General features: G+C 72.4%; 42 protein-coding genes, 2 tRNA genes and 2 pseudogenes. 16 read left to right on the top strand and 30 right to left on the bottom strand.

The features are described from left to right. Positions 1–146: 146 nt before the first annotated feature. The 14 genes and pseudogenes from ACZ5FU_RS16705 to ACZ5FU_RS16640 form a co-directional block, all read right to left on the bottom strand. Positions 147–4,271 (bottom strand): Rne/Rng family ribonuclease, encoded by a 4,125-nt coding sequence (locus ACZ5FU_RS16705; RefSeq protein ID WP_468836159.1) that lies wholly within the window; start codon positions 4,269–4,271, stop codon positions 147–149. 277 nt (positions 4,272–4,548) lie between these two features. Next, positions 4,549–5,313, bottom strand: coding sequence for a TIGR03936 family radical SAM-associated protein (locus ACZ5FU_RS16700; protein WP_468836164.1), 765 nt, complete (start codon positions 5,311–5,313; stop codon positions 4,549–4,551). A gap of 210 nt (positions 5,314–5,523) precedes the next feature. Then, positions 5,524–5,719, bottom strand: a pseudogene (locus ACZ5FU_RS16695) (hypothetical protein); the annotation flags it as partial. A gap of 228 nt (positions 5,720–5,947) precedes the next feature. After that, positions 5,948–7,873 carry a TIGR03960 family B12-binding radical SAM protein gene (locus ACZ5FU_RS16690; protein WP_451526745.1) on the bottom strand — a complete coding sequence of 642 codons (1,926 nt, stop codon included), beginning with the start codon at positions 7,871–7,873 and terminating at the stop codon, positions 5,948–5,950. Positions 7,874–7,955: 82 nt separating this feature from the next. Next, positions 7,956–9,542: a CYTH and CHAD domain-containing protein gene (locus ACZ5FU_RS16685; RefSeq protein ID WP_468836170.1), complete on the bottom strand. Its 1,587-nt coding sequence runs from the start codon at positions 9,540–9,542 to the stop codon at positions 7,956–7,958. A gap of 98 nt (positions 9,543–9,640) precedes the next feature. Continuing rightward, complete coding sequence (gene rodA / locus ACZ5FU_RS16680) at positions 9,641–10,840, bottom strand: rod shape-determining protein RodA (RefSeq protein ID WP_451526743.1); 1,200 nt, start codon at positions 10,838–10,840, stop codon at positions 9,641–9,643. Next, positions 10,837–13,095 (bottom strand): penicillin-binding protein 2, encoded by a 2,259-nt coding sequence (gene mrdA, locus ACZ5FU_RS16675; RefSeq protein ID WP_451526742.1) that lies wholly within the window; start codon positions 13,093–13,095, stop codon positions 10,837–10,839. Before mrdA ends, rodA begins: the two co-directional genes overlap by 4 nt. Before the next feature lie 275 nt (positions 13,096–13,370). Beyond that, positions 13,371–14,042, bottom strand: a complete 672-nt coding sequence (gene mreD, locus ACZ5FU_RS16670) for a rod shape-determining protein MreD (RefSeq protein WP_451775790.1) — start codon at positions 14,040–14,042, stop codon at positions 13,371–13,373. A 14-nt stretch (positions 14,043–14,056) separates the two neighbouring features. Then, positions 14,057–14,998, bottom strand: a complete 942-nt coding sequence (gene mreC / locus ACZ5FU_RS16665) for a rod shape-determining protein MreC (protein WP_468643919.1) — start codon at positions 14,996–14,998, stop codon at positions 14,057–14,059. Positions 14,999–15,191: 193 nt separating this feature from the next. Then, a complete protein-coding gene (locus tag ACZ5FU_RS16660; RefSeq protein ID WP_451526739.1) occupies positions 15,192–16,211 on the bottom strand; it encodes a rod shape-determining protein in 1,020 nt (339 codons plus the stop codon). 449 nt (positions 16,212–16,660) lie between these two features. Further along, positions 16,661–17,074 (bottom strand): nucleoside-diphosphate kinase, encoded by a 414-nt coding sequence (gene ndk / locus ACZ5FU_RS16655; protein WP_059205347.1) that lies wholly within the window; start codon positions 17,072–17,074, stop codon positions 16,661–16,663. Positions 17,075–17,138: 64 nt separating this feature from the next. Beyond that, positions 17,139–17,504, bottom strand: a complete 366-nt coding sequence (locus ACZ5FU_RS16650) for a DUF4233 domain-containing protein (protein ID WP_451526738.1) — start codon at positions 17,502–17,504, stop codon at positions 17,139–17,141. A gap of 11 nt (positions 17,505–17,515) precedes the next feature. Beyond that, complete coding sequence (gene folC, locus ACZ5FU_RS16645) at positions 17,516–19,039, bottom strand: bifunctional tetrahydrofolate synthase/dihydrofolate synthase (protein WP_451526737.1); 1,524 nt, start codon at positions 19,037–19,039, stop codon at positions 17,516–17,518. A gap of 105 nt (positions 19,040–19,144) precedes the next feature. Then, positions 19,145–21,769 (bottom strand): valine--tRNA ligase, encoded by a 2,625-nt coding sequence (locus ACZ5FU_RS16640; RefSeq protein ID WP_468836180.1) that lies wholly within the window; start codon positions 21,767–21,769, stop codon positions 19,145–19,147. Positions 21,770–21,905: 136 nt separating this feature from the next. On the opposite strand from ACZ5FU_RS16640, the gene ACZ5FU_RS16635 reads away from it, so the two are divergent. Beyond that, positions 21,906–22,907: a hypothetical protein gene (locus ACZ5FU_RS16635; RefSeq protein WP_451526735.1), complete on the top strand. Its 1,002-nt coding sequence runs from the start codon at positions 21,906–21,908 to the stop codon at positions 22,905–22,907. A gap of 79 nt (positions 22,908–22,986) precedes the next feature. On the opposite strand, the gene clpX is transcribed toward ACZ5FU_RS16635, so the two are convergent. The 5 genes from clpX to ACZ5FU_RS16610 form a co-directional block, all read right to left on the bottom strand. After that, positions 22,987–24,276 (bottom strand): ATP-dependent Clp protease ATP-binding subunit ClpX, encoded by a 1,290-nt coding sequence (clpX, locus tag ACZ5FU_RS16630; RefSeq protein WP_451526734.1) that lies wholly within the window; start codon positions 24,274–24,276, stop codon positions 22,987–22,989. 184 nt (positions 24,277–24,460) lie between these two features. Further along, positions 24,461–25,141 carry an ATP-dependent Clp protease proteolytic subunit gene (locus ACZ5FU_RS16625; protein ID WP_451526733.1) on the bottom strand — a complete coding sequence of 227 codons (681 nt, stop codon included), beginning with the start codon at positions 25,139–25,141 and terminating at the stop codon, positions 24,461–24,463. 114 nt (positions 25,142–25,255) lie between these two features. Then, positions 25,256–25,864 carry an ATP-dependent Clp protease proteolytic subunit gene (locus tag ACZ5FU_RS16620; RefSeq protein ID WP_363088358.1) on the bottom strand — a complete coding sequence of 203 codons (609 nt, stop codon included), beginning with the start codon at positions 25,862–25,864 and terminating at the stop codon, positions 25,256–25,258. 364 nt (positions 25,865–26,228) lie between these two features. After that, on the bottom strand, positions 26,229–27,614 hold the full coding sequence (gene tig / locus ACZ5FU_RS16615) for a trigger factor (protein ID WP_451526732.1): 1,386 nt from the start codon (positions 27,612–27,614) through the stop codon (positions 26,229–26,231). 205 nt (positions 27,615–27,819) lie between these two features. Further along, positions 27,820–27,896: transfer RNA gene (locus tag ACZ5FU_RS16610), tRNA-Pro, on the bottom strand. Between the two features lie 165 nt (positions 27,897–28,061). On the opposite strand from ACZ5FU_RS16610, the gene ACZ5FU_RS16605 reads away from it, so the two are divergent. Beyond that, positions 28,062–28,132: transfer RNA gene (locus ACZ5FU_RS16605), tRNA-Gly, on the top strand. A gap of 234 nt (positions 28,133–28,366) precedes the next feature. Here ACZ5FU_RS16605 and ACZ5FU_RS16600 read toward each other — a convergent pair. Beyond that, positions 28,367–28,561, bottom strand: coding sequence for a hypothetical protein (locus tag ACZ5FU_RS16600; RefSeq protein ID WP_451526731.1), 195 nt, complete (start codon positions 28,559–28,561; stop codon positions 28,367–28,369). A gap of 409 nt (positions 28,562–28,970) precedes the next feature. Here ACZ5FU_RS16600 and ACZ5FU_RS16595 point away from each other — a divergent pair, with 409 nt between their 5' ends. Continuing rightward, positions 28,971–30,125 (top strand): acyltransferase family protein, encoded by a 1,155-nt coding sequence (locus ACZ5FU_RS16595; protein WP_451526730.1) that lies wholly within the window; start codon positions 28,971–28,973, stop codon positions 30,123–30,125. Between the two features lie 43 nt (positions 30,126–30,168). Here ACZ5FU_RS16595 and ACZ5FU_RS16590 read toward each other — a convergent pair whose 3' ends face one another. Next, complete coding sequence (locus ACZ5FU_RS16590; protein ID WP_468836189.1) at positions 30,169–30,642, bottom strand: HD domain-containing protein; 474 nt, start codon at positions 30,640–30,642, stop codon at positions 30,169–30,171. 81 nt (positions 30,643–30,723) lie between these two features. Continuing rightward, positions 30,724–31,908, bottom strand: a complete 1,185-nt coding sequence (locus ACZ5FU_RS16585) for a PP2C family protein-serine/threonine phosphatase (RefSeq protein ID WP_451526728.1) — start codon at positions 31,906–31,908, stop codon at positions 30,724–30,726. Positions 31,909–32,071: 163 nt separating this feature from the next. Here ACZ5FU_RS16585 and ACZ5FU_RS16580 point away from each other — a divergent pair, with 163 nt between their 5' ends. Beyond that, positions 32,072–33,337: a GNAT family N-acetyltransferase gene (locus ACZ5FU_RS16580; protein ID WP_451526727.1), complete on the top strand. Its 1,266-nt coding sequence runs from the start codon at positions 32,072–32,074 to the stop codon at positions 33,335–33,337. 294 nt (positions 33,338–33,631) lie between these two features. Here the strand turns inward: ACZ5FU_RS16580 and ACZ5FU_RS16575 are convergent, their stop codons facing one another. Further along, positions 33,632–34,450: an Fpg/Nei family DNA glycosylase gene (locus ACZ5FU_RS16575; protein ID WP_469045484.1), complete on the bottom strand. Its 819-nt coding sequence runs from the start codon at positions 34,448–34,450 to the stop codon at positions 33,632–33,634. A gap of 156 nt (positions 34,451–34,606) precedes the next feature. Further along, complete coding sequence (locus tag ACZ5FU_RS16570) at positions 34,607–35,092, bottom strand: ribose-5-phosphate isomerase (protein ID WP_451526725.1); 486 nt, start codon at positions 35,090–35,092, stop codon at positions 34,607–34,609. Between the two features lie 227 nt (positions 35,093–35,319). On the opposite strand from ACZ5FU_RS16570, the gene ACZ5FU_RS16565 reads away from it, so the two are divergent. Continuing rightward, a complete protein-coding gene (locus ACZ5FU_RS16565) occupies positions 35,320–36,774 on the top strand; it encodes an amino acid permease (protein ID WP_469045483.1) in 1,455 nt (484 codons plus the stop codon). A 159-nt stretch (positions 36,775–36,933) separates the two neighbouring features. On the opposite strand, the gene ACZ5FU_RS16560 is transcribed toward ACZ5FU_RS16565, so the two are convergent. Next, a complete protein-coding gene (locus ACZ5FU_RS16560; protein WP_469045482.1) occupies positions 36,934–38,580 on the bottom strand; it encodes a protein kinase domain-containing protein in 1,647 nt (548 codons plus the stop codon). A gap of 335 nt (positions 38,581–38,915) precedes the next feature. Between ACZ5FU_RS16560 and ACZ5FU_RS16555 the strand changes: the two genes are divergently transcribed. After that, positions 38,916–39,641 (top strand): hypothetical protein, encoded by a 726-nt coding sequence (locus ACZ5FU_RS16555; protein ID WP_469045481.1) that lies wholly within the window; start codon positions 38,916–38,918, stop codon positions 39,639–39,641. Between the two features lie 142 nt (positions 39,642–39,783). On the opposite strand, the gene ACZ5FU_RS16550 is transcribed toward ACZ5FU_RS16555, so the two are convergent. Further along, positions 39,784–40,362 carry a biotin transporter BioY gene (locus tag ACZ5FU_RS16550; RefSeq protein ID WP_451526721.1) on the bottom strand — a complete coding sequence of 193 codons (579 nt, stop codon included), beginning with the start codon at positions 40,360–40,362 and terminating at the stop codon, positions 39,784–39,786. A 521-nt stretch (positions 40,363–40,883) separates the two neighbouring features. Here ACZ5FU_RS16550 and ACZ5FU_RS16545 point away from each other — a divergent pair. From ACZ5FU_RS16545 to ACZ5FU_RS16515, 7 genes and pseudogenes are all read left to right on the top strand, one after another. Then, positions 40,884–42,110, top strand: a complete 1,227-nt coding sequence (locus ACZ5FU_RS16545; RefSeq protein WP_469045480.1) for an ROK family protein — start codon at positions 40,884–40,886, stop codon at positions 42,108–42,110. Positions 42,111–42,387: 277 nt separating this feature from the next. Then, a complete protein-coding gene (locus ACZ5FU_RS16540) occupies positions 42,388–43,455 on the top strand; it encodes an ABC transporter substrate-binding protein (RefSeq protein ID WP_451775817.1) in 1,068 nt (355 codons plus the stop codon). Positions 43,456–43,460: 5 nt separating this feature from the next. Then, the gene (locus ACZ5FU_RS16535) at positions 43,461–44,315 is read left to right on the top strand and encodes an ABC transporter permease (RefSeq protein ID WP_469045479.1); all 855 of its coding nucleotides are present in this window, start codon (positions 43,461–43,463) and stop codon (positions 44,313–44,315) included. Further along, positions 44,291–45,025, top strand: coding sequence for an ABC transporter ATP-binding protein (locus ACZ5FU_RS16530; RefSeq protein ID WP_451526717.1), 735 nt, complete (start codon positions 44,291–44,293; stop codon positions 45,023–45,025). The genes ACZ5FU_RS16535 and ACZ5FU_RS16530 overlap by 25 nt, the downstream gene beginning before the upstream one ends. Further along, a complete protein-coding gene (locus ACZ5FU_RS16525) occupies positions 45,022–46,368 on the top strand; it encodes an LLM class flavin-dependent oxidoreductase (protein ID WP_451775822.1) in 1,347 nt (448 codons plus the stop codon). Before ACZ5FU_RS16530 ends, ACZ5FU_RS16525 begins: the two co-directional genes overlap by 4 nt. A 15-nt stretch (positions 46,369–46,383) precedes the next feature. Then, on the top strand, positions 46,384–47,274 hold the full coding sequence (locus ACZ5FU_RS16520) for a TauD/TfdA dioxygenase family protein (RefSeq protein WP_451526715.1): 891 nt from the start codon (positions 46,384–46,386) through the stop codon (positions 47,272–47,274). Between the two features lie 91 nt (positions 47,275–47,365). After that, a pseudogene (locus ACZ5FU_RS16515) lies at positions 47,366–47,761 on the top strand (superoxide dismutase); the annotation flags it as partial. Positions 47,762–47,879: 118 nt separating this feature from the next. On the opposite strand, the gene ACZ5FU_RS16510 reads toward ACZ5FU_RS16515, so the two are convergent. Further along, complete coding sequence (locus ACZ5FU_RS16510) at positions 47,880–48,524, bottom strand: mycothiol-dependent nitroreductase Rv2466c family protein (RefSeq protein WP_468643943.1); 645 nt, start codon at positions 48,522–48,524, stop codon at positions 47,880–47,882. A 141-nt stretch (positions 48,525–48,665) separates the two neighbouring features. On the opposite strand from ACZ5FU_RS16510, the gene pepN reads away from it, so the two are divergent. Both pepN and ACZ5FU_RS16500 read left to right on the top strand, forming a co-directional pair. After that, positions 48,666–51,260 (top strand): aminopeptidase N, encoded by a 2,595-nt coding sequence (gene pepN, locus ACZ5FU_RS16505; protein ID WP_468643945.1) that lies wholly within the window; start codon positions 48,666–48,668, stop codon positions 51,258–51,260. A gap of 365 nt (positions 51,261–51,625) precedes the next feature. Further along, a complete protein-coding gene (locus ACZ5FU_RS16500; RefSeq protein ID WP_451526712.1) occupies positions 51,626–52,678 on the top strand; it encodes a hypothetical protein in 1,053 nt (350 codons plus the stop codon). Positions 52,679–52,743: 65 nt separating this feature from the next. Here the strand turns inward: ACZ5FU_RS16500 and ACZ5FU_RS16495 are convergent, their stop codons facing one another. The 3 genes from ACZ5FU_RS16495 to ACZ5FU_RS16485 are packed head-to-tail and all read right to left on the bottom strand — an operon-like array spanning position 52,744 to position 54,555. Further along, positions 52,744–53,196, bottom strand: coding sequence for an NUDIX hydrolase (locus tag ACZ5FU_RS16495; protein ID WP_468643947.1), 453 nt, complete (start codon positions 53,194–53,196; stop codon positions 52,744–52,746). Positions 53,197–53,205: 9 nt separating this feature from the next. Then, complete coding sequence (locus ACZ5FU_RS16490) at positions 53,206–54,093, bottom strand: pyridoxamine 5'-phosphate oxidase family protein (protein ID WP_469045478.1); 888 nt, start codon at positions 54,091–54,093, stop codon at positions 53,206–53,208. Between the two features lie 15 nt (positions 54,094–54,108). Further along, positions 54,109–54,555 carry a VOC family protein gene (locus ACZ5FU_RS16485; RefSeq protein ID WP_468836217.1) on the bottom strand — a complete coding sequence of 149 codons (447 nt, stop codon included), beginning with the start codon at positions 54,553–54,555 and terminating at the stop codon, positions 54,109–54,111. 126 nt (positions 54,556–54,681) lie between these two features. Between ACZ5FU_RS16485 and ACZ5FU_RS16480 the strand changes: the two genes are divergently transcribed. Next, positions 54,682–55,278: a CGNR zinc finger domain-containing protein gene (locus ACZ5FU_RS16480; RefSeq protein WP_468836221.1), complete on the top strand. Its 597-nt coding sequence runs from the start codon at positions 54,682–54,684 to the stop codon at positions 55,276–55,278. Positions 55,279–55,346 lie beyond the last annotated feature (68 nt).

Raw genomic sequence — 55,346 nt, 5'->3', positions numbered from 1 at the left:
CATAAAAACCTCTTGTTCTTACACCAAACCCCCCCCCACCCGCGGGGGGCCCCGCCCCCCCCCCGGCCGGGGGGGGGCCCCCCCGGGGGCCCGGGGGGCCCCCCCCCCCCGCCGTCCGGCCGGCCTCGAGGCCGGCCGGGAGGGTCTCAGTCCTCCGTGGTGGCCGAGACGGACGGGACGGACGGCTGCGCCGCCGCGGTCGTCGTCTTCGACGCCGCCTTCGTGGCCTTCTTGGCCGTCGTCTTCTTCGCCGTCGTCTTCTTGGCGACCGTCTTCTTCGCGACGGTCTTCTTGGCTGCGGCCTTCTTCGCCGTGGCCTTCTTCGCCGTCTTGCGGGCGGCCGTCTTCTTGGCCGGGGCGCCCTCCTCCGGCTCCTCGGCTCCGGCAGCGGCCTCAGCCTCTGCCGGCACCTCGACCGGGGCCGCCGCGGGGGCGTCCGCCGAGGTCTCCGCCGCGGCCGACGGGACGACCACGACGGCCGTCTCCTCGGGCGCGGTGGGCGCGGTGGCCTTGCGCACGGCACGGCGCCGCGGACGGGCCGGAGCCGCGCTCTCGGCGGCCGGCTCGGGCGCGGGCTCCGCGGCCGGCTCGGTGACGGGCTCGGCCTGCGCCTCGGACCGCTCCGCCGGAACCTGCGCGGACTCGGCGACCGTCACCACGGCGGCTTCCGCTCCGGCGGGCGAACCGGCCGGCGCGGACACCTTGCGCGTGGCCCGCCGGCGCGTACGGCCCTTGGGCGCCGCCTCCTCGAGGGCGGGTGCCTCGGTCGCGGATGCCTCGACGGCAGGGGTCTCGGCCACGGCGGTCTCGACGACCGGGTCCTCGACGGCCGTCGGCGCGGCGTGCGCGACGGCGGCCTCGGCCGGCTGCACCGGACGCTCGGCCTCGGCCTCGGCGGTCACGTCCTGCGCCGTGGGCGCCTGCGCGACCGGCTCGGACACGGCCTCCCGCTTCGGCGCACCGCTCTTCGGCGCGCCCGCGGGGGCCGAGGCCCGGCGGCTCGACCGGCGGCGGCCACGGCCGCGGCCGGCGGCGGCCTCCGCCTCGGCGACGCTGCTGTACAGCTCCTCGTCGGGCTCGAAGTCGGGCGCCTCCAGGGCGACCGGCTCGGCCGCCTCGGCGGCGACCTCGGCCGCGCTCTCGGTCTCCTCGCCGGCGCTCACCACGGTCTCGGCGGCAATCTCGTGCTCGTGCTCGTGGGCGTCGCCGCCCCGGCCGCGCTTCTTGCCGCGCTTGCCGCCGCCACCGACGGCGGTCGGCTGGTCGAGGTGGACGATGACACCGCGGCCGTTGCAGTGGACGCAGGTCTCGGAGAACGACTCCAGCAGGCCCTGGCCGACCCGCTTGCGGGTCATCTGCACCAGACCCAGCGAGGTCACCTCGGCGACCTGGTGCTTCGTGCGGTCCCGGCCCAGGCACTCCAGCAGGCGCCGCAGCACCAGGTCCCGGTTGGACTCCAGCACCATGTCGATGAAGTCGATGACGATGATGCCGCCGAGGTCGCGCAGCCTGAGCTGACGCACGATCTCCTCGGCCGCCTCCAGGTTGTTCCTGGTGACCGTCTCCTCGAGGTTGCCGCCCTGACCGGTGAACTTGCCGGTGTTGACGTCGACGACGACCATCGCCTCGGTCCGGTCGATCACCAGCGAACCGCCGCTGGGCAGCCAGACCTTGCGGTCCAGCGCCTTGGCGAGCTGCTCGTCGATCCGGTAGGTGGCGAAGACGTCGACCTCGGAGGTCCACTTCGACAGCCGGTCGGCCAGGTCCGGGGCGACGTGGGAGACGTAGCCGTGGATGGTCGACCAGGCCTCGTCGCCGCTGACGACGACCTTGGTGAAGTCCTCGTTGAAGATGTCGCGCACGACCCGGACGGTCATGTCCGGCTCGCCGTAGAGCAGCGTCGGGGCGTTGCCGCTCTTGGCCTTCTTCTGGATGTCCTCCCACTGCGACTGGAGCCGCTCGACGTCACGGCGCAGCTCGTCCTCGCTCGCGCCCTCGGCGGCGGTGCGCACGATGACGCCCGCGTCCTCGGGGACGATCTTCTTGAGGATGCTCTTCAGCCGGGCCCGCTCGGTGTCGGGCAGCTTGCGGCTGATGCCGGTCATCGACCCCTCGGGCACGTACACGAGGTAGCGGCCCGGCAGGGAGACCTGGCTGGTCAGGCGGGCGCCCTTGTGCCCGATCGGGTCCTTGGTGACCTGGGCGAGGACCGGCTGGCCGGACTTCAGGGCGGCCTCGATGCGGCGCGGCCCGTTGGCCATGCCCAGCGCCTCGAAGTTGACCTCACCGGCGTACAGGACGGCGTTGCGGCCCTTGCCGATGTCGATGAAGGCGGCCTCCATCGACGGCAGCACGTTCTGGACCTTGCCCAGGTAGACGTTGCCGACGTAGGAGGTGGCCTGCTCCTTGTTGACGTAGTGCTCGACGAGCACGCCGTCCTCCAGGACGCCGATCTGCGTGCGGTCGCCGTGCTGGCGGACGACCATCACGCGCTCGACGGCCTCGCGGCGGGCCAGGAACTCGGCCTCGGTGATGATCGGGACGCGGCGGCGGCCCTGCTCACGGCCCTCGCGGCGGCGCTGCTTCTTCGCCTCCAGACGGGTCGAGCCCTTGATGGACTGGACCTCGTCGGACGGCTCGCCGGCCTTGCGCGGCTCGCGGACCTTGACGACGGTGCGCTCCGGGTCACCGGCGCCCGGCTCGGCCTCGGCCGAGGAGTCCCCGGCACGGCGGCGACGGCGACGGCGACGGCGGCTGCCCGCGGTGGAGCCCGTCTCGTCGTCGTCGGAGCCCTCCTCGGCGTCCTCGTCCTCCTGCTCGGCGGTGTCCTCGGCGTCCTGCGCGGCCTGCTCGGCGGCCAGGTCGTCGGCGTCGGCGTCACCGGAGTCGCCCTCGGCGCTGTCACCGCGACGGCGGCGACGTCCGCCCCGGCGGCGACGGCGGCGCGACGCGCCCTCGTCGGTGTCGTCGTCACCCTCGGCGGCGTCGTCGGCGGCCTCGTCGGCCTCCTCCGGCTCCGTCTCGTCCTCGGCGGCGGGTTCGGCGGTCCTGGCCTGCTCGGCGGGCTCCTCGGCGGGGCCGGCGCCCCGACGCCTGCGGCGGCGCCGCGACCCGGTCTGCTCCTCGGTGAGCTCCTCGACGGCCTCGACGGGCGCCACGGGCTCCTCGACGGGCTCCTCCACCTCGGCGCCCGCGGCGGCGGCCTCGGCGGCGGCGCGCTCGGGCGTCTGGAAGCGCGGCTCGGTGAACACGGGCGCCTGGAACACCGCGACCGCGGGGCGGGCGGGACGACGCGGGGCGTCCTCCTCACCGGCCGGACGCGAGGGCGCGGAGAATCCGACGGCGGCCTTGCGGGTCACGCGGCGGCGCCCACGGCGGGGGCCGGCCTCCTCCTCGGCCTGCGGCGCGGGCGCCTCGGGCGCCTTCGCCTCCACGACGGCGGGCTCGGCAGCGGGCTCGGCGGGGGCCTCGGCCTGCTCCGGCGCCTCCGCGGGCGCGGCGGCGGCACGGGCGGCCCGACGGCGCGTACGGCGCGGGGCCTCCTCGGCGGCGGGCGCCTCGGCGGGTTCGGCCTGCTCGGTCGCGGCGGGCGCCTCGGCGGCCACGACGGACTCGGCGGGCTCGGTCGCCTGCGGTGCGCCGGTGGGTGCCGTCGCCCGGCGCGTGGCCCTGCGGCGGGTCCGCCCGGCGGGCGCGGCCTCGGCGGGCTCCGCCGTCACGGCGGCCTCGGGGGCCTCGGGGGCCACGCTCTCGGCGGTTGCCGGGGTCTCGGCGGTCTGTTCCACGGCGGCGGGTGCCGTCACGGTACGGGTGGCCCGGCGGCGGGTGCGGCGCGGTGCGGGTTCCTCGGCGGGGGCCTCGGCCGCGACGGCGACGGCCTCGGCCGGCTCCACCGGCGCCGCGGCCGCGGGCACCACGGTCTCGGCGGTCTCGGCCGCGGCGGCCGGAGCACCGGCGGGCGCGGACGCCCGGCGGGTGGCACGCCGGCGCGGACGGGCGGCGGGAGCCGCCTCCTCGGCCGGCGCGGGGGCCTCGGCGGCGGTGTCGGCCGCCGTCTCCTCCTCGATGTCCTCCGCGGCCAGGTCGGCGGCGGACTCGGCGACCGCGACGGTCGGCTCGACGGTCTCGGCGGAGACCTCGGCGGCGCCGGCCGGCGGACCCGCCGGCCGGGAGGCGGCACGGCGCCGACGACGCGGCGGCAGGGTGTCGCTCGGGGTGTTGTTCGATGCGGAATCCGGAACGGACCCGGTGGATTCGGTCGGTTCGAGCATGCGGGCGTATCTCCCGTCAGGCTCCCGGGCGCCGCGCTGGTCCGGCGCCGATCACGGAGGATCGGTCACCGTTGACGTCCGCGGCTCGCGCTGTGCGCGGTGCCGCCGTCCGGGGCGCGGGCGCCGCACGGGAGCTCTCTAGTGTCCTGTCTCGCCGGTTCCGTACACCGAATGTGCACGGCCTGGCGAAAGTCTTGTGGTCGGTGCGCCGCCCGACCCAGGTGGCTCCCGAGTGCGAGGGCTGCGCTACGACGTGCGTCCCTGTGCGGAACCTTCCTTACGCCGGCGCCTTCGCGGCGGCAGTCGCATCGGCCGTTGTCAGGGCCTCGGCTGCCTCGCGGTCGGGCGCGAGCGGGTCGGTCACCGCGCCGGTCTCTTCATCGAGCAGCCCCTGCGCCAGCCTGGTCACCCCTGCGGGGACCGGCGGCGCCAGGTCGGCCACGGCGCGAAGACCGGACAGGACGTCGTCGGGTCGAACGGCAGGCGTCACGTGCCGAACAACCAGCCGCAGTATCGCACAGGGCTGGTCCGTCGGCCTATCGGCCTGTGGATCCAGTGTCTCGAGGTGGACGACGGCGGATCGGGCGTCGAAGGTGCGGACGCCGTTCTTCATCAGCCGCTGGACCTCGACGGTGTCGGCCGCGACGAAGGCGGCCACCGCGCGGTCGGCTTCCGCGGGGTCCACGCCCGGCAGGCGCATCTCCCACACGGAGGCCGTGAGCCGGTCGGCGAGCCCGGACGTACGGGCCTCGACCGCGTCGACGATGTCGAGCCCGGTGGGCAGCGACTCGTCGAGCAGCTCACACAGCTTCTGCGGATCCCGCGCCGCGGTGAGCGCGATCTCCAGGTACTCCGCCTCGCTGCCCGTGCCGGTGGGTGCGGCATTGGCGTACGACACCTTCGGGTGCGGCGTGAACCCGGCCGAGTACGCCATCGGTACCTCGGCACGGCGCAACGCGCGCTCGAAGGCACGCTGGAAGTCACGGTGGCTGGTGAACCGGAGGCGGCCGCGCTTGGTGTAGCGCAAGCGGATGCGCTGCACCGCGGGTGCGGGCGGCGGGCCTTCGGGCTGTCGCTTGCCCAGTGTCGTTCAGTCCTTCGTGAGAGCGGTCGTACTGCTATCAAGAGTACGTGCCCCGCGCCCGGAAGGTTCCCGCCGGGCCACGGGCTCCGGCCGCCGGGGCCCGCCGAACGGCGACCGCCGCGCTCCGGCACGCGCCCGCCGCACCGACGCGCGGACGGCGGCCAGGGGCTTGCCGGCGGGGACGACGACGTACCGCCGCAGGCCCGCCAGGGGCAGGACCACCAGGACCCGGCCCAGCCACAGCAGGGCCGGGCGGGCACAGCAGGGCGCGGTCCAGGAAGCGGCCGGCGACGAGGAGCGCGTCCCACGCCATGCGCACCGGCAGGACCAGGACGAGCGCGACGATCCGCACCGGCAGCCGGATCGCGACGACGAGACACCCCCTCGGGCTGCTGCGGCGCGGGCTGCCGAGCGGGCGGTGCCCCGGACGGTTCGTCGAGGTCCGTACCCGCGAGGAAGCCGGGGCGGCCGGTCCGGATCCCGCCGCCCCGCCGCACCGGCTGACGACGACGGCCGACCCGCCCTGCCCCGGAACGCACGAGGGCCCGGCCGCACCGTTCGGTGCGGCCGGGCCCTCCCGTGCGGGGTGCCGCTACTTCACGACCGTCAGCGGCAGCAGCTTCTTGCCCGTGGGCCCGATCTGGATGGACGTGTCCATCGCCGGGCACACGCCGCAGTCGAAGCACGGCGTCCAGCGGCAGTCCTCGACCTCGGTCTCGTCGAGGGCGTCCTGCCAGTCCTCCCAGAGCCAGTCCTTGTCGAGGCCGGAGTCCAGGTGGTCCCAGGGCAGGACCTCCTCGTAGCCGCGCTCACGGGTGGTGTACCAGTCGACGTCCACGCCGGAGGGGGCCAGGGCCTTGTCGGCGCAGCTCATCCAGCGGTCGTAGGAGAAGTGCTCGCGCCAGCCGTCGAAGCGGCCGCCGTCCTCGTAGACGGCGCGGATGACGGCGCCGATGCGGCGGTCGCCACGGGACAGGAGGCCTTCGACGATGCCGGGCTTGCCGTCGTGGTAGCGGAAGCCGATCGAGCGGCCGTACTTCTTGTCGCCGCGGATCTTGTCGCGGAGCTTCTCCAGGCGGGCGTCCGTCTCCTCGGCGGAGAGCTGCGGCGCCCACTGGAACGGGGTGTGCGGTTTGGGCACGAAGCCGCCGATGGAGACCGTGCAGCGGATGTCGTTGGCGCCGGAGACCTCGCGGCCCTTCTGGATGACGCGGGTCGCCATGTCGGCGATCTGCAGGACGTCCTCGTCGGTCTCCGTCGGCAGGCCGCACATGAAGTACAGCTTCACCTGGCGCCAGCCGTTGCCGTACGCGGTGGCGACGGTGCGGATCAGGTCCTCTTCCGAGACCATCTTGTTGATGACCTTGCGCATGCGCTCGGAGCCGCCCTCGGGGGCGAAGGTGAGGCCGGACCGGCGGCCGTTGCGCGTCAGCTCGTTGGCCAGGTCGACGTTGAAGGCGTCCACGCGGGTCGAGGGCAGCGAGAGGCCGATCTTGTCTTCTTCGTAGCGGTCCGCGAGGCCCTTGGCGACGTCACCGATCTCGCTGTGGTCGGCGGAGGACAGGGACAGCAGGCCGACCTCCTCGAAGCCGGTCGCCTTCAGGCCCTTCTCCACCATCTCGCCGATGCCGGTGATGGAGCGCTCGCGGACCGGGCGGGTGATCATGCCGGCCTGGCAGAAGCGGCAGCCGCGGGTGCAGCCGCGGAAGATCTCCACCGACATCCGCTCGTGCACCGTCTCGGCGAGCGGGACGAGGGGCTGCTTGGGGTACGGCCACTCGTCGAGGTCCATGACCGTGTGCTTCGACACCCGCCACGGGACGCCGGACCGGTTGGGCACGACGCGGGCGATGCGGCCGTCCGGCAGGTACTCGACGTCGTAGAAGCGCGGGATGTACACGCCGCCGGTCTTCGCCAGGCGGAAGAGGACCTCCTCGCGGCCGCCCGGACGGCCTTCGGCCTTCCACTCCCGGATGATCCTCGTCATGTCGAGCACGGCCTGCTCGCCGTCGCCGATGACCGCCGCGTCGATGAAGTCGGCGATCGGCTCGGGGTTGAAGGCCGCGTGGCCGCCGGCCAGCACGATCGGGTCGTCGAGACCGCGGTCCCGGGACTCCAGCGGGATGCCCGCCAGGTCCAGCGCGGTCAGCATGTTGGTGTAGCCCAGCTCGGTGGAGAAGGACAGGCCGAACACGTCGAAGGCCTTCACCGGGCGGTGGCTGTCCACGGTGAACTGCGGGACCCGGTGCTCGCGCATCAGGGCCTCCAGGTCCGGCCACACGCTGTACGTGCGCTCGGCGAGGACGCCCTCCTGCTCGTTGAGGACCTCGTAGAGGATCATGACGCCCTGGTTGGGGAGCCCGACCTCGTAGGCGTCCGGGTACATCAGCGCCCAGCGGACGTCGCAGGACTCCCAGGGCTTGACCGTGGAGTTGAGCTCGCCGCCGACGTACTGGATCGGCTTCTGCACGTGCGGGAGCAGAGCTTCGAGCTGCGGGAAGACCGACTCGACAGACATCGCGAGGTTACCTTCGTGAGCTGGCTGGGGGGCACCCCCGGCCGGAGGGGCTGGGGGAGGGTGACCATCTAGCCTAACCCGCTCACGGGGCGTCCCCGAACGCCGGAAGGTCCCCGCGGCCCCGGACCGCCGCCGCGCGGATCGTCTCCCATGTCCGCGGGAGTGCCGCCTCCGACAGTTCCGCCCGCCGTTCCTCCCTGCCGTGGAGCACTCCGTAGGTGAAGGCGCTCTCCCCCGCCGCGTGCGCCCGGGCGGCGAGGTCGCGCAGGGCCTCACGGGCCATGACGCTGTCCTGGTGGTCGCCGAGCAGTCCCTGGAGGGACTTCACGCGACGGACCAGGTCGGCGGCGGGCGCGCCGAGCGCGGGCGTGGCGGCCTCGGCCGAGTAGCGGGTCCGCTTGGCCTTCTTGCGTGCCTCGTGCAGGGCCAGGTCCCGGCCGGTGCCCGGCGGCTGTGCGAGTGCCTCCTCGACCAGTGCGGCGACCCCCGCGAAGTCCTTGCGCACGGCCTTGGCGAGCGTCTTGCGCGGGGTGTCCGCGGCGGCCGGCAGCAGGGGCGGCTCGTCGACGAGCCGGTCCAGGGTGTCCAGCAGCGCCAGGTACCGCGCGCCGTCCAGTACGGCGATCAGGCGCCGGCGTGAGCCGCCGCCGCGCGCCCGCGCCCAGGTGCGGAGCCGGTTGCGGACGGGGCCGACGACCAGCGGGCGCGGCAGGGCCTCCAGGGCGGCCGTCAGCCGGTCGGTCAGCACCTCCTGGTCGCGGTCCACGCCCAGTTCCCCGGCGAGCCACTTCAGCTCCTCGCCGACCGGGTCGGTGACGGCGCGGTCGAGGACCTTGGCGTAGGAGCGGAGGGCGCTGCGCAGCCGGCGGGTGGCGACGCGCATGCCGTGCACGGAGTCGGGCAGCTCCCGGCGGACGGCGGGGTCCAGGGCGACGATCGCGTCCCGCTGGGTGCGCAGGTACGCCAGGACGTGGTCCCCGGCGGTCGCCGCGGCGTCGGTCGCGGTCTTCCCGGCGGCGCGCTCCGCGCCGGCCCGCGGCTTGCGCTCGGGCCTGCCGTCCTTCTTCCGCCCCGGTTCCGTCTCCGCCAGTGCGCGCGCCAGTTTCGACGCCGACCCGGACGGCCGTACGCCCGCCTCGCGGAGGCGTTTCTCCACCTCGTCGAGGAAGCCGGGGTCGCCGCCGTCGGCGAGCTCCACCTCGATCTCGGTCCACCGGGCGGAGCCGCCGTCCCCGGTCAGCCGGTCGGCGCGCACCGTGTCCGCGCTGACCTCGGCGAGCAGCCCGCCCTGCGCGTCGAGCAGCTCGCGGACGTCGCGGGCGGAGCGGAGCCGGACGACCGGTGCCAGCTCGGCGTCCCGTACCCGGGAGCGGACCAGTCCGGCGAGGGCGCGCGGGAGGGTGTCGGACAGCGGTGCCCGGATCTCGTCGCGGACGCCGGGGGCGACGGGGAACTTCAGGTGCCAGCCCGCGTCGGAGCCTCCGGTGCGGCGCCGCAGGGTGAGGGAGGCGGCGGCGAGCCGGGCGTCGGCGGTGTCGTAGTAGGTGGCGTCCAGTTCGGTGATGCCCCGGTCGAGGACGGCGGCGACCCCGGTGACGCCCGTCAGGTCGGGCAGCTCGCCGTCATCGGATGCGTACTTGCGCTCGACCTCGCGTTTCGTCTCCGTCATGACCCGAATCTAGTGGCGGTCGAGCCCGGGACGGCAGGGCCGGCCGGGCTCGACTTCCGCCGTGCGCGGGGTGGGACGGGTGCGGTGGTGCGGGGTGCTCAGGCCGACATGGGCCGCTGGACCCGGATCGACTGCAGCAGTCCGACCGCGACCCACACCGCGAACATCGACGTGCCGCCGTAGGACACGAAGGGCAGGGGCAGGCCGGTGACCGGCATGATGCCGAGAGTCATGCCGATGTTCTCGAAGGCCTGGAAGGCGAACCAGGCGACTATCCCGGCGGCGACGATCGTGCCGTACAGCTCGGTCGTCTCGCGGGCGATGCGGCAGGCCCGCCACAGCACGACGCCGAGCAGCACGATGATGAGGCCGCCGCCGACGAAGCCCAGTTCCTCGCCGGCGACCGTGAACACGAAGTCCGTCTGCTGCTCGGGCACGAACTGGCCGGTCGTCTGCGAGCCCTCGAACAGCCCTGACCCGGTCAGCCCGCCCGAACCGATGGCGATGCGCGCCTGGTTGGTGTTGTAGCCGACGCCGGCGGGGTCGAGGCTGGGGTTGGCGAAGGCCGCGAAGCGGGCGATCTGGTAGTCGTCCAGGATGTGCAGCTGCCAGACGGCGAGCGCACCGGCGACGCCCGTGCCGAGCAGTCCGAAGACCCACCGGTTGGAGGCGCCGGAGGCCAGCAGCACGCCGAGCACGATGATGACCATGACCATGACCGACCCGAGGTCGGGCATCAGCATGACGATCGCCATCGGTACGGCGGCCAGGCCGAGGGCCTGGAGCACCGTGCGGTGGTCGGGGTAGGGCTTGTCGCCGGCGTCGACCCGCGCCGCCAGCAGCATCGCCATGCCCAGGATGATCGTGATCTTCACGAACTCCGAGGGCTGGAGCGAGAAGCCGCCGCCGAGCTGGATCCAGGAGTGCGCGCCGTTGACGGTGGAGCCGAGCGGGGTGAGCACCAGCAGGATCAGCAGGACCGACAGGCCGTACAGGATCGGTACGGCGTTGCGCAGCGTGCGGTGGCCGAGCCAGACCGTGCCGATCATCAGGACGAGTCCGATGCCGGTGTTCAGCAGGTGCCGCAGCAGGAAGAAGTACGGGTCGCCCTGGTTGATCTCGGTGCGGTTGCGGGTCGCGGAGTACACCAGCAGGGAGCCGATCAGCGACAGCGCGATCGCCGCCAGCAGTATCGGCCAGTCCAGGCGCCGCGCCAGCGAGTCGCGGGCGAGGATCCGCGTCCAGCCGGCCCGTTCGGGCCCGTACCCGGAGACGGAGAAGCCGTTCGCGCTGCTCATGTGCACTTCCTCCGGCTTCCCCGCCGGCGTCCTCGCCGCCGCGTGTCGCGGTTGGTGGCCTCGGGTGAGGCGGTGGTCGCCCCCTGCTGCGTCCCGTCCGGGGCGGGGGTGGCGGTCCCGGTGGCCTTCTGATAGGCCTGCTGCTCCTTCGCCGGGTCCTTGGAGATCTTCGGGGAGGCGATCGTGCCGTCCGTCTTGATCTTCGGCAGGGTCTTCTGCGGGGTGGGCAGCAGCGCGTTCTTCTTGTTGATCACGCCGTCGTCGGAGACGCCGTACAGAGCGTCGTATATGTTCCGCACGGCCGGGCCGGAGGCGCCGGAACCCGTACCACCCTGGGAGATCGTCATCACGATCGAGTAGTCCTTGGTGTACGTGGCGAACCAGGACGTCGTCTGCTTGCCGTAGACCTCGGCGGTGCCGGTCTTGGCGTGCATCTCGATCTTGTCCTGCGGCCAGCCGCCGAAGCGCCAGGCCGCGGTGCCGCGGGTGGCCACGCCGGCGAGGGCCTCGTCCATCTGGGCCAGGGTCTGCTTGCTGACGGGCAGCTTGCCGTGCGCCTTCGGCTCGATCTCCTGGACCGTCTTGCCGTCGGGGCTGACGACGGCCTTGCCGACCGTGGGGTCGTACAGCGTGCCGCCGTTGGCGATGGCCGCGTAGATGGTGGCCATCTGGATGGGGGTCACCAGGGTGTCGCCCTGGCCGATGGAGTAGTTGATCTCGTCACCGGCGCGCATCTTGTTGCCTTCGAGGCAGTTCTCGTACGCGATCTTCTCGACGTAACTGCCGTCCTTCTTGCCGGTCTTGCACCAGCCGGCCTTGTTGGCGTCCCAGTAGGACTGCTTCCACTCGCGGTCGGGGACGCGGCCGCTGACCTCGTTGGGGAGGTCGATGCCGGTCTCCTCGCCGAGGCCGAACTGGTGGGCGGTCTTGTAGAAGTAGTCCTTCGGCTTGCCCTTGGGGTCGATGCCGCCGTCCTTCTGCCACTGCTGGTGGGCGAGGGAGTAGAAGACGGTGTCGCAGGAGACCTCCAGGGCACGGCCGAGGGTGATCGGGCCGTGGTTCTGGGACTCGAAGTTCTTGAAGACCTGGCCGCCGACGGAGTACGAGCTGGAGCAGTTGTACCGGCCGTCGAACTCGTAGCCCGCCTGGACCGCGGCGGCCGTGGAGACCACCTTGAAGATCGAGCCGGGGGCCGCCTGACCCTGTATGGCCCGGTTGAGCAGCGGGTAGTTGGAGGACTTCCCGGTGAGCTTCTTGTAGTCCTTGGCGGAGATGCCGCCCACCCAGGCGTTGGGGTCGTAGTTCGGGTTGGACGCCATGGCGACCACGCGGCCGGTCTTGGCCTCCATCACGACGACCGCGCCGGCGTCGGCCTTGTAGTTCTCGTTGGTGTTCTTGTCGAACTGCTTGCGGGCTTCCTTCATCGCCTCGTTCAGCTCGTACTCGGCGACCCGCTGGACGCGGGCGTCGATGCTGGTGACGAGGTTGGAGCCGGGCTGTGCCGGGTCGGCCTCGGCCTCGCCGATGACCCGGCCGAGGTTGTCGACCTCGTAGCGGGTGACGCCGGCCTTGCCGCGCAGTTCCTTGTCGTACTGGCGCTCCAGTCCGGACCGGCCGACCTGGTCGGAGCGCAGGAAGGGCGAGTCGGTGTCCTGGGCCTTGGTGATCTCCTCGTCGGTGACCGGGGAGAGGTAGCCGAGGACCTGGGCGGTGTTGGCCGCGCCGGGGCTCGTGTAGCGGCGCACGGCCTCGGGTTCGGCGGTGATGCCGGGGAAGTCCTCGGCGCGCTCGCGGATCTGGAGGGCCTGCCTGGGCGTGGCCTCGTCGGTGATGGGGATCGGCTGGTAGGGCGAGCCGTTCCAGCAGGGCTGGGGGGTCTGCGCGTCGCACAGCCGGACCTTCAGCGTGACGTCCTCGGCGCTCATGCCGAGGACGCCGGCGAGCTTGGCCAGGACGGCCTTGCCGTCGTCCTTCTGCTTCAGCAGTTCGGTACGGGAGGCGGAGACGACGAGCCGTGTCTCGTTGTCCGCGAGGGGGACTCCTCGCGCGTCCAGGATGGAGCCGCGCACGGCGGGCTCGACGACCTGCTGGACGTGGTTGCCGGAGGCCTCCTTGGCGTACTCCGCGCCCTCACGGATCTGGAGGTACCACAGCCGGCCGCCGAGGGTGCCGAGGAGGGAGAGGACGAGGATCTGGATCACGACGAGCCGGATCTGGACCCGTGGGGTCCTCCCGGTCTCGGGGATGTTGGTCACTGCGGCTGTCTCCCCCTCTCAGTGCGCGGACGCGTGTGCCCGGACGCGGACGCCGGTGGACGGACGTGTGCCGGTGGACGGATGTCTGCCGGCGGGTGGATGTGTGCCGGCGGAGGTGCGTGTGCCGACGGGTGTGCGTACGCATGATGAACGATCCGCCGGTGAGGCCTCGTTCCGCCCCGGCGGCCCCGTTCGGGTGAACCCGCGGGCGTCGTCCGCACGCGGGACGCCACCGGAGGTCTCCCGCGCGTCACCCGTCCTCGACTCCCCCGCGATCACAGCCGCTTGACCCCCTTGATGCGCCCGGCACGGGTCGCCCGGGAGCGGACCGCCTTCATCCTCAGGCCGCCGCGCTGGCCGCCGATGCGCAGACCGGTGCCGGAGGAGAGCCACCCGGAGGAGATGTCGGGCTTCTTGGCGGCGGAGGTGGTCTCGGCGAGCGGGTCGTTGTCCGCGCGCCGGGCCAGGAACATCACGCCCGGCACGACGAAGGGGGCGAGCAGCAGGTCGTACAGGGCCGCCGAGAACAGCAGGCCGGTGAGGCCGACGTGGCGGGCGGCGGTGTCTCCGACGAGGGCGCCGACGCCGGCGTACAGCAGGGTGGAGCCGATGGCGGCGGCGACCACGACGAGCATCGGGCCGGTGGCCGACTTGATGCGGCCGGTCTCCGGCTTGACGAGCCCGGCCAGGTAGCCGATGACGCACAGCACGAGGGCGTAGCGGCCGGCGGCGTGGTCGGCGGGCGGGGCGAGGTCGGCGAGCAGTCCGGCGCCGAAGCCGATGAGGGCGCCGCCGACGTGGCCGTAGACCAGGGCGAGGCCCAGGACGGTGAGGAGGAGCAGGTCGGGGACGGCGCCGGGCAGGTGCAGGCGGGCGAGGACGCTCACCTGGATCACCAGGGCGACGACGATCAGCGGGACGGAGAGCAGGATCCGGTTGGCGCGCATGGGGTAGTCAGCTCCTACTGCTCTTCCTGGCCTTCGGCGGGTGCGTTCGCGTTCGGGGTGACCGTGACGGTCACCGTCGGCGTGGGGACCGGCTTGGGCTTGGTGGGCAGCACGGTGTCGCGCGGGTCCTTCTTCGGTGCCTCGACGACGACGCCGACGATGTCGAGCTTGGTGAAGCTGACGTACGGCGTGACGTAGAGGGTGCGGGTGAGGTCGCCGCCGGACGGGTCGACGCGGGAGACCACGCCGACCGGCACGCCGGGTACGAACGGCTTGTCGGCCTGCGAGCCGAAGGTGACCAGACGGTCGCCCTTGTGCACCTCGGCCTTGCCGTTGAGGAGTTCGACGCGCAGCGGGCGGTCGCCCTGTCCGGAGGCGAAGCCCAGTTCGTCGGACGCCTCCATGCGGGTGCCGACGGTGAAGTCGGGGTCGCTGGCGAGCAGGACGGTGGCGGTGTTCGGTCCGACGGTGGTGACCCGGCCGACCAGTCCGTCGCCGTTGAGGACCGTCATGTCGCGCTTGATGCCGTCGTTCGCGCCGACGTCGATGGTGACGGTCCAGGAGAAGCCCTGGGCCGCTCCGATCGCGATGACCTCGGCGCCCTTGATGCCGTACCGGCCGGCGCCGGCGGTCTTGAGGATCTTGTCGAGCTGCGCCAGGCGGCTGCGGTTGCGGTCGTCGCTGCCGAGTTCCGCCTTGAGGGCGGCGTTCTCCTTCTCCAGCGCGGCGAGCCGGTCGTGGCGCTCACCGGAGTCGCGTACGGCGGAGACGGCGTCGCCGACGGGGTCCACCGCCGACGCCACCCCGTCCTCGACCGGGCCGAAGGCCGCGGCGGCGGCCTGCCGGGCACCGTCGACCGGGGAGTCCTCCCCGCCGCGGATGTCGACCGTGATCAGCGCGAACGCGACGGCGATCAGCAGCACCAGGAGCAGCCGGCTCTCTCGTGTGTCCCTCACGTGCGGCGGCCGTGCCCTTCCTCATAGGAATGCGGGAATTGGGGTTGCCCCCGGTGAAGTCCGGGGTGCGGTACGGGGGGGCTTGGAGGCTTTCGAGGATCTTATGCCTCGGGAGCAACGATCCGCTGCCTCGGGAGCAACGATCCGCCGCACGAGAGGCGATCGTCCCGTACGGCGGAATCGGAGCGTCACGTCATCTGCGCGGCGCCGCGTCCAGGACCTGCTGGAGCGCCTCGAACTCCTCGACGCACTTGCCGGATCCGAGCGCCACGCTGTCCAGCGGGTCCTCGGCGATGTGGATGGGCATGCCGGTCTCCCGGCGCAGCCGCTCGTCCAGTCCGCGCAGCAGGGCCCCGCCGCCGGTCAGGACGATTCCGCGGTCCATGATGTCGCCGGACAGCTCCGGCGGACACTTGTCGAGGGTGGTCTTCACCGCGTCGACGATCGCGTTGACGGGTTCCTCGATCGCCTTGCGCACTTCGGCGGCCGAGATGACGACGGTCTTGGGCAGTCCGGAGACGAGGTCCCGGCCGCGGATTTCGGTGTGCTCGTCGGAGTCGAGGTCGTACGCCGAACCGATCGTGATCTTGATCTGCTCGGCACTGCGCTCACCGAGGAGGAGGCTGTACTCCTTCTTGATGTGCTGGATGATCGCGTTGTCCAGCTCGTCGCCCGCGACGCGGATGGACTGGGCGGTGACGATGCCGCCGAGCGAGATGACCGCGACCTCCGTGGTGCCGCCGCCGATGTCCACCACCATGTTGCCCGTGGCCTCGTGGACCGGCAGGCCGGAGCCGATGGCCGCGGCCATGGGCTCCTCGATGATGTGCACCTGGCGGGCGCCGGCCTGGGTCGACGCCTCGATGACGGCGCGGCGCTCGACGCCCGTGATGCCCGAGGGCACGCAGACGACGACCCGCGGCCTGGCCAGATACCGCCGCTTGTGGATCTTCAGGATGAAGTAGCGGAGCATCCGCTCGGTGATCTCGAAGTCGGCGATGACGCCGTCCTTCAGCGGACGCACGGCGACGATGTTGCCGGGGGTCCGTCCGATCATCTTCTTCGCTTCGGCGCCGACCGCGAGGATGCCACCGGTGTTGGTGTTGATCGCGACGACGGACGGCTCGTTGAGTACGATCCCACGACCCCTGACGTACACCAGCGTGTTGGCGGTCCCGAGGTCGACAGCCATGTCACGGCCGATGAACGACATTGAGTTCCCCATCAGGATTCGACTGGCCTTCCCATGAGCTCGTGAGGGCTTTTCAGGTCGGCGAGGTGGGTGCTGTGACGTGAAGGATTACATCGTAGACGCGCCTGCACGGACACTGCGCGAGGGTCTTCGCCATTGTCATCAGATGCCGCGGCGCCCCGCTTGTGGAGACGGGCCATCGGGGGCATGCGTTCCCCCGATCGGTACGCATATGCCGAGGGACGGCCGAAATCGTACGGCCGTCCCTGGTCAGGCGGCGGGGCGAGATGACGGACCCTCAGAAAAATTCTCGAAAACTCCGCGGCCGGCGGGGCCGGGAAGCGCCACCGGGCAGCCCGGAGCCGCCCGGTTCACTCGTTCCGCCCGGTCCGTCCGGTTCGCTCGATCGGCCCGGTCCGCTCGCCCGGTCCGCCCGCCCGGTTCGCTCGATCGGACCGGCCGCTCCCGGCTCAGGCGCGGCCGGGGAAGAAGATCTTCACCTCGCGCTCGGCGGACTCCTCGGAGTCGGAGGCGTGGATCAGGTTCTCGCGGACGATCACGCCGAAGTCGCCCCGGATGGAGCCGGGCGCGGCGGCGATCGGGTCGGTCGGGCCGGCCAGGGCGCGCACGCCCTCGATGACCCGCTCGCCCTCGACGATCAGGGCGACGACCGGTCCGGAGGCCATGAACTCCACCAGCGGCTCGTAGAAGGGCTTGCCCTTGTGCTCGCCGTAGTGCTGCTCCAGGGTGTCCTGGTCCAGGGTGCGCAGTTCCAGCGCGGTGATCTGCCAGCCGGCCTTGCGCTCGATACGGCTGATGATCTCGCCGGTCAGGCCACGACGGACGGCGTCGGGCTTGAGGAGGACGAGGGTGCGCTGGCTCACGGGGTGACTCCTTCTGCTGCCTGTGTGCGGTGGGACGAGATTACAGGGCGTGTCCGAGCCCCTGTCACACAGCGTCAGCGGTGTCCGAGGGGGAGGCGCCGGCCTGCGCGGCGAACCTCGCCTTCGCCTCGTCGATCTTGCGTCCGTAGTGCACCGACGCCCACCACAGGGCTCCGAAGAGCACCCCGAGGATGAACATCATCGGCACGACGAAGCCGCTGAGGACGAGGGCCACCTGGAGCGCCCAGCCGAGGGCGACGCCCCCGGGCCGGGTGACCACGCCGCACAGCAGCACGCAGAGGAACATGGCGACGCCGCACACCGTCCACACCGTGGACGTGGTGAGGTCGGCGTCCTTCATGGCGACCAGTCCGGCGAAGCCGATGATGAAGAACTCGCCGATCAGGGTGGAGGAACAGAGCGTACGCATGATGGGGGACCTCAGCCCTTCCCCAGGAGCAGCCGGGCTTCCCCGACGGTGATGACGGAACCGGTGACCAGGACGCCGCCGCCGGCGAACTCGCCCTCCTCCTCGGCGAGCGTGATCGCCGCCTCCAGGGCGTCGGGCAGCCGCGGCTCGACCTGGACGCGCTCCTCGCCGAACACCTCGACGGCGATCGCGGCCAGCTCGTCCACGTCCATGGCGCGGTGGCTGGTGTTCCGGGTGACGACGATCTCGGCGAAGATCGGCTCGAAGGCCTCGAGCAGTCCCCGCACGTTCTTGTCGCCGCTGGCCCCGACCACGCCGATGAGCCGGCTGAAGTCGAAGGCCTCGCCGACCGCCTCGGCGGTGGCGCGGGCGCCCGCCGGGTTGTGGGCGGCGTCGAGCACGACGGTCGGGGAGCGCCGGACGACCTCCAGGCGGCCCGGCGCCGACACGGCCGCGAAGGCCTTGCGCACGGTGTCGATGTCCAGTGGCTCGGGCCGCTGGGCACCCACGCCGAAGAACGCCTCGACGGCGGCGAGGGCCACGGCCGCGTTGTGCGCCTGGTAGGGGCCGTGCAGCGGGAGGTACACGTCGGGGTACTCGCCGCCGACGCCGCGCAGGGTGAGCAGTTGCCCGCCGACGGCGACCTGCCGGGCGACGACCCCGAACTCCAGACCCTCGCGGGCCACCGTGGCGTCCACCTCGACGGCCTTCTTCAGCAGGACCTGGGCGGCGTCGACGGGCTGCTGGGCGAGGATCACGGTCGCGCCCTGCTTGACGATCCCGCCCTTCTCCGCGGCGATCGCGGCGGTCGTCGCGCCGAGCCGGTCGGTGTGGTCGAGGTCGATGGGGGTGATGACGGCGACGTCCCCGTCGATCACGTTGGTGGCGTCCCAGGAACCGCCCATGCCCACCTCCACGACGGCCACGTCCACGGGGGCGTCGGCGAAGGCGGCGTACGCCATGCCGGTGAGCACCTCGAAGAAGGACAGCCGGTACTCCTGGGCCGCGTCGACCATCTCCACGTACGGCTTGATGTCGTGGTAGGTCTCGATGAACCGCTCGGCGGAGACGGGGGCGCCGTCCAGGCTGACGCGCTCGGTGATCGACTGCACGTGCGGGGAGGTGTACCGACCGGTGCGCAGGTCGAAGGCGCCGAGGAGCGCCTCGATCATGCGGGCGGTGGAGGTCTTGCCGTTCGTCCCCGTGATGTGGATGGCGGGGTACGCCCGCTGCGGTTCGCCCAGGACGTCCATCAGGGCGGCGATCCTGGCGACGGACGGCTCCAGCTTGGTCTCGCCCCAGCGGGTGGCCAGCTCCGCCTCGACCTCGCGCAGGGCCTTGTCGACCTCGGGGTCCGCGGGCCGGGCGGGCACGTCGGACCCGGGCGGACCGCCCAGGGTGCGCAGGGTGCGGCTGCCGGCCTCGATCACCGCGAGGTCCGGGTCGCGGTCGGTCTCGGCCGCGATGATCTCCTCGAAGGAGTCGAGGGCATCGGGCTGGTCGTCGTCGTTGCCGTTGGGGGGGAGCTCGCTCACGGGGCCAGTCTACGGACGACCGCCGGCGAAGACGGCCGAAGGCCCCCGGAGCTGTACGTTCCGGGGGCCTTCGACCGGCCTGCGGGGTGCGGGGCGCGGGCGCGCCTACGCCTGCGGCAGCCGCTCCAGCTGGGCCTGGATGCGGGCGATGTCCTCGTCCGCCTTGGCCAGCCGGGCGCGGATCCCGTCGACGACCTTGTCGGGCGCCTTGGCCAGGAACGCCTCGTTGCCGAGCTTGCCCTGGGCCTGGGCCTTCTCCTTCTCGGCGGCGGCCAGGTCCTTCGCCAGCCGCTTGCGCTCCGCGGCCACGTCGATCGTGCCGGACAGGTCGAGGGAGACCGTGGCGCCCGAGACCGGCAGGGTCGCCGTCGCCGAGAAGTCCTCGCCCTCCGGCTGGAGCCGCAGCAGCTGGCGGACGGCCGCCTCGTGCGGGGCGAGCGCGGTGCCGCTCAGCTCCAGGCGGGCCGGGACCCGCTGGCCGGGCTGCAGTCCCTGGTCGGCGCGGAAGCGGCGGACCTCGGTGATGACCGACTGGAGGGTGACGATCTCCCGCTCGGCGTCGGCGTCCCGGAAGCCGCTGTCCGTCGGCCAGTCGGCGACGACGACGGACTCGCCGCCGGTCAGCGTCGTCCAGAGGGTCTCCGTGACGAACGGGACGACCGGGTGCAGCAGCCTCAGGGTGACGTCGAGGACCTCGCCGAGGACGCGCTTGCTGACCTCGGCCGGTTCGCCGCCCGCCTGGAACGTCGTCTTGGACAGCTCGACGTACCAGTCGAAGACCTCGTCCCACGCGAAGTGGAAGAGGGCGTCGGAGAGCTTGGCGAACTGGAAGTCGTCGTAGAAGGCGTCCACCTCGGCGACGACGGAGTTGAGGCGGGAGAGGATCCAGCGGTCGGTCGCCGACATCCTGGAGGCGTCCGGCAGCGGGCCCTCGACCGTCGCGCCGTTCATCAGCGCGAAGCGGGTGGCGTTCCAGATCTTGTTGGCGAAGTTGCGGGAGCCCTGGACCCAGTCCTCGCCGATGGGCACGTCGACGCCCGGGTTGGCGCCGCGCGCGAGGGTGAAGCGCAGCGCGTCGGAGCCGTACTTGTCCATCCAGTCCAGCGGGTTGACCGCGTTGCCGAAGGACTTGGACATCTTCTTGCCGAACTGGTCGCGGACCATGCCGTGCAGGGCGATGGTGTGGAACGGCGGGGTGCCGTCCATCGCGTACAGGCCGAACATCATCATCCGGGCGACCCAGAAGAAGAGGATGTCGTAGCCGGTGACCAGGACGGAGTTCGGGTAGAACTTCGCGAGCGACTCCGTCCGCTCGGGCCAGCCGAGCGTGGAGAACGGCCACAGGCCGGAGGAGAACCAGGTGTCGAGGACGTCGGTGTCCTGGTGCCAGCCCTCGCCGGTGGGGGCCTCCTCGTCGGGGCCGACGCAGACGACCTCGCCGTCGGGGCCGTACCAGACGGGGATGCGGTGGCCCCACCACAACTGCCGCGAGATGCACCAGTCGTGGAGGTTGTCGACCCAGTCGAAGTACCGCTTCTCCATCTCCTGCGGGTGGATCGTGACGCGGCCGTCGCGGACGGCGTCGCCGGCGGCCTTCGCCAGCGGGCCGACCTTGACCCACCACTGCATCGACAGGCGGGGCTCGATGGTGGTCTTGCAGCGCGAGCAGTGGCCGACGCTGTGGACGTAGGGCCGCTTCTCGGCGACGATCCGGCCCTCGGCGCGCAGCGCGGCGACGATGGCGGAGCGGGCCTCCAGGCGGTCCAGGCCCTGGAAGGGGCCGTGGGCCGTGATGACGGCGTGCTCGTCCATGACCGTGAGGGACGGCAGGCCGTGGCGCCGGCCGATCTCGAAGTCGTTCGGGTCGTGGGCCGGGGTGACCTTGACGGCGCCCGTGCCGAACTCGGGGTCGACGTGGGTGTCCGCGACGACGGGGATCGAACGCTCGGTGAGCGGCAGCTTGATGAGCTTGCCGACCAGGTGCCGGTAGCGCTCGTCGTCGGGGTGGACGGCGACGGCGGTGTCGCCGAGCATCGTCTCGGCGCGGGTGGTGGCGACGACGATGGTCTCGTCGCCCTCGCCGTACTTCATGGAGACGAGTTCGCCGTCGTCGTCCTGGTACTCGACCTCGATGTCCGAGATGGCGGTCAGACAGCGCGGGCACCAGTTGATGATGCGCTCGGCGCGGTAGATCAGCTCGTCGTCGTAGAGCCGCTTGAAGATGGTCTGGACGGCCTGGGAGAGGCCCTCGTCCATGGTGAAGCGCTCGCGGGACCAGGCGACGCCGTCGCCGAGGCGGCGCATCTGGCCGCTGATCTGGCCGCCGGACTCGCCCTTCCACTGCCAGACGCGCTCGACGAAGGCCTCGCGGCCCAGGTCGTGCCGCGACTTGCCCTCCTTGCCCAGCTCGCGCTCGACGACGTTCTGGGTCGCGATGCCGGCGTGGTCCATGCCGGGCTGCCACAGCGTCTCGAAGCCCTGCATGCGCTTGCGGCGGGTCAGGGCGTCGATGAGCGTGTGCTCGAAGGCGTGGCCGAGGTGCAGGCTGCCCGTGACGTTCGGCGGCGGGATGACGACGGTGAACGGCGGCTTGTCGCTCTTGGCGTCGGCCTCGAAGTAGCCCCGCTCGACCCAGCGCTCGTACAGCGGCGCCTCTACGTCGGCCGGCGCGTACTGGGTCGGCAGTTCGGTCGTGGGCGCTGGGGGCTGCTGCTGAGCGTTGTCGGTCACGGGGCCAGTTTAGGGGTGTCACCGCACCGTCCCGAAACGCGTTTGTTCTGTAACGGTGGGGCCCCCGCCACCGTGACCGCACCGGGATTGAGCCAGGATGTGAAAATCGCATAAGCATCTGGAGGGGAACCCCGTCATGAGCAACAACCAGCCGGGCCCGTACGGCGGGCAGCAGCCTCAGCAGCCCGGCCCGTACGGCCAGCCGGGTCCGTACGGCCAGCCGCCGCAGGCTCCCCAGCCCGGCTACGGCTACCCCCAGCAGCCCCCGCAGGGCACCCCGCCCCAGACGCCGCCGTACGGCCAGCCGCCCCAGCAGCCCGGCCCGTACGGCCAGCAGCCGCCCGCCCCGCCGTACGGCCAGCAGCCCCCCTACGGCCAGCAGCCGCCGTACGGCCAGGCCCCCTACGGCATGCCCCAGCCGCCGGCTCCCGGCGGCGGCGGGAAGAAGACGGGGATCATCATCGGCGCGGTCGCGGTGGTCGCGGCGCTCGGCGTGGGCGCGGCCTTCCTCCTCGGCGGCAACTCGGGCTCGGACGGCCTGGAGGACGACGGCGCGCACAAGCTGACGACGCCGGCGACGGTGCTCGACGAGTACAAGCGGGTCGGCGACGGCAACCAGGTCAGCGACTCCGACAACGCCAAGGACATGGAGAAGAGCGGCGTCAAGGGCGGCACCGCGGTCCTCGGGCAGTGGTCGACCGCCGACCTGAGCGGCTACGACCCCCAGGACCCCTCCACGCTGCCCAGCCAGTCCGAGCTGCTGACCGCCAAGGGCATGACGATGGTGGGCGGTTACGGGAAGATCGCCGACCCGCAGGCGACCCTGGACAAGTTCTTCGCCTCCATCCAGAAGCAGGTCAAGGACAGCTCCACCAGCGACACCGGCACGATGCAGAACGCGGAGCTGGTCGGTGACCCGGAGGAGGTCGAGATCGACGGCGCGGTCGCCAAGTGCCAGTCGACGAAGAGCACCAACGCGCTCACCAAGAAGGAGTCGGTCGACTGGTTCTGCGCGTGGGCCGACTACAGCACGGTCGCCATGGTCTCGCCGGGCGACAACAACGGCACGGGGGTCGGCAAGGACACCGCGGTCGACCTCACCGCGAAGCTGCGGGAGCAGATCCGCGTCAAGGCCTGACGACGCACCCGCTGCACGACGGGAAGGGCCCCGGTCGCTCGACCGGGGCCCTTCCGTACGTCCGTGTCCGCCGGCGTCGTCACGCCGTCTTCTGCTCCCCCGGACCCCGGCCGCCGCGGACGTCCCGCGGGATCAGGGTCGGGTTGACGTTGGAGTGGACGACGTCCGCGGTGATGACCACGCGGGCCACGTCCTTGCGGGACGGGACCTCGTACATCACCGACATCAGGACCTCCTCCATGATGGCGCGCAGACCGCGCGCGCCGGTCTGGCGCAGGATGGCCTGGTCGGCGATGGCCTCCAGGGCCTCACGCTCGAAGTCCAGTTCCACGCCGTCGAGTTCGAAGAGGCGCTGGTACTGCTTCACCAGCGCGTTGCGCGGCTCGACGAGGATCTGGAGCAGGGCCTCGCGGTCCAGGTTGTGGACCGAGGTGATCACGGGGAGGCGGCCGATGAACTCGGGGATCATGCCGAACTTGACCAGGTCCTCGGGCATGACGTCCTCGAACTGGTCCTTGGCCTCCAGCTCCCGCTTCGAGCGGATCGTCGCGCCGAAGCCGATGCCCTTGGCGCCGGCCCGGGACTCGATGATCTTCTCCAGGCCCGAGAAGGCACCGCCCACGATGAACAGGACGTTCGTCGTGTCGATCTGGATGAACTCCTGGTGCGGGTGCTTGCGTCCGCCCTGCGGCGGGACCGAGGCCGTGGTGCCCTCGAGGATCTTCAGCAGGGCCTGCTGGACGCCCTCGCCCGAGACGTCGCGGGTGATCGAGGGGTTCTCGCTCTTGCGCGCGACCTTGTCGATCTCGTCGATGTAGATGATCCCGGTCTCGGCCTTCTTGACGTCGTAGTCCGCGGCCTGGATCAGCTTGAGCAGGATGTTCTCGACGTCCTCGCCCACGTACCCGGCCTCGGTGAGCGCGGTGGCGTCGGCGATCGCGAACGGCACGTTCAGCATGCGCGCCAGGGTCTGCGCGAGGAGGGTCTTGCCGGAGCCCGTGGGGCCCAGCAGGAGGATGTTGGACTTCGCCAGCTCGATGGCGTCCTCACGGCCCTGGCCGCCGCCGTGCTCCCCGGCCTGGACGCGCTTGTAGTGGTTGTACACCGCGACCGACAGGGCCTTCTTGGCCGGCTCCTGGCCCACCACGTAGCCCTCGAGGAACTCGTAGATCTCGCGCGGCTTCGGGAGTTCCTCCCAGCGGACCTCGCTCGTCTCCGCGAGCTCTTCCTCGATGATCTCGTTGCAGAGATCGATGCACTCGTCGCAGATGTACACACCGGGCCCTGCGATGAGCTTCTTGACCTGCTTCTGGCTCTTGCCGCAGAACGAGCACTTGAGCAGATCGCCGCCGTCACCGATGCGTGCCACGGTGTGCTTCCCCTTCGCCTGGGGGACGACCGGACGTCTTCCGAGTCCGGCGTCCCCTGGTGCTGCCTTATGTCGACGGTACCTTGCCGGGCCCCACGTTCGGGCCCCCCTTGGCACGGTTCACTTCCACGTGGACCGTGTCGCACCATGCCAAGGGGCGGCAGACGATACTCCTCCGCCCGCGTCAGCGCAGGTCGGCGTTGTTCATCTTGCGGGTGGAGATGATCTGGTCGATCAGGCCGTACTCCAGCGCGTCCTCGGCCGTGAGGATCTTGTCGCGCTCGATGTCCTCGCGGATCTTCTCGATCGGCGTGGTGGAGTGCTTGGCCAGCATGTCCTCGAGCTGGCCGCGCATCCGCAGGATCTCGTTCGCGGCGATCTCCAGGTCGGAGACCTGGCCGCGGCCGGTCTCGCTGTACGGCTGGTGGATCAGGACGCGGGCGTTCGGCAGCGCCATGCGCTTGCCGGGCGTGCCGGCGGCCAGCAGGATCGCGGCGGCGGAGGCCGCCTGGCCCATGCAGACCGTCTGGACGTCGGGCTTCACGAACTGCATCGTGTCGTAGATCGCGGTCAGCGCCGTGAAGGAGCCGCCGGGGCTGTTGATGTAGACCGAGATGTCCCGGTCGGGGTCCATCGACTCCAGGCACAGCAGCTGCGCCATGACGTCGTTGGCGGAGGCGTCGTCGATCTGCACGCCGAGGAAGATCACCCGCTCCTCGAAGAGCTTCGCGTACGGGTCGTACTCGCGGATGCCCTGGGAGGTGCGCTCGACGAAGCGCGGGATGACGTAGCGGGACTCGGCGCGGGGGCCGGTGTACTCGGCCTCGGTGCGGGCGTAGAGGCCGCTGCCGGGGAAGTCGTTCACGGTGTCTCCTGGAAAGAGGGCTGGGGCGGTGGGTGGAGGGGGCTGGGAGGGGCGCTGACGGCCTCGGGGGCGCCGGGTGTCCGGCGGGGCCCCCGGGGCCGTGACGAGCCCGTACTAGGCCGCCCCGGTACCGCCGCCGCCCGGCATGCCGGCGGCCGTGGGGATGACGTCGTCGATGAGGCCGTACTCCTTGGCCTCGAAGGCGTCGAACCAGCGGTCGCGGTCCGAGTCCCGGGTGATCTGCTCGATGGTCTGGCCCGTGTGCTGGGCCGTGAGCTCGGCCATGCGCCTCTTGGTGTGCAGCAGCCGCTCGGCGTGGATCTTGATGTCCGAGGCCGAGCCCGCCAGGCCGGCGGAGGGCTGGTGGATCAGGATCTCGGCGTTCGGCAGCGCGAAGCGCTTGCCGGGCGTGCCGGCGCTGAGCAGGAACTGGCCCATCGAGGCGGCGAGGCCCATCGCGATGGTCACCACGTCGTTCTTGATGAACTGCATGGTGTCGTAGATCGCCATGCCGGCCGTGATCGAGCCGCCGGGGCTGTTGATGTAGAGGAAGATGTCCTTGTCCGGGTCGGCGGCGAGGAGCAGCAGCTGTGCGGTGATCTTGTTGGCGATGTCGTCGTCGACCGGCTGGCCGAGGAAGATGATCCGCTCGCCGAGCAGCCGGTTGTAGACCTGGTCGCCGAGGCCACCACCGATGGAAGGCTCGCCGGCGGCGGAGGGCATCAGATTCGTCACGTATCCACCTGCTCGTCTTGTCGACGGCGTCCGGGCCGTCTCACGTGTACTGCCGGGGGCAACGGGGACTCCCCTGCCCTCGTATTCATGGACCCTAACGCGCGGGTCCCTTCGGAGAATCCCGGAGAGGTGAGTGTTCGCCGGGGGCGTAGCCGGGGCGCCGGCGGCCGGGGGTGGGGGTCACGCGCGGATCGCGGGCGGATCGTGGACGGGCGCGGGCCGCGGGCCGCCGTCCGCCCGTACGGCGGAGCCGCTCCGCGGCGGGGCCCGGCACCCCCTTGGGGAAGAGGGACGGGCCCCGGGACGAAGTGTCCCGGGGCCCGTCGTGCACGCGTCGGAGGCGGTGCGAGGCTCAGGCCTCGGGCTTGTCCTCGGCGGACTCCGCGGACTCGGCGGTGGCCTCGGCGGCCTCGGCCTCGTCGTCCTCGTCGTCCAGGTCGATGACCTCGCCGTTGGTGTCCTTCACCGTGGCGGACTCGACGACCACGGCCAGGGCCTTGCCGCGGGCGACCTCGCCGACGAGGAGCGGAACCTGACCGCCCTCGACGACCGCCTGCGCGAACTGGTCGGGGGACATGCCGGAGGAGGCGGCGCGGCGCATGAGGTGCTCGGTGAGCTCCTCCTGGTTCACGTTCAGCTTCTCGCGCTTGACCAGCTCGTCGAGAACGAACTGGGTCTTGATGCCCTTGACCGCGGCCTCGCGGGTCTCGGCCTCGAACTCCTCGGCGGTCTTGCCCTGGAGCTCCAGGTACTTGTCGAGGGTCAGACCCATCTGGCCGAGCTGGTGGTGCTCCAGGTTGTGCTTGCGGGTGTTGATCTCGTCCTCGAGCAGCTTCTCGGGGACGGGCACCTCGACGAGCTCCAGGAGCTTCTCCAGGACGCGCTCCTGGGCCTGGGTGGCCTGGTCGAACTGCTTCATGTTCTCGAGGCGCTTGCGGCTGTCCGCCCTCAGCTCCTCGAGGGTGTCGAACTCGGAGGCGAGCTGCGCGAACTCGTCGTCCAGCTCGGGCAGTTCGCGGGCGGCGACCTGGGTGACCTTGACGGTGACCTCGGCCTCCTTGCCGGCCGCGGAGCCGCCCTTGAGCTCGGAGGTGAAGGTGGCCTCGCCACCGGCCTCCAGGCCCTTCACGGCGTCGTCGATGCCCTCGAGGAGCTCGCCCGAGCCGATCGTGTAGGAGACGCCGTCGGCGACGCCGTCCTCCAGGACCTCGCCGTCGACCTTGGCCTCGAGGTCGACCGTGACGACGTCGCCGTCCTCGGCGGCGCGCTCGACCGGGGAGGTCGAGGCGAAGCGCTCGCGGAGCTGCTCGACGGACTTCTCGACGTCCTCGTCGCCGACCTCGACGGCGTCGACCTCGACCTCGATGGAGGAGAAGTCCTCCGGAAGCTCGAGGGCGGGGCGGATGTCGACCTCGGCGGTGAAGTTCAGCGTCTCGCCGTCCTTCAGCTCCGTGATGTCGACCTCGGGCTGGCCGAGGACGTCCAGCTCGGCCCCGTTGACCGCCTCCGTGTAGAACTTCGGAAGCGCGTCGTTGACGGCCTCCTCCAGCACGGCCCCGCGGCCGAACCGCTGGTCGATGATGCGGGCGGGGATCTTGCCCTTGCGGAAGCCCTTCACCGTGACCTGCTGGTTGATCTTCTTGTACGCCGCGTCGAGGCTGTCCTTGAGCTCCTCGAAGGGCACCTCGACAGTGAGCCGAACCCGAGTCGGGTTCAGGGTCTCCACGGCGCTCTTCACGGTTCGGTCTCCTTGTGGCTGACTTCTTGGGTTTCGCCGGAACCTGACAGGTCCGGCGATTCAGCGCCCGGGAGATCTCGAGGCCGGTGGGCCGGGACACACGGGCGCAGTCTGCATAGTAGCCGCAGCAGCTGCGGCCGCCCAAAAGACGATCCCCGGCGCGGCACCCGCACGATCGCGCAGCGTGACGCGCGGATGACGCAGATGGTCGGGGTGGCGGGATTTGAACCCACGGCCTTCCGCTCCCAAAGCGGACGCGCTACCAAGCTGCGCCACACCCCGTCTGGTGCGACACGTAGGGTACATGCCCGCAGGCCGCCGGGCCGCCGCATTCGCGAGGGTCCGGCGGGGCCGGGGCGCGGCGCGCGAGACGGGGTGTGCGGCGAGGGGCGCCGACCCGCTAGGATGCCTGAGGCGCCGCGGTCGTCCGACCTGCGGTCCATGTGTGCGGGCGTAGCTCAATGGTAGAGCCCTAGTCTTCCAAACTAGCTACGCGGGTTCGATTCCCGTCGCCCGCTCTGTACGGCCCGAGGGCCGGTCGGAAGTCACCTTCCGACCGGCCCTCGGCCTTTTCCGTGGCCTTGCCCCGGACCGGACCGGGCCGACAGCGGACCGAGCCGGGGCAGGCCGAACCGGACCGGACCGGACCGGGTCGTCCCCGTACGCGGGCCGGGCCCGGCGTCCCGTCACGGCCCCTCGCACGGGGCGGTCCGGAGGCCGCCGGTCCCTCGCGGAAGCCGCCGGCCCTCTTCCTAGAAGCTGATCGAGTTGATCGTTTCGGCGAGGGAGTTGAGGAAGCGGTTGATCGACGGGGCCATGCCCGTCGAGGCGAGGAAGAAGCCGAAGAGGATCGCGACGACGGCGGGGCCCCCCTTGATCGACCCGCCTCTGATCAGTACGACCAGCACGATCGCCAACAGCAGCACCACTGACAGTGAAATGGCCACAACTGATCACACACCCTCGGTCGGTCCGCACTCCCGGCCCGGGGACGCGACCCGCGCACCCCGCCAGAACCATCGTGCCACCAACACGGCCTCCCTATGCGGCCGCTGACGCATCCTCGGTCACAACCGTGCACCCCCGATCACTTCGCACCGTCCGCGAGAGCATGCCGCAGGGCAATTCACGGGCGCCTCCCGCAGACGAATTCACCACTGGCCCGCAGGTAATTCGAATTGCGGGCACATGATCTTCGACGACACCTCACAACCACCCGTTATGCACCTTTCAGTCGGGATGAATCGTGACATACAAGGCGCCGAAGCGGGGGGTCAGTTGAAAATCGCGAGGAATGAGATCACGAGGACGAGGAACGTTTTACTGACTGCCACGGACAACGCTAGGGTGCCTCAGATGTTCCACGCCGCTTCGCCTCTCGTGTCGAGTCCCAGGTCATCCGCGAACGAGAAAGATCAGCACCGATCGTCCCCGGACAGAGGGTCGAAGCAGCGTGACGCGTTCTTCGACAACGCCAAGTACCTGGCGATCGTGCTGGTCGCCGTCGGTCACTCCTGGGAACCGCTGAAGGGCGACAGCCGCACACTTCAAGCCGCCTACCAGTTCGTGTACGCGTTCCACATGCCGGCGTTCATCATCGTCTCCGGCTACTTCTCGCGCGGTTTCGACGGCAGTCCGGCCCGGCTGAGGCGCCTGGTGACCGGCGTCGTCGTGCCGTACGTCGTCTTCGAGACCGCCTATCCACTGTTCAAGCGGGTCGTCGACCACGACACCGAGACGCCCGTCTCCCTCCTCGACCCGTACTACCTGACCTGGTTCCTGTGCGCGCTGTTCATCTGGCGGCTGACCACCCCGATCTGGAAGACGATCCGCCATCCGCTGCCGGTGGCCCTGGGCCTCGCCTTCCTGGCGTCCGCCACGCCGGGCATCGGCGACGACCTCGACCTCCAGCGCGTCCTGCAGTTCCTGCCCTACTTCGTGCTGGGCCTGTGCCTGCGGCCCGAGCACTTCCGGATGGTGCGCAACCGGCCGGTGCGGATCGCGGCCGTGCCGGTGGCCGCCTTCGCGCTGGCCTTCTCCTGGTGGGCGGTGCCGCGGATGAACGCCGGGTGGCTCTACCACCGCGACTCCGCGCAGGAGCTGGGCGTGCCGTGGTGGGTGGGGCCCGTCATGCAGCTCGCGCTGTTCGGCTGCTCACTGGTGCTGACCGCCTGCTTCTTCTCCTGGGTGCCGGGGCGCACGACGTGGTTCACGACGCTCGGCGCGGGCACGCTCTACGGCTATCTGCTGCACGGCTTCCTGATCAGGGGCGCGGACTACCGCGGTCTGTTCGAGGCCGAGTGGCTGCACCGGCCGCTCGGTGAGATCGCGGTCACCGTGGCTGTCGCCGTCGCCGTCACCCTGCTGTGCACCAAGCCCGTCCGGTGGGTGTTCCGGGGCGTGATGGAGCCGAGGATGGACTGGGCGTTCCGGCGGGACGCCACCGCTCCCGAGCGGGCCCGCGGACCGGAGCGGCGGCCGGCACGGGAGCCCGAGAAGGTCGACGCCTAGGGTCTTCGGGTCCTTCCCTCCGATCGGGCGGGTTCCGGCCGGGTCAGGACGGGTCGGGGGGCCCGGGACGGGTCCGGGTGTCCTCGAGGCCGAGCAGTGCGCGCATGCGGGCGTACTTCTCGGTCAGGCGGGTGCGGGTCGGCCCGTCCAGGACGGCCAGCCGGACCGGGTCGGCGTTGTGCGCCAGGTCGGCCTCCTTCACCAGCAGCGCGCCCGGGGTGGCGAGGATGCGCCGCGCGTACGCCTGCGGCGTCTCCCCCGCCCGCTTGGTGACCGCCCTCACGACGTCCTTCGTGCGGTCGCTCAGGGCGGCCCCGCGCAGCCAGGCCTCGGAGAGGGCGTCGTCCTCGACGGCGTCGTGCAGCCAGGCCGCCGCGATCTGGTCGGGGTCGCCGCCCCGGGACCGTACGCCCTCCGCGACGGCCTGGAGGTGCTCGGCGTAGGGGCGGCCCGCCTTGTCGGTCTGCCCCTCGTGGGCGGCGCGGGCGAGGGCCTCGACCTGGGCGACGGTGAGCATGAGAGCCCTTCTACAGGAGTCCGGCCGCCCGGGTCCACAGGAACTCGCCCGCCCGGGCCGCGGAGGCCCGCCCGCCCGGGTCTACAGCAGCGGGGCCGTCTGGGCCGTGGGGCCCTCGCGGCAGACCAGGAGCAGGGCGCGGTCGTCGTTGACGTCCTTGGCGACGGCCTCGATGAGGTGCCAGGCCGCCCCCTGGAAGCCGCCGGCGACGTAGCGGTCGGCCTCGCCGGTGAGGCGGTCGATGCCCTCGACGATGTCGCGGTCGGAGGTCTCCACCAGGCCGTCGGTGAACAGCATCAGCACGTCGCCGGGGCGCAGCGAGCCCTTCACCGGGTCGAACTGGGCGCCCTCGTAGACGCCGAGCAGCGGGCCCTCCGCGGCCTTCTCCTCCCAGCGGCCGCTGCCGGCGCTGAGCTGGAGGCCCGGCGGGTGGCCCGCGGAGTACAGCTCGTAGTCGCCGGAGTCGAGGTCGAGGACGAGGTGGATGGAGGTGGCGAAGCCCTCGTCCCAGTCCTGGCGGAGGAGGTAGCCGTTGGCCGCCGGGAGGAAGGCGTGCGGGGGCAGGGAGCCGAGCAGGCCGCCGAAGGCGCCGGACAGCAGCAGGGCCCGCGAGCCCGCGTCCATGCCCTTGCCGGAGACGTCCGTGAGGACGACCTCCATGGTGCGGCCGCCGTTGGTGCGGGCCGCGACGACGAAGTCGCCGGAGAACGACTGGCCGCCCGCCGGCCGCAGCGCCATCTCGCGGTGCCAGCCGCGCGGCAGCGTCGGCAGCTTGCTCTGCACCCGGATGCGTTCGCGCAGGTCGAAGAGCATGGTGCCGCCGCGCCGCCAGGGCACGCCGACCCGGCTGCGGAACTGGGCGATGAGCAGGCCGACGAAACCGCAGGCGGCGACGACCAGCACGACGCCCGGCGTGACCCGGGACGGGCCCTCGGTGTACGGGCCGAGCCGCACCGATTCCACGATCAGGGCCGTGGCCGCCGCCGCGTACAGGCCGAGCAGGCTCGCCGGGCGCAGCACGAGGCCGCCGGCGACGATCGGCAGGACCAGGGCGGCCGGTGAGCACCAGACCGGGTCGGCGAGCGTGGTGGCCGCGATCACGGGGACGGTCAGCAGCAGACCGGCCAGCGCGATCCAGTCCGAGCCGTCGCCGCGGAAGTAGTCCACGGCGCTTCTGCGCAGCCCGGTGCGGACCCGGTGCACCAGGTGCTTCAACCGGGCCGTCAACGTCTCGGCTTCCGAGCGCCGCTGTCGTCCTGCCGCCATTAGTCCGGGACCCTATCCATCCAACCCACCGCTTGGCACGGGAGGTCCCACTTGTCCCCCGTCCGAGGCTCGACTTCACAGTGAACGCCAAGGAAAGCGCTCGCGCCGCCAAGAGGGAGAAATCCCCTGGCTCGTCCCGCATTGCGCTGGTAGGCATGATTCCATGACGACTGAGGCGACGGGCCGCACGGGCCTCCCCGCGGCCGACCTGCGGCCCTTGCGGCGGGACGACTGGGACACGTGGTACGACACCCTGCTGCGCGCCTTCGGCGGGGTCGACGAACCGGCCGAGGAACGCGAGCTGTGGCGCGGCCTCACACCGTACGAGCGGTCCTTCGGTGCCTGGGACGGGGACGAACTCGTGGGCACGGCCGGGGCGTTCGACTTCCGGCTGACGGTACCCGGCGGGGCCTCGGTGCCGGCGGCCGGGGTGACGATGGTCGGTGTGGCCGCGACGCACCGCCGGCGCGGGGTGCTGACCTCGATGATGCGGCGGCAACTGGACGACATCCGTACGTGGGGGCGGCCGCTGGCCGTCCTCACCGCCTCCGAACCCGCCATCTACGGGCGGTTCGGGTACGGCGCCGCCACCTTCTCGCTGCACGCCGAGATCGACACCGGCCGGGTGCGGCTGTCCGTCCCGGCCGGTACCGATGACGTACGGCTGCGGTACGCCGACAGCGGTGCCGCCCTGGACGTGTGCGAGGCGGTGTACGCGCGGACCGTGCCCCTGCGGGCCGGGATGCTGGCGCGGCGGCCCGGCTGGGAGCGGCTCGGGGTGCTCGACCCGGAGAGCGGGCGGGGCGGGGCGTCGCCGTTGCAGTGCGTGCTGGCCGAGCGGGACGGGGAGGTCAGCGGGTACGTCCGATTCCGGGTGAAACCGCGGTGGACGGAGTCCGGGCACGACGGGGAGGTGCTGCTCGCGGACCTGGCCGCGGTGGACGCGGTGTCGGAGGCGGCGCTGTGGCGTTTCCTGTTCGGGATCGACCTCACGTCCTCGCTGAAGGTGCGGGGGCGGCCGGTGGACGAGGCCTGGCAGCATCTCGTCTCCGACATCCGGCGGTGCGAACTGCGGGTGCGGGACTCCTTGTACGTGCGGCTGGTGGACGTCGGGGCCGCGCTGGAGGCGCGGACCTACCAGGCGCCGGTCGACGTGGTGCTGGAGGTGGAGGACACCTTCTGCCCCTGGAACGCCGGGCGTTGGCGGCTGACCGGGAACACGAAGGGGGCCGACTGCTCCCGTACGACGGACGCGGCGGATCTCTCCTTGTCCGTACGGGAGTTGGGGGCGGCGTATCTCGGCGGCGTCTCCCTCGGCTCGCTGGCGCGGGCCGGGCTGGTGCGGGAGACGCGGGCCGGTGCGCTGGCGGAGGCCTCGGTGGGGTTCGGGACGGCCGGCGGGGCCCCCTGGCTGCCGCACGGCTTCTAGTGCCGTGGCAGGCGGCGTTCGCCCGTGAAGGAGCGGCGTCCGGTGCGTGCTCTCGGCGTGCCGGCCGGAGTCCCTCGTACGGGACGCACCCGGGTCTTCGGCCGGTGCGGCGAGCGTGCGTGCCGGGCGTCGCGACGGGGCGGACGTCGCCTGTCGCGGCGCCGGCCGGACGGGTTCCGGAGGCGGTCGCCCTGTCGGGGCCGCGGGGCGTCCGGCCGGGGGTGGGGTGCCTTGTCGGAGCCGCGGGACGCCCGGCCGGGGCACGGCTCCTTGTCGGGGCCGCGGGGCAGCCGGTCAGGGCTTCTGGCAGGTGGGGCACCAGAAGAGGTTGCGGGCCGCGAGGGGCGCGGTGCGGACGGTGTCGCCGCAGAGGTGACACGGCTGGTGGGTGCGGCGGTAGACGTACACCTCGCCGCCGTGGTCGTCGACGCGGGGCGGGCGGCCCATCGCCTCCGGGGTGTGCTCCGGGCGGACCGTGTCGATGCGGTTGTCGCGCACGCCCTCGCGCATCAGGGCGGCCAGGTCCGCCCACATCGCCGTCCACTCGGCGGGGGTGATGTCCCTGCCGGGGCGGTAGGGGTCGATGCCGTGGCGGAAGAGGACCTCGGCGCGGTAGACGTTGCCCACGCCCGCGACGACCTTCTGGTCCATGAGGAGGGCGGCGATCGTCGTACGGCTGCGGGAGACGCGGCGGTACGCCCGCTCCGGGTCGGCGTCCGCGCGCAGGGGGTCCGGGCCCAGGCGGTCGTGCACCGCCCGCTTCTCGGCGTCCGTGATCAGGGCGCAGGTGGTGGGGCCGCGCAGGTCCGCGTGGCCGGTGGGGCCGGCGAGGCGGAGGCGGACGGTGTCCGCGGGCGGGGGCGGGGACGCGCCCGGGGCCGTGTCGCCGAAGGCGACCTTGCCGAAGAGGCCCAGGTGGATGTGGACCCAGTGGTCCCCGGCGAAGCCCAGGAAGAGGTGCTTGCCGTGGGCCTCGGTGCCGGTGAGCTCCGTGCCGTCGAGCAGGGCCGCGGCGTCGGAGAACTTGCCCTGGGGGCTGGTCACCCGGGGCGCGCTCCCGGCGAAGCGGGCGTAGTCCTGTGCCAGGCGGTGGATGGTGTGCCCTTCCGGCACGGTGGGGTCCTCTCGGTCGTTCCCTCGTCGCCCGCCCGTCCGGCCCGGCCGGACGGGGGTGGGGATCGGCCCGCGGGCTCCGGCCCGGACCTCGCGGGAGCTTCGGCCCGCGCCCCGGCGACGGCGGACCCGGCCGCCGCGGGCCGTCGTGCGTGCTCAGGCCTGGGGGTGGTGGGCCGGGATCGGGGGCAGTTCCGACGTCGTCTCGTAGGCCGCGAGCATGTCGATGCGGCGGATATGGCGCTCGTCACCCGAGAAGGGGGTGGCCAGGAAGGTCTCGACGAACTTCGTCGCCTCGTCCTGCGTGTGCATGCGGGCGCCCACCGCGACGACGTTGGCGTCGTTGTGCTGACGGCCGAGGGAGGCCGTCTCCTCGCTCCACGCGAGGGCGGCCCGGACGCCCTTCACCTTGTTCGCGGCGATCTGCTCGCCGTTGCCGGAGCCGCCGATGACGATGCCGAGGGCGTCGGGGTCGGCGGCGGTCCGCTCGGCCGCGCGCAGGCAGAAGGGCGGGTAGTCGTCCTGGGCGTCGTAGATGTGCGGGCCGCAGTCGACCGGGTCGTGACCCGCCTCCTTCAGCCATTCGACGAGGTGGTTCTTGAGTTCGAAGCCGGCATGGTCCGAGCCGAGATACACGCGCATGGCACGAGTGTGACACGGGCGCCGGGGGGTAGCAGCGCCGGGTGTCGCGCCGGAAAAGTGTGAGCAACGCAATAGAACCTCAGGGAAACCTCAAGTAACGATACGGAATCAAAGGTTCCTGAATTCATTCACCTCGGTTTCACTGGACCGGCTCGTACGCCACCCGTACGGCCCGTACACCGCTCGTACGGGAGATCCCCTCACGCGGCGCAAAGGAAATCCGTCCCATGACTTCGCAGCCGACCCTGACGAAGACCGGAAACGGTCCCGGAGACCCCGAGGAACCCCGCTCCGGTCTCCAGGCGGGCCTCAAGAACCGTCACCTCTCGATGATCGCCATCGGCGGGGTCATCGGGGCCGGACTGTTCGTCGGATCAAGCTCCGGCATCGCCACCACCGGACCCGGCATCCTCCTCTCCTACGCCCTCGTCGGCACGCTCGTGGTGCTGGTGATGCGGATGCTGGGCGAGATGTCCGCGGCCAACCCGACCTCGGGCTCCTTCTCCGCGCACGCCGACCGCGCGCTCGGCCCCTGGGCCGGTTTCTCCATCGGCTGGCTGTACTGGTTCTTCTGGGTCGTCGTACTGGCCGTCGAGGCGACCGCCGGTGCGGCGATCCTCGAGTCGTGGATCCCCGCCGTCCCGCAGTGGGGGTGGGCGCTCGTCGTGATGGTGGTGCTGACCGCCACCAACCTCGTCTCCGTCGGCTCCTACGGCGAGTTCGAGTTCTGGTTCGCCGGGATCAAGGTCGTCGCCATCGGCGCCTTCATCGTCGTCGGCGGGCTCGCCGTGTTCGGCGTGCTGCCCGGCGTCGACGCCGACAAGGCGGGTGTGGGCAACCTCGTCGACCACGGCGGCTTCCTCCCCCACGGTCCCGGCGCCATCCTCACCGGCGTCCTGCTCGTCGTCTTCTCCTTCATGGGCAGCGAGATCGCGACGCTGGCGGCCGGCGAGTCGGAGAACCCGCAGCGGGCGGTCACGAAGTCCACCAACAGCATCATCTGGCGCATCGCCGTCTTCTACCTCGGGTCGATCTTCGTCGTGATCACCCTGCTGCCGTGGAACGACCCCTCCATCAAGGAGAAGGGCTCCTACGTCGCCGCCCTCGACTCGCTCGGCATCGCGCACGCCGGTCAGATCATGAACTTCATCGTGCTGACCTCGGTGCTGTCCTGTCTGAACTCCGGCCTCTACACGGCCTCCCGCATGGCCTTCTCGCTCGGTGAGCGCGGGGACGCGCCGAAGGCGTTCGCGCGCACCACCTCGCGCGGTGTGCCGATGGCCGCGATCATCGCCTCCGTGGTGTTCGGGTTCGTCGCCGTCTTCTTCAACTACAAGTTCCCGGACTCCGTCTTCCTCTTCCTCGTCAACTCCAGCGGTGCGGTCGCCCTGTTCGTGTGGCTGGTGATCTGCTTCTCGCAGCTGCGGATGCGGAAGATCATCCAGGCCGAGGCGCCGGAGAAGCTGGTCGTCCGGATGTGGCTGTACCCCTACCTGACCTGGGCCACGGCCGCGCTCATCGTGTTCGTCCTCGGCTACATGCTGACCGACACCGAGCACGACGGCCGGGAGACCGTGCTGCTGTCGCTGCTCGTCGCCGCGGTCGTCGTCGCCGTCTCCTTCCTCAAGCAGCGGCTGAAGACGCGGGACGCAGGACGGGACGGGACGCAGGCCGAGGTGTAGTTCCGGCCCGGCCGGACGCCGCCCCCTCGGGCGGTCCGCGGTCCGCACCGGTGGAGGGGCCCGTGACCACGGGCCCCTCCACCGTGCTCCCGGTCCCCGGTCCCCGTCTTCTCCGTGCCCCCGCCTTCTCGGCGTCCTCAGCGCCGCAGGCCGGGGGCGTCACAGCACCGTGAAGCTGTCCTTCACCCTCTCGTAGGTCCGCAGTGCCGCCGTCTCGACGTCCGGCCGGTACCAGGTGTTGATCTGGTACGACTTCCCGCCCTCGTCGAAGCCGAGGAGCCGGGCGTGCCAGGGGGTGCCCCCGAGGGTGAAGGTGTACTCCCACACCACCGCCGGACGGCCGTCGAACGTCGACTCCTCCAGGCGGATCTTGCGGTAGTCCTCGTCCTGGTGGGCGTTGCGCTCCGAGGTCCGCCAGGTCTCCATCAGATCGCCGCCGGACAGCGAGGACTTGGCGGCGAGTTCCTGCCTGCCGTCGGGTGAGGTGTAGTGCACCTCCGCGCCGGTCTTCACGTCCCGCTGCCAGCCCCGCGGCGTCACCCACGCGTACCCGCCCGCCTCCCGGCGCGCCCCGGGCGGCGGACTCGGCGGCCCGGTCGTGCCCCGGTCCGGACCCCCGGACGCTCTCCCGGCCGTCTCCTCGGCCGTGGCTTCCGCCGTGCCCCGTGCCGTGCGGGACGCGGCCCGGCCGACGGTCTCCCCCGACGGGGTCCGCGTGGCGGTTCCGGCCGACGGGGCCGCCCGGTCCGCGCCGTCGCCTCCGCCCGGCGCCGAGACCAGCGCGAGGGCGACGGCGGCGGCCACGGCCGTCACGCCCCCGGCCGCCGCCAGGGTCGTACGGCGGTGGAGGCCCGTGCGGGCCGGGGCACCGGGGACGGCCGGGGCCGTTGACTCCTCACGGCGCGTCTCCCGCTCCTCCGTCGATGTCGACGCCGGGGTCGGGGTCGGGGTCGGTGCTGGCGGAGGTGCCGGTGGCGGTGGCGGGTGTGCCACCTGCCGCAGGGTCGACTCCAGGTCCGACAGGCTCGCCCGGAGCGTGGGCTCCTTCTCCAGGACGGCGGCGAGGATCTCCCGCAACGGCCCCGCCCCGGAGGGGAGCCGGGGCTCCTCGTGGAGGACGGCGTGCAGGGTGGCCAGGGTCGTGCCGCGGGCGAAGGGGGAGTGGCCGGCCAGGGCCGCGCAGAGGGTGGCGCCCAGGGACCAGACGTCGGAGGGCGGGCCCTGGGGGCGGCCGGCGATGCGCTCGGGGGCCATGTAGTCGGGGGAGCCCACCAGCATGCCGACCATCGTGAGCGCCTTCGTGTCCTGGATGGCGGCGATGCCGAAGTCGGTGAGGACGACGCGCTGTCCGGCCTCCTCCACCAGGACGTTGCCCGGTTTGACGTCGCGGTGCAGGACGCCCCGCGCGTGGACCTGGCGCAGTGCGGCGATCAGGCCGAGGCCGATCCGGGCCGTCTCGCGCGGGCCGAGGGGGCCCGTCTCGGCCGTGATCCGCTCCAGGCTGCGGCCGGCCACCAACTCCATGACGATCCACAGGCGTTCACCCTCGTCGACGACGTCGTAGACGCGCACGACATGGGGGTGGTCGATGCGGGCGGTCGCCCGGGCCTCACGCAGGGTGCGTTCCCGGCGGGTGCGGGAGTCCTCCGCCTCGGTGTCGCCCAGGCGCATCTCCTTCACGGCGACGAGCCGGTCGAGCATCTCGTCGACGGCCCGCCAGACGCGCCCCATCCCGCCCTGGCCGATGCACTCGACCAGCCGGTAGCGTCCCGCCACCTGCAGGCCGGGCACCCCCTCGCCCCGCACGCCGCCCGCTGTTCCCGGTGCCCCCGCCGTTCCCGGCCCTCCCGCGCCGCCCCCGCCTCCCGCACTCCTCGGGTCCCGCCCGTTCCCCCGGCCGCCCGCGCTCCCCGACCCTCCCGCTTTTCCCTGCTCTCCCGCTTTTCCCTGCTCTCCCGCATTCCCCGGATTCCCCGCATCTCGCGCTCCTCCCCTGTTTCCCGGCAACGCTCCACACCCCCTCCTTCGCCCTTCTTGTGGAACACAATGGTCACACTTCACGCCACTCCAGCATAGTGCGGAGAAATCTTGTGGTACCTCTTCGAGTACTGCGTATTCAGGCGCGGCAAAGGGGGGCGAACATGAGTTCTCTTCGCATGAGGACGGTCGCGGGAACGCTGGTCACGGCATCTTTCTCGGCAGTGATGATCCTCGCGGTCCCGGCCACGGCGGAAGATCGGGGACCCGCGAGCGGAAAAGGGGGAAAGGCCGTCGACCAGGCGCCCGCGGGCGTCGAACTGACCACGCTGCTGCCCGAGAGGATCTCGGTCGCCAACGCGTCACGGAAAACGTCGATCACCGCCACGGTGAAGAACGGGGGAACGAGGGAAAGCGGCACCATTCGGCTTCTGATCGTCGGTTTCGACGGGTTGACGGTCAAAAGCGTCCGGGGGTGCGCGCCGATCGCGGAAGGAGACCTCCCGGAAGGTTCCGGCAGCGGCTTCTCCTGCTCCATCGGCGGCCTGGCGGCCGGGACCTCGAAGTCGTACGCCGTCGAGGCGACCTTCGATCTCGGCAGGACCGGGAAGATCTGCCTGCCCGTCCAGACCCCGGACGGGTCGAAGACGTACTGGCAGCAGGGGCCGGTGCCGTTCGGCACGACGAACCCGTCGCCGAACGCGCCCGCCACCCCGCTGCTCCTGGGCACCGACAACACGCCCGCGGCACCGCGCGGCGGCGAACTGCCGCGCACCGGCGCTCCCGGACGGGACGTCGTGCCGCTCGGCGCCCTCGGCGCGGCCCTGCTCACCGCGGGTGCCGCCGGGCTGTGGTGGTCCAGGCGGCGGCCGGAGCCCCGGCAGGGGTGAGGCCGTACCGTCCGGACACGCAGGAGGCCCGCCCGGTCCACCTCGCGGTGCGACCGGGCGGGCCTCCTTCCGACGGATCCCCCGTACGGGCCGACGGACCCCGGCACGGGGCCGACGGCTTCCCCGTACGGGGCTGTCGCGTCTAGCGCTTGACGAGCTTCCAGGCGGCGGGCAGCAGGCCCATCGCCAGGGCGGCCTTGAGGGCGTCGCCGATCAGGAAGGGGGTGAGGCCGGCCGCGATCGCGGCGGAGGCGGAGAGACCGGCGGCGAGGGCGAGGTAGGGCACGCCGACGGCGTAGACGACCGCCTCGCCCACCAGCATCGCGCCCGCCATGCGCAGGGCCGAGCGGTCGGCGCCGCGGCGGGCCAGGGCGCCGACCAGCGTCGAGGCGAGGATCATGCCGAGGACGTATCCGAAGGAGACCGCGGCCGCGCCGGACCCGCCCTCCGCGAACCACGGCACGCCCGCGACGCCGGCCAGGGCGTAGAGGGCGAGGGAGAGGAAGCCGCGCCGGGCGCCGAGGGTGGTGCCGACCAGCAGGGCGGCGAACGTCTGGCCGGTCACCGGCACCGGGGAACCGGGCACGGGGACCGCGATCTGGGCCGCGAGACCGGTGAGCACGGCACCGCCGAGCACGAGCGCGACGTCCCGGACGCGGGAGGCCGGGATGAGGTCGGCGAGGACCCGTCCGGGGCTGACGGGGGTGGCGGCGGTGCTCATGGGGTCTCCGCGGAGATAGGTGGGGCTGGGGACACCGTGACGCTATCCCAGCGGCCTCGGCCCGATCACCGTCAGCCGTCGACAAACGGGCGAGCGGCGCCTTGGTGGGCTCCGGACAAAGGCCGCCGGTTACACGCGGGGCGGCGTGATCCTGGTCACTGAGGCGCCGTGGCGGCGGCGACGCGGGGCGGACGGCGGACGTCCGCGGGGTTCCCCCCATCGTGCCGTCGGCGGGCACGGCACCTCCCGGCAGCGGCCCCGGCCGCCCGCCGAACCGTCCGCCGGCCCGGCGCCGGGCCGTGGCCGTCTCACCCGTCGGTCGCCGTCTGGGCAGCGGTCGGCCGCTTTGTTAGCTTCGGGCACATGGTTGCCCAGGCCCGGAACTTCTCGTCGCGTCGCCACGTCGACCTGCGACGCGTGGGCGCGGCCGCCTGTCGCCCTCCGGTGTGAGGCGGGCGGAGCCGATCCGTGACGCCTCGCAGACGACGGCGCAGTGTCGGACCGGCCCGTGAGGAATCCCCATGCCCCGTACCGCGACAGTTCCCCTCGTCCCCTCCCCCGTCACCCGGGTCGCCGACCGCGACCGGCGGCGTACGAGCGCCAGTGTGATCCTGCGGTCCGTGCTGGAGCACGGACCGGTGGCGCGCAGCACCGTCGCCAGGCTGACCGGGCTGTCCCCGGCCTCGGTCACCGACCACTGCGCACGCCTCGCCGGGCTCGGGCTGGTCCGGGAGACCGACCTGCCGCGGCGCAGCAACGGCGTCGGCCGGCCGCACGTCCCCGTGGACGTGGACGACACCCGCTTCACGGTGTGCGGGGTGCACGTGGCCGTGCCGTACACCACGGTCGCGCTGCTGGACCTGCGCGGACGGGTGGTGGCCAGGCGGGAGTTCAAGCACCGGGGGACCGGGCCGGCCGGGGTGCTGGCGCGGGCCGCCGAAGGGCTGGCCAAACTGCTCGCCGAGGCGCCCGGCCGCCGTCCGCTGGGGGTGGGCGTGGCCGTGGGCGGCTGGGTGGACCGGGATTCGGGGACCGTCGTCGAGCATCCGCTGCTGGGCTGGCGCGACGTACCGGTGCGGGAGCTGGTCGGCGACCGCACGGGGCTGCCGGTCCACGTGGACGGGCACGCGCGGGCGCTGGTCAACGCGGAGCGGCTGTTCGGGCGGGCGCGCGGCAGCAGCAGCGTGCTGCACCTGTTCGTCGGGAACGTGGTCGACGCGGCGTTCGCCACCCATGACGAGGTGCACCACGGGCCGCGTTCGCAGGCCGGCGCCATCGCGCACCTGCCGCTGGCCGGCGGCACCGAGCCGTGCGACTGCGGGCGCACCGGCTGCCTGCAGGCGGAGCTGAGCGAGCGGACGCTGTGCCGGCGCGCCCGTGCGGCCGGAGTGACCGACGGGACCAACCCCATGCACGTGGTGGCCGCGGCCGCCGGCGGTGACGCACGGGCCGTACGGCTGCTGCTGGAGCGGGCACGGATGACGGGGCGGGCGGCCGGGCTGCTGCTGGACGTGCTCAACCCGGAGAGGGTCGTCGTCACCGAGGTGGGCGCCGTGCACCGGGAGGACTGCCTGGCGGCGCTGCGGGCGGAGGCCGGGGCGGAGCGGGCGGCGACGGTGGCGCCGACCAGCTTCCCGGACACGGTGCTCGCGGTGGCGGGCGGCGCGGTGGCGCTCGACGTCCTCTACCGGAACCCGCTGGGCCTGCTGTGCGGGGACGCGCGGCCCGCGCCGTCCGAGGCCCATTAATTCAGAAACTCCGAATGTTGACAGACATCGTCCGGGAACAGGAAAATTTCCTCATGAGCTGTCGCACCCTTTGTTGCTGACGCATTGACGCGCCCCGAGCGCCCACTTTCTCCTGCGTGAGTTCCCTCCGCATCACCCGCATCGCCGAGCGCGATCTCGCGGTCTTTCCGCGAGCGGCTCTCCGCATTTCCTCCGCGGGTCTTTCCGTCCGGGACCACGTATTGCTCACCGCCTTCGCGCGGCGCTTCGCCCTGCCTTTCCCCCAAGGAGTACCGCCATGCCCGTTTCCCGTGTGCCCGGCGTCGACCGGCGCCTCTTCCTCACCTCGTTGCTCGGGGTCACCGCCGCTGCCGCCGGGCTGAGCGGCTGCGCCGAGAGCAGTGCGGCCACCGGGTCCGAAGGGGCGTCCACGGCCCCGCTCGCCGACCGGGTGCCCGCCGGCACCGGCCTGAAGATCGCCTCGTACCAGAACGCCCAGCAACTCCAGTTCAAGCTGGCGAAACTCCCCGAACCACCGTTCAAGGTGTCGAACTGGCTGAACATCGGGGCCGGTCCCGACGTCATCAACGCGTTCCGCGCGAAATCCCTGGACGTCGCCAACAACGCGGGAATTCCGCCGATCCAGGCGCACTACCAGGGTTTCGACGCGAAGATCGTCGCCATCAACATCACGCGCAGGCCGAACTATCTCTTCGCCACCAGACCCGGCAGCGACATCCGGACCGTCGAGGATTTCGAGGGCCGCAGGCTCGCCTTCTCGCAGGGGCAGGCGCAGGGCGTCGTGCTGCTGCGGGCGCTGAAGAAGGCCGGCCTGGCGTACGACGACGTCGACCTGGTCCCGCTGACCAGCAACCAGTTCCTGACCGCGCTCCAGTCGGGCCAGGTCGACGTCGCCCCGCTCGGCAACACCCAGGCGCCGGCGTACCTGGCCCAGTACGGGTCCAGGGGCGCCCGCACGGTCACCACCGACGTCGTCGACCTGCTCAACCTGCTGTGGTCGCCGGTGTCCGTGCTGAACGACCGGGCCAAGGCCGCCGCGGTCGCCGCCTACGTCCCGCTCTGGGCACGGGGCCAGGTCTGGCAGTACGAGCACCCGGACCTGTGGAACGAGGAGTTCTACGTCAAGACGCAGAACCTGACCCTCGCCCAGGCCCGGTCCGTCACCGCGCTCGCCAACAAGCCGCTGTTCCCGCCGAGCTGGACGGAGGCGATCGCCTGGGAACAGGAGACGGCCGATCTGCTCGCCGAGGGCGGCTTCGTGAAGGAGTTCGACGTCGGCACGCTCTTCGACCACCGCTTCGAGGGCATCGCCGCCGCGTCCGTAGCGGCCGAGTACCGGAAGTGACCGCCATGACCACGACCACCGTGACCACCGCTCCCCCGGAGAAGCGCACCCCCGCCGTCACCGACGAGCGGTCCCGCACCCGGCGCCGCGGACTCGCCCCCGGAAAACGCCTGCCCGCCGCCCGGCTCACCGGGCCGCTGCTGCTGCTCGCCCTGTGGGCCGCCGCCTCGGCCGCCGGCAGGCTCGATCCCGGTGCGGTGCCCGCGCCCTGGACGGTGCTGGAGACCGGGGTCCGCCTGTGGACCGACGGCACGTTGGCCGACGACATCCTCACCTCGCTGCAACGGGCCGGGTCCGGTTTCGCGATCGGGCTGACCGCCGGGGTGCTGCTGGCGCTGGCGTCGGGGCTGACCCGCACCGGGGAGGCGCTGATCGACGGGACGGTCAACCTCAACCGGGCGATCCCGACGCTCGGCCTGATCCCGCTGTTCATCCTCTGGCTGGGCATCGGCGAGACCTTCAAGATCGCGATCATCGCCATCGTCGTCTACGTCCCGATCTACCTGAACACGCACTCCGCGCTGTCCGGCATCGACCACCGCTTCGTCGAACTCGCCGAGGTGCAGGGCCTGTCGAAGTTCGCCTTCATCCGGCAGGTCGTCGTCCCGGGTGCCCTGCCCGGCTTCTTCGTCGGGCTGCGGCTCGGGGTCACCGGATCGTGGCTGGGTCTGGTGGTCCTGGAGCAGATCAACGCCACCAGCGGCCTCGGCTACCTGATGTTCCAGGCCCAGAACTACGGCCAGTCCGACGTCATCCTCGTCGGCCTGGTCGTCTACGGCGTCCTCGGCCTGGTCTCCGACGGCGTGGTCCGTATCGTCGAACGGAGGGTGCTGTCATGGCGCCGCACACTGAGCAGCTGACCCGTCCCGCCGTACGACTGGAGGACCTCACCCGCTCCTTCGACGGGCGCAGGGTCCTCGACGGCATCGACCTGGACATCCCCGCCGGACAGTTCGTGGCGCTGCTCGGGCACAGCGGGTCCGGCAAGAGCACCCTGCTGCGCGCGGTCGCCGGTCTCGACCACGAGGTCACCGGGAGCGGGCGGCTGACGGCTCCCGAGCGGGTGTCGGTCGTCTTCCAGGACTCGCGGCTGCTGCCCTGGCGGCGGGTGCTGGCCAACGTGCTGCTCGGGCTCGGCGGCGACCGGGCCGAGGAGCGGGGCCGGGAGGCGCTCGCCGAGGTGGGCCTCGCGGGCCGCGAGCGGGCCTGGCCCGACGAGCTGTCCGGCGGCGAGGCACAGCGTGCGGCCCTGGCCCGCTCCCTGGTGCGCGAGCCCGAGCTGCTGCTGGCCGACGAGCCGTTCGGCGCGCTGGACGCCCTCACCCGCATCCGGATGCACGCCCTGCTGCGGGAGCTGTGGGAGCGGCACCGGCCGTCCGTGCTGCTCGTCACCCACGACGTGGACGAGGCGATCGTGCTCGCCGACCGGGTCCTCGTCCTCGACCGGGGCCGCATCGGCCTCGACCTGACCATCGACCGCCCGCACCCGCGCTCGTACCGGGACCCGCTGCTGGGCGAGTTCCGCGAACGGCTGCTCGCCGCCCTGGGCGTCACGGAGGACCACCGATGACCACGAGAAGACTCCACCTCAACGCGTTCCTGATGAACACCGGCCACCACGAGGCCTCCTGGCGGCTGCCCGAGAGCGATCCCCACGCCCACGTGGACCTCGCGCACCACGTCCGTCTGGCGCGGACCGCCGAACGCGGCACCTTCGACTCGCTGTTCCTCGCCGACGGGCCCCAGCTGTGGGGGACGGTCGCCCAGCGGCCGGCCGGGGCGCTGGAACCGCTCACCCTGCTGACCGCGCTGGCGACGGCGACCGAGCACATCGGCCTGATCGCCACGGCGTCCACGTCCTACAACTCGCCCTACAACCTGGCCCGCAGGTTCGCCTCGCTGGACATCGTCAGCGGCGGCCGCGCCGGCTGGAACGTCGTCACCACCGCCGGTGCCGAGGCCGCCCGCAACTTCGGGCTCGACGCCGAGCCCGCGCACGCCGAACGGTACGCGCGGGCGGCCGAGTTCCTCGACGTGGCGCTGAAGCTGTGGGACAGCTGGGAGGACGACGCGATCGTCGCCGACAAGGCCGGCGGCGTCTGGGGCGACGACGCGAAGATCCATCCGCCCCGGCACCGGGGGACGTACTTCAGCGTCGAGGGGGCCCTCAACGTGCCCCGCGCACCGCAGGGTTACCCGCTGCTGGTGCAGGCGGGCTCCTCCGAGGACGGGAAGGCGTTCGCCGCCCGGTACGCCGAGGCCGTGTTCACCGCGCAGCAGACCCTCGCCGACGCGCAGGCCTTCTACGCCGACCTCAAGGCCCGCACCGCCCGGGAGGGCCGGGACCCCGGCCACCTCAAGGTGCTGCCGGGGATCGTCCCGGTGATCGGTTCGACGGAGGCCGAGGCGCGGGCGCACGAACGGGAGCTGGAGGACCACATCGTGCACGCGCACGGCGTCCACCGGCTGGAGCAGCTCCTCCAGCTGGAGCCGGGCACGCTCGACCTGGACGCCGGACTGCCCGCCGATCTGCCGCCCGAGGACGCGGTCGAGGGCGCCAGGAGCCGCTACACGCTCGTGGTGGAGCTGGCCCGGCGCGAGCGGCTCACCGTGCGGCAGCTGATCGGCCGGCTCGGCGGCGGGCGCGGGCACCTCACCTTCACCGGGACGCCCGAGCAGGTCGCCGACGCGATCGAGACCTGGTTCACGCGCGGCGCCGCCGACGGCTTCAACATCATGCCCGCGCTGCTGCCGTCCGGCCTGGACGCCTTCGTCGACCACGTCGTCCCGCTGCTGCGCGCCCGCGGCCTGTTCCGCACCGAGTACGGCCCCCGCCGCACCCTGCGCGAGCGCTACGGCCTCCCGCGCCCCGCCAACCAGTACGTCCCCGCTCCCGCTCCCGTTCCCGTCTGAAAGGCAGGCCCCGCCATGACCCTCGACCTCCGCAAGGTCACCGCGCACATCGGCGCCCACGTCTTCGGCGTCGACATCTCCAAGCCGCTCGACGGCGCCACGGTCGCCGCGCTCCGCGAGGCGCTCGACGTCCACAAGGCGCTGGTCTTCGACGACGTCCACCTCGACGACGAGGGCCAGCAGGCCTTCGCCCGCCACTTCGGCGACCTCACCACCGCCCACCCGACGGTGCCCGCCGTCGACGGCGCCCCGAACGTGCTGCCCGTCGACAGCGAGCAGGGCAGCGCCAACCACTGGCACACCGACGTCACCTTCGTCCTCAACCCGCCGCAGGCCAGCACGCTGCGCAGCCTCACCCTGCCGCCGTACGGCGGCGAGACGCTGATCGCCAGTTCGGCGGCGGCCTACCGGCAGCTGCCCGAGCCGCTGCGGCGGCTGGCGGACGGGCTGTGGGCGGAGCACACCAACGACTACGACTACGCGGTGCCCACCGAGGACATCGACGAGGAACGGGCGGCCCAGCGCGCCCGGTTCACGTCCCTCACGTACCGCACCGCGCATCCGGTGGTCCGTGTCCACCCGCTGACCGGTGAGCGCGGACTGTTCATCGGCGGGTTCGCGCAGCGGATCGTCGGACTGTCGGTGGGCGAGTCCCGCACGATCCTGGACCTGCTCCAGTCCTACGTCACCCGGCCGGAGAACATCCTGCGCCACCGCTGGTCGCCGAACCAGCTCGTCCTGTTCGACAACCGCATCACCCAGCACTACGCCGTCGACAACTACGACCGGCACCCCCGCCGGCTGCACCGGGTGACCGTGGCCGGTGAGGTGCCGGTGGGCGTCGACGGCAGGCGGAGCCGGCCGGTGGAGGGCGACGCCGCGCACTACACGACCGTGGCGGCGTAGGCACGGCGGCGCCGGACGGAGACCCGGGAGTCCGGGCCGGCCGGCGCGGGGCCCTCACCCGGGCACGCCGGGTGAGGGCCTTCCTGCCGCCCTGACCGGCGGGGGCGGCGGCGAGCCCCTCGCGGTGGACGGGGCGGGCGAGCCGTCGGACGCGATCACGGAGGCCTTCGGCTCCTTCGCCGCCTTCAAGGCCCGGCTGTCCAGGGCCGCCGCGACCACCCGGGGCTCCGGCTGGGGCGTCCTCGCCCTCGAGCCCCTCAGCGGCCGGCTGATCGTCGAACAGGTCTACGACCACCAGGGCGACGTCGGCCGGGGTTCCGTGCCGCTCCTCGTCTTCGACGCCCGGGAGCACGCCTTCCACCTGCAGTACCGCAACCGGAAGGCCGACTTCGCCGAGGCCGTGTGGCAGGTCGTCGACCGGCAGGACGTACAGCGCCGCCACCTGGCCGCGAAGTCCCGCGCCGACGTGCTGCCGCTCGCGCCGTAGGCGCCGCACGGCGTCCCGCCTCGTGATCGTCTCCTCACCCTTCACGGCGGCGGGCGGAAAGAAGGGGACCCCCGCGAGGACGTGACTCGCGGGGGTCTTCTTCCGGGGCGGCCGGCCCCTACAGGTTGCTGAAGTCGGGGCCCTTGGTGCGGGTCCGCTTGATCTCGTAGAAGCCGGGCACGGAGGCGACCGCCAGCGTGCCGTCCCACAGCCGCGCGGCCTCCTCGCCCTGGGGGGCGGGGGTGACGACGGGGCCGAAGAAGGCGATCTGCTCGCCGTCGGCGCCGGGCACGGCGATGACGGGGGTGCCGACGTCCTGGCCGACCTTGTCGATGCCCTCCTTGTGCGAGGCGCGCAGCTCGGCGTCGAACTCGAAGTTCTCCTGCTCGGCGTACTCGATGAGGTCGGCGGGCAGACCGGCGTCCTCGAGGGCGCCGGCGATGGCCTCCAGGGTCGGGCCCTCGTCGTTGTTGTGGAAGCGGGTGCCGAGCGCGGTGTAGAGCGGGCCGAGCACCTCGGCGCCGTGCTTCTGCCAGGCGGCGGTCACCACCCGGACCGGCTTCCAGGCCTTGGTGGCGAGCATGTCCCGGTACTCCTCGGGCAGCTCGTCGATCTTGTCCTCGTTGAGCACGGCCAGGCTCATCACGTGCCAGCGGACCTCGATGTCACGGACCTTCTCCACTTCCAGCACCCAGCGGGAGGTCATCCAGGCCCAGGGGCACAGCGGGTCGAACCAGAAGTCGACGGGGGTCTTCTGCGACATGTCTCTCCTCGGGAGGAAGCGTTTCCCCGGTGAACGCCACGGCACGCGCCGCTCATTCCCCCGCTGACGCCCGTCAGGGGCACATGGCAGGATCGGTCCTGTCCGCAGCCATCGCGCAGCCGCATCGAGGGAGTACCGCCCGTGCCCGGTGAGAACCTGTCCCGTGACGAGGCCCGGGAGCGGGCCGCCCTGCTGTCCGTCGACGGGTACGACGTGTCCCTCGACGTGCGGTCGGCGACCGGTGACGCGCCCGGCGACGGGAGCGGCGAGCCCCGCACCTTCCGCTCGGTCACCACCGTCCGCTTCCGCTGCAACGAGCCCGGCGCGTCCAGCTTCGCGGACCTGATCGCGCCGAGCGTGACGGCCGTCTCCCTCAACGGCCGCGACCTCGACCCCGGCGAAGTCTTCGACGGCGCCCGGATCCGGCTGGACGACCTGGCCGCCGAGAACGAACTGGTCGTCGACGCCCGGTGCGCCTACTCGCGCACCGGCGAGGGCCTGCACCGCTTCGTCGATCCCGAGGACGGCGAGATCTACCTCTACACGCAGTACGAGCCGGCCGACGCGCGCCGTGTCTTCGCCAACTTCGAGCAGCCCGACCTCAAGGCGCCGTTCCGCTTCGAGGTGCGGGCGCCCGAGGAGTGGACGGTGTGGAGCAACGGCGCCGGGGAGCGCGCCGACGGTGTGTGGCGGTTCGCGGAGACCAAGCCGATCTCGACGTACATCACCTGCGTGGTGGCGGGCCCGTACCACTACGTGACGGACTCCTACACGCGCGAGCTGGGCGACGGCACGACGCTGGAGATCCCCCTCGGCGCCCTGTGCCGCAAGGGGCTCGCGCCCCACTTCGACGCCGACGACGTCTTCCTGGTCACCAAGCAGGGCCTGGACTTCTTCCACGACCACTTCGACTACCCGTACCCCTTCGGGAAGTACGACCAGGCGTTCGTGCCCGAGTACAACCTGGGCGCGATGGAGAACCCGGGGCTGGTGACCTTCCGGGAGGAGTACATCTTCCGGGGCAAGGTGACGCAGGCGTCCTACGAGGCGCGGGCGAACGTGATCCTGCACGAGATGGCGCACATGTGGTTCGGCGACCTGGTCACCATGGAGTGGTGGGACGACCTGTGGCTGAAGGAGTCCTTCGCGGACTTCATGGGCTCCTTCTCGCTGGTCGGCGCGACCCGCTTCACCGACGGCTGGATCACCTTCGCCAACCGCCGCAAGGCATGGGCGTACCGGGCCGACCAGCTGCCCTCCACCCACCCGGTCACCGCGGACATCCGCGACCTGCAGGACGCCAAGCTCAACTTCGACGGCATCACCTACGCCAAGGGCGCCTCGGTGCTCAAGCAGCTGGTGGCGTACGTCGGACAGGACGCGTTCCTGGAGGGCGCCCGCCGCTACTTCAAGCGGCACGCCTACGGCAACACCCGTCTCGGCGACCTGCTGTCGGTGCTCGGGGAGACCAGCGGCCGGGACATGGCCGGGTGGGCGCGGTCCTGGCTGCAGACGGCCGGGGTGAACTCGCTGACCCCGCAGGTGCTGCTGGACGCGGAGGGCCGGGTCGACGAGCTGGCGGTGCTCCAGGAGGCGGCGGAGTCGCACCCGGAGCTGCGGCCGCACCGGGTGGCGATCGGCCTGTACCGGCGGGTCGACGGGCGTCTCGTGCGCTACGCGCGCGCGGAGGCCGACGTCGAGGGGCCGCGGACGGTCGTGCCGGAGCTGGCGGGCGCGCGGGCGCCGGAACTGGTCCTGGTCAACGACGAGGACCTGACGTACTGCAAGATCCGGTTCGACGAGACCTCGCTGGCGGCGCTGCGGGAGTCCCTGGGCGACCTGAGCGACCCGCTGGCCCGCGCGCTGTGCTGGTCGGCGCTGTGGAACATGACGCGGGACGCGCTGCTGCCCGCGCGGGACTTCGTGGACCTGGTGCTGCGGTTCGCCGGGCGCGAGAGCGACATCGGCGTGCTCCAGATGCTGCACGCCTGGGCGGACTCGGCGCTGGCGCACTACGCGGCGCCCGACTGGCGGCCGGTCGGTGAGCGGCTGCTCGCCGAGGGCGCGCTGGCGGAGCTGCGGTCGGCGGAGCCGGGCAGCGAGCACCAGCTGGCGTGGGCGCGGTTCCTCGCGTCGGTGGCGTCCGGCCCGGCCGACCTCGACCTGCTCCAGCAGCTGCTGGAGGGGTCGGCGAAGGTCGACGGTCTCGAGGTGGACCAGGAGCTGCGCTGGGCCTTCCTGGGGCCGCTGGCCGCGCACGGCCGCGCCGACGAGGGCGTGCTGGCGGCGGAACTGGCCCGCGACGACACCGCCTCGGGCAAGCGGCACCAGGTGCGCTGTCTGGCCGCCCGGCCCTCCGCGGAGGTCAAGGCGCAGGCCTGGGTGCAGCTCGTCGAGTCGGACGCGCTGTCCAACGCGCTGGTCGAGGCGACCATCGCGGGCTTCCAGCAGCCCTCGCAGCGCGAACTGCTCGCCCCGTACGCGGAGAAGTACTTCACGGTGATCGGGCGGATCTGGGAGCAGCGCTCCATCCAGATCGCGATGCACGTGGTCAAGGGGCTGTTCCCGGCCCTGCTGGACTCCCCGCAGACGCTGGCGGCGACGGACGCGTGGCTCGCGGCGCACGAGTCGGCGCCGCCCGCCCTGCGCCGGCTGGTGCTGGAGGCGCGCGACGACCTGGCGCGGGGGCTGCGCGGGCAGGCGTGCGACGCGGAGGCCGGATCCGGCACCGACTGACGGGACGGCCCCGGCCGGCGGGGCGGTCCTGCCGGCGGGACGGTCCCTGCCGGCGGGATGGTTCCTGCCGACAGGGCGGTCCGGCCCGGTCCGACGGGACAGTCCCGGTCCGACAAGACGGTTCCGGCCCGCAGTGGTCGGGGCCGGCACCCCGCCCGACCTTTGGCCTGGAATCCGGCGGACGGTGACCGTTACGAAATTCAGTCGATCCGCACCGTAACCCCTGGCCCCCACCGAGGGGACCAGGGGTTTTCGGCTCCTACTCGGCATCCGAACACCCGTCCTTTAGGACGAGCTTGTCCGGATTTTTCGACGGGCTTGTCACAGCGGTTACAGGAGGGCGCGGAGACGGGAATCTGCGGGGCATGAACCACAACGCCCCCCTCCCCCCGGCCGCCGCCCGCCCCGCGCGCAGCCTCCCGGACGCGCAGCGGCGCGTGCTGACCACGGCCCAGCTCCGCTCGCTCGGTGTGTCACCGGGCGAGACGAACGAGCGGTGCCGGCCGGGCGGCCCCTGGCAGCGGTTCCTGCCGGGCGTCCACCTGCTCCACCAGGGGCCGCCGACCAGCGAGGAGCGGCTGCACGCGGTGTTGCTGTACGCGGCCCGCGAGGTGACGGCGCCCGGGGTGCCGGCCCAGCCGGAGCCGGGGCGGCCGCACCGGCCCGTGTACCGCGAGGCGATGATCACGGGGCTGGCCGCGCTCACCCTGTACGGCTTCGCCTCCGCGCCCGCGCTGCCCTCCCTGGACCGCATCGACGTCCTGGTGCCCCGGCTGCGCCGGCTGCGCTCGGCGGGCTGCGCGCACGTCCTGCGCACCGCGGCCCTGCCGACGCCGCGGGAGGCCACCGGGGTGCCGGTGGCACCGGTGCCGCGCGCCCTGGCGGACGCGGTGTCGCAGCTGACGGACGCGGGGACGGTACGGCGGCTGCTGTCGGAGGCGGTGCGCGCCGGCCACTGCGAACCGGCGGCGGTCGTCGAGGAGTTGACCCGGGCCAAGCTGCTGGGCCGCCCGCACGTGGTGGACGCGGTGGACGCGCTGCTGGCCGAGGGGCGGGCGATCGCCGAGGACCGCCTCTACACGATGGTGCGGAGGTTCGGGCTGCCGGACCCGGTGTGGAACGTGGACCTGCGGCTGCCCGGCGGCCCGCACCTGGGGGAACTGGACGCGTACTGGCCGGAGCAGGCGGTGGCGGTGGAGCTGGACACGCGGGCACCCCGCCGGGACGAGGACGCGCTGTGGTCGGAGCACGCCCGCAAGCGGGAGCACCTGGAGCGGCTGGGCATCACGGTCGTGCACATCACGCCGAGGAAGCTCCGGGAGGGGATGGAGCAGCAGGCGGCGGTGGTGCGGACCGCCCTGATGGCGTCGGGGGACCGCGATCCGGCGGCGTACGTCGTGGTGCTGCCCCGGTCGTGACGGGCCGGGCGGCGCCAGGAGGGGAGAGGAGGGGCCGCCGGGCACGACCCGGCGGCCCCTCCTCCTCAGGCCGGCGCCCGTCCGTCCGCGGGCCGCTCGCGCCACAGCCGCAGCGCCACGTCGACCAGCCGTACCCGGGTCAGCCCCGGTACGGCCGACAGGTCGTGCCAGGCGGCCAGGTCGGTCGAGCCGCCGATCTCGTGACGGAGTTCACCGCCGGTCACCCGGCCCTCGTAGACGATGCGCACCCCGTGGTGGTCGACGGGGCCGCGCAGGTTCCTGCGGGGGAAGGTGTGGCGGAAGGAGTCCACGCCGAGCAGGCCGGTCACCTCGACGCGGTAGCCGGTCTCCTCCTCCAGCTCCCGCACCACGGTGTCGTACGGGTCCTCGCCGTGCTCCATGCCGCCGCCGGGCAGCACCCACTCCGGGGTGCCGTCGGGCGCCGGCGAGCGTGCCAGCAGCAGTTGTCCGTCCCGGACGCACACGGCGTAGGCCGCCACCCTCAGCTTCTCGCGCACAGGGGGACGTTAGCGGTCCCGGTCCGGGTTGGCAGGTGAGTATTCGGGCGCGGACCAGCGCAGGGGCAGCGCGGCGGGGGTGTCGACGGCCCGCGTCACGGTGAACCGGACCGTGCGCTCGCCGTCGGAGCCGAACTCGGTGCGGGCCCGCCCGGTGAGCTGGAGGGTGCGGCCCGTCGTCCAGTCGAGGAGGAGCAGTCCGGCGCGCGGGTCGGCCTCGAGGTTGCCGAGGCTGAGGAACATGGCGTTGCCGGGGTAGTCGCGCCAGGCCAGTTCGCCCGGCGAGAGGACCCGGACGAAACCGGGGTTGCCGCCGCGGTGGCTGGCGTCGGCACCGCCCTCGCGCACGCTGGCGAGGAAGAAGGTGTCGGACGCGGCGACGAACCCGGCCTGCTCCGGGGTGAGTCCGGTGCCGTGCCGGGGCGGACCGGGGAGCCGATCGGGCACCGTCTCGTACGCCTGCCGTCGCTGGAGGTACTTGGGGCAGTTGGCGAAGACCCGGTCGGCCTCGACGGCGAAGCCGTGCGGGGCGGACCGCAGCCGGCCGTCGAGGCGCATGCGGCGGCGGGTGCGCGGGTCGAGGGCGATGGTGCCGACGGGGGTGCCGGGGGTGGCGAGGGCCGTCGCGAGAGGGTCGGTCGGGGGTGGCCCTCCCGCGACGGAGATCCGCCGGGGCCCGGTGACCCGGACGAAGCCGGGGGTACCCGCGACCACCGAGGCCCACACCTCGCCGCTCGCGGGATCGGCGGCCCCCAGGACCAGCTGCGGCTGGAGTTCCAGGAAGGCGGCGGCGGCGAACCGGATGCGCTCGCCGACGGACCGGCCGACGTGGTCGGCGAGTCCGCGCACCCCGAGCCGGTCCTGGAGGGTGCGCGAACCGGCGTGGTAGAGGTCCATGACCTGGCCCATCCCCTAGAAGAAGCCGCAGGTCGGAGCGGATGTCCCGCCGGGCGCCGGAGCCCCCGCCACCCCGTCGGCCACCGAGATCTCCAGGCGGGTGCCGTCGGGGTCGTGGAAGAAGACGCCGCCGGAGGTCGCGCCCTCGTGGTGGGCGACGACGCCCTCGTGGGCGAAGTCGGCGCCGTGGGCCCGCAGGGCCGCCTCGTACTCCCGGACCCGCTCGACCGAGTCGGCCTCGAAGGCGAGGTGGTGCAGACCGGCGCGGCCCGCGTCGTACGGCCCTCGTGCCTGCTGCCAGAGCGTGAGGACGAGCCGGTCGCCGTCACCGAGGAAGGCGTACCGCCGGCCCTCCTCCTCGCCCTCGCCGACGAGGGCGAAGCCCATGACCTCCCGGTAGAAGGCGAGGGAGCGGTCGAGGTCGGTGACGTTCAGGCCGACGTGGCCGGTGCGCAGGGTCATGACGGGGATCCCCTTCGACGGAGGCGGGTCAACGGTTCTAACCGGTGTTCATGACATTAAAGGTTAGGGAAGGACGCGTCAACCGGTCACGTACTCTTTGCTGGTTAGCACGGAAGGAGCCCTTCGATGCCCACCACCCCCGACCCGCGCCCCCTCACCGGCGAACCCCTCGCGCTCGACCTGCTCAACACGCGCTGGATGCGGGACGGCTCCCTCCAGGACCTGCTGACCGGCACGGACGGGCTGGCGGTGTGGCTCGCCGCGAACGGGCTGGACGGGCGGTTCGCCGCCGACGAGGCCACCCTGCGCCACGTCCTGCGGGCGCGCGACGCGCTGAGGGCGGCCGTGGACGGGACCGACGGGGAAGGGACCGGCGGGGGCGGGGCGGCGGACGCGGCCGGGACGGCGGTGCCCCCCGGGCCGGCGCACGAGGTGGACGCCGTGCTGGAGCACGGACGCATCCGGCCCACCCTCACCCCCGAAGGCCCCGGCGAGCGGGCGGAGTTCGCGGACGCGGCCTGGGGGCCGGCCTGGTTGGCCGCCCGCGACTACCTGGAACTGCTGAGCACCGCGCCCGACCGGATCCGCCGCTGCGCGCACGAGGCCTGTGTCCTGCACTTCTTCGACACCTCACGCAACGGCACCCGCCGCTGGTGCTCGATGGCGGCCTGCGGCAACCGCGCGAAGGCGTCCCGCCACTACGCCCGCACGAAGGACGCCTGACCCGCACCGGCCGGCGTCCGCTTCCGCCCGTTCCGCGACCGTTCCCGCCCGGCCGACGCGCACCTCCA

It is taken from the genome of Streptomyces sp. NPDC031554, assembly GCF_055580685.1.
Note: the sequence above shows the minus strand (reverse complement) of the source record. Positions and strands in the feature narration are given on the sequence as shown.

Coding starts and splice junctions, on each gene's coding strand:
- ACZ5FU_RS16535 (WP_469045479.1), top strand. CDS start 43,461: ATGACCACGACCACCGTGACCACCGCTCCCCCGGAGAAGCGCACCCCC.
- ACZ5FU_RS16545 (WP_469045480.1), top strand. CDS start 40,884: ATGCCCCGTACCGCGACAGTTCCCCTCGTCCCCTCCCCCGTCACCCGG.
- ACZ5FU_RS16635 (WP_451526735.1), top strand. CDS start 21,906: ATGAGCAACAACCAGCCGGGCCCGTACGGCGGGCAGCAGCCTCAGCAG.
- ACZ5FU_RS16485 (WP_468836217.1), bottom strand. CDS start 54,555: ATGACCCTGCGCACCGGCCACGTCGGCCTGAACGTCACCGACCTCGAC.
- ACZ5FU_RS16650 (WP_451526738.1), bottom strand. CDS start 17,504: ATGCGTACGCTCTGTTCCTCCACCCTGATCGGCGAGTTCTTCATCATC.
- ACZ5FU_RS16525 (WP_451775822.1), top strand. CDS start 45,022: ATGACCACGAGAAGACTCCACCTCAACGCGTTCCTGATGAACACCGGC.
- ACZ5FU_RS16555 (WP_469045481.1), top strand. CDS start 38,916: ATGAGTTCTCTTCGCATGAGGACGGTCGCGGGAACGCTGGTCACGGCA.
- ACZ5FU_RS16595 (WP_451526730.1), top strand. CDS start 28,971: ATGTTCCACGCCGCTTCGCCTCTCGTGTCGAGTCCCAGGTCATCCGCG.
- ACZ5FU_RS16690 (WP_451526745.1), bottom strand. CDS start 7,873: ATGTCTGTCGAGTCGGTCTTCCCGCAGCTCGAAGCTCTGCTCCCGCAC.
- ACZ5FU_RS16660 (WP_451526739.1), bottom strand. CDS start 16,211: ATGTCGTTCATCGGCCGTGACATGGCTGTCGACCTCGGGACCGCCAAC.
- ACZ5FU_RS16585 (WP_451526728.1), bottom strand. CDS start 31,908: ATGGCGGCAGGACGACAGCGGCGCTCGGAAGCCGAGACGTTGACGGCC.
- ACZ5FU_RS16550 (WP_451526721.1), bottom strand. CDS start 40,362: ATGAGCACCGCCGCCACCCCCGTCAGCCCCGGACGGGTCCTCGCCGAC.
- ACZ5FU_RS16490 (WP_469045478.1), bottom strand. CDS start 54,093: ATGGACCTCTACCACGCCGGTTCGCGCACCCTCCAGGACCGGCTCGGG.
- mreD (WP_451775790.1), bottom strand. CDS start 14,042: ATGCGCGCCAACCGGATCCTGCTCTCCGTCCCGCTGATCGTCGTCGCC.
- ACZ5FU_RS16520 (WP_451526715.1), top strand. CDS start 46,384: ATGACCCTCGACCTCCGCAAGGTCACCGCGCACATCGGCGCCCACGTC.
- ACZ5FU_RS16510 (WP_468643943.1), bottom strand. CDS start 48,524: ATGTCGCAGAAGACCCCCGTCGACTTCTGGTTCGACCCGCTGTGCCCC.
- ACZ5FU_RS16570 (WP_451526725.1), bottom strand. CDS start 35,092: ATGCGCGTGTATCTCGGCTCGGACCATGCCGGCTTCGAACTCAAGAAC.
- ACZ5FU_RS16540 (WP_451775817.1), top strand. CDS start 42,388: ATGCCCGTTTCCCGTGTGCCCGGCGTCGACCGGCGCCTCTTCCTCACC.
- ACZ5FU_RS16580 (WP_451526727.1), top strand. CDS start 32,072: ATGACGACTGAGGCGACGGGCCGCACGGGCCTCCCCGCGGCCGACCTG.
- ACZ5FU_RS16685 (WP_468836170.1), bottom strand. CDS start 9,542: ATGACGGAGACGAAACGCGAGGTCGAGCGCAAGTACGCATCCGATGAC.
- ACZ5FU_RS16480 (WP_468836221.1), top strand. CDS start 54,682: ATGCCCACCACCCCCGACCCGCGCCCCCTCACCGGCGAACCCCTCGCG.
- rodA (WP_451526743.1), bottom strand. CDS start 10,840: ATGAGCAGCGCGAACGGCTTCTCCGTCTCCGGGTACGGGCCCGAACGG.
- ACZ5FU_RS16705 (WP_468836159.1), bottom strand. CDS start 4,271: ATGCTCGAACCGACCGAATCCACCGGGTCCGTTCCGGATTCCGCATCG.
- ACZ5FU_RS16590 (WP_468836189.1), bottom strand. CDS start 30,642: ATGCTCACCGTCGCCCAGGTCGAGGCCCTCGCCCGCGCCGCCCACGAG.
- ACZ5FU_RS16620 (WP_363088358.1), bottom strand. CDS start 25,864: ATGCCCTCCGCCGCCGGCGAGCCTTCCATCGGTGGTGGCCTCGGCGAC.
- ACZ5FU_RS16565 (WP_469045483.1), top strand. CDS start 35,320: ATGACTTCGCAGCCGACCCTGACGAAGACCGGAAACGGTCCCGGAGAC.
- ACZ5FU_RS16530 (WP_451526717.1), top strand. CDS start 44,291: ATGGCGCCGCACACTGAGCAGCTGACCCGTCCCGCCGTACGACTGGAG.
- ACZ5FU_RS16500 (WP_451526712.1), top strand. CDS start 51,626: ATGAACCACAACGCCCCCCTCCCCCCGGCCGCCGCCCGCCCCGCGCGC.